53 protein-coding genes (2 of these 53 cut by a window edge) are annotated in these 57,671 nt (G+C 54.7%); 22 read left to right on the plus strand and 31 right to left on the minus strand.

Annotated elements, in window-relative coordinates:
• From HUO07_RS12790 to HUO07_RS12810, 5 genes are all read left to right on the plus strand, one after another.
• Window positions 1–322: the 3' portion of an RES family NAD+ phosphorylase gene (locus HUO07_RS12790; protein WP_176303895.1), read on the plus strand. It extends 143 nt beyond the left edge of the window; only the last 322 of its 465 coding nucleotides appear in the window; its start codon lies beyond the left edge, outside the window; it ends in the stop codon at window positions 320–322.
• A 242-nt stretch (window positions 323–564) separates the two neighbouring features.
• On the plus strand, window positions 565–1,533 hold the full coding sequence (locus tag HUO07_RS12795) for a metal ABC transporter solute-binding protein, Zn/Mn family (RefSeq protein WP_176303896.1): 969 nt from the start codon (window positions 565–567) through the stop codon (window positions 1,531–1,533).
• A 23-nt stretch (window positions 1,534–1,556) separates the two neighbouring features.
• Complete coding sequence (locus tag HUO07_RS12800; protein ID WP_101146820.1) at window positions 1,557–2,339, plus strand: metal ABC transporter ATP-binding protein; 783 nt, start codon at window positions 1,557–1,559, stop codon at window positions 2,337–2,339.
• 3 nt (window positions 2,340–2,342) lie between these two features.
• Window positions 2,343–3,449, plus strand: coding sequence for a metal ABC transporter permease (locus tag HUO07_RS12805; RefSeq protein ID WP_176303897.1), 1,107 nt, complete (start codon window positions 2,343–2,345; stop codon window positions 3,447–3,449).
• A complete protein-coding gene (locus HUO07_RS12810; protein WP_101146822.1) occupies window positions 3,446–4,366 on the plus strand; it encodes a metal ABC transporter permease in 921 nt (306 codons plus the stop codon). The genes HUO07_RS12805 and HUO07_RS12810 overlap by 4 nt, the downstream gene beginning before the upstream one ends.
• Before the next feature lie 97 nt (window positions 4,367–4,463).
• Here the strand turns inward: HUO07_RS12810 and urtE (HUO07_RS12815) are convergent, their stop codons facing one another.
• The 10 genes from urtE (HUO07_RS12815) to HUO07_RS12860 all read right to left on the minus strand — a co-directional run bounded on the left by urtE (HUO07_RS12815) (window position 4,464) and on the right by HUO07_RS12860 (window position 16,391).
• On the minus strand, window positions 4,464–5,171 hold the full coding sequence (gene urtE / locus HUO07_RS12815; protein ID WP_176303898.1) for an urea ABC transporter ATP-binding subunit UrtE: 708 nt from the start codon (window positions 5,169–5,171) through the stop codon (window positions 4,464–4,466).
• Complete coding sequence (gene urtD / locus HUO07_RS12820) at window positions 5,171–6,007, minus strand: urea ABC transporter ATP-binding protein UrtD (RefSeq protein ID WP_176303899.1); 837 nt, start codon at window positions 6,005–6,007, stop codon at window positions 5,171–5,173. Before urtD (HUO07_RS12820) ends, urtE (HUO07_RS12815) begins: the two co-directional genes overlap by 1 nt.
• Complete coding sequence (gene urtC / locus HUO07_RS12825; RefSeq protein ID WP_176303900.1) at window positions 6,004–7,176, minus strand: urea ABC transporter permease subunit UrtC; 1,173 nt, start codon at window positions 7,174–7,176, stop codon at window positions 6,004–6,006. Before urtC (HUO07_RS12825) ends, urtD (HUO07_RS12820) begins: the two co-directional genes overlap by 4 nt.
• A gap of 3 nt (window positions 7,177–7,179) precedes the next feature.
• Entirely contained in the window at window positions 7,180–8,814 is a 1,635-nt protein-coding gene (urtB, locus tag HUO07_RS12830) for an urea ABC transporter permease subunit UrtB (RefSeq protein ID WP_176303901.1), read from the minus strand.
• A 103-nt stretch (window positions 8,815–8,917) separates the two neighbouring features.
• Window positions 8,918–10,279 carry an urea ABC transporter substrate-binding protein gene (gene urtA, locus HUO07_RS12835; protein ID WP_176303902.1) on the minus strand — a complete coding sequence of 454 codons (1,362 nt, stop codon included), beginning with the start codon at window positions 10,277–10,279 and terminating at the stop codon, window positions 8,918–8,920.
• A 428-nt stretch (window positions 10,280–10,707) separates the two neighbouring features.
• The gene (locus tag HUO07_RS12840) at window positions 10,708–12,237 is read right to left on the minus strand and encodes a tripartite tricarboxylate transporter permease (RefSeq protein ID WP_101146827.1); all 1,530 of its coding nucleotides are present in this window, start codon (window positions 12,235–12,237) and stop codon (window positions 10,708–10,710) included.
• Window positions 12,237–12,689: a tripartite tricarboxylate transporter TctB family protein gene (locus tag HUO07_RS12845; RefSeq protein ID WP_176303903.1), complete on the minus strand. Its 453-nt coding sequence runs from the start codon at window positions 12,687–12,689 to the stop codon at window positions 12,237–12,239. The genes HUO07_RS12840 and HUO07_RS12845 overlap by 1 nt, the downstream gene beginning before the upstream one ends.
• Complete coding sequence (locus HUO07_RS12850; protein ID WP_176303904.1) at window positions 12,689–13,681, minus strand: Bug family tripartite tricarboxylate transporter substrate binding protein; 993 nt, start codon at window positions 13,679–13,681, stop codon at window positions 12,689–12,691. Before HUO07_RS12850 ends, HUO07_RS12845 begins: the two co-directional genes overlap by 1 nt.
• Window positions 13,682–13,881: 200 nt before the next feature.
• Window positions 13,882–14,625, minus strand: coding sequence for a response regulator (locus HUO07_RS12855; RefSeq protein WP_176303905.1), 744 nt, complete (start codon window positions 14,623–14,625; stop codon window positions 13,882–13,884).
• An 80-nt stretch (window positions 14,626–14,705) separates the two neighbouring features.
• The gene (locus tag HUO07_RS12860; protein ID WP_176303906.1) at window positions 14,706–16,391 is read right to left on the minus strand and encodes an ATP-binding protein; all 1,686 of its coding nucleotides are present in this window, start codon (window positions 16,389–16,391) and stop codon (window positions 14,706–14,708) included.
• A 154-nt stretch (window positions 16,392–16,545) separates the two neighbouring features.
• On the opposite strand from HUO07_RS12860, the gene HUO07_RS12865 reads away from it, so the two are divergent.
• Window positions 16,546–17,274, plus strand: a complete 729-nt coding sequence (locus HUO07_RS12865) for a DUF481 domain-containing protein (RefSeq protein WP_101146933.1) — start codon at window positions 16,546–16,548, stop codon at window positions 17,272–17,274.
• A gap of 246 nt (window positions 17,275–17,520) precedes the next feature.
• On the plus strand, window positions 17,521–19,074 hold the full coding sequence (locus HUO07_RS12870) for a BCCT family transporter (RefSeq protein ID WP_176303907.1): 1,554 nt from the start codon (window positions 17,521–17,523) through the stop codon (window positions 19,072–19,074).
• A gap of 25 nt (window positions 19,075–19,099) precedes the next feature.
• On the opposite strand, the gene HUO07_RS12875 is transcribed toward HUO07_RS12870, so the two are convergent.
• Both HUO07_RS12875 and folK read right to left on the minus strand, forming a co-directional pair.
• Entirely contained in the window at window positions 19,100–19,921 is an 822-nt protein-coding gene (locus tag HUO07_RS12875; protein ID WP_281362656.1) for a flagellin N-terminal helical domain-containing protein, read from the minus strand.
• Window positions 19,922–19,995: 74 nt separating this feature from the next.
• Window positions 19,996–20,442 (minus strand): 2-amino-4-hydroxy-6-hydroxymethyldihydropteridine diphosphokinase, encoded by a 447-nt coding sequence (folK, locus tag HUO07_RS12880; RefSeq protein ID WP_101146838.1) that lies wholly within the window; start codon window positions 20,440–20,442, stop codon window positions 19,996–19,998.
• Window positions 20,443–20,615: 173 nt separating this feature from the next.
• Between folK and HUO07_RS12885 the strand changes: the two genes are divergently transcribed.
• Window positions 20,616–21,362 carry an SDR family NAD(P)-dependent oxidoreductase gene (locus HUO07_RS12885; RefSeq protein ID WP_176303908.1) on the plus strand — a complete coding sequence of 249 codons (747 nt, stop codon included), beginning with the start codon at window positions 20,616–20,618 and terminating at the stop codon, window positions 21,360–21,362.
• Window positions 21,363–21,471: 109 nt separating this feature from the next.
• Here HUO07_RS12885 and ybiO read toward each other — a convergent pair whose 3' ends face one another.
• The 5 genes from ybiO to trhO all read right to left on the minus strand — a co-directional run bounded on the left by ybiO (window position 21,472) and on the right by trhO (window position 27,270).
• Window positions 21,472–23,871 (minus strand): mechanosensitive channel protein, encoded by a 2,400-nt coding sequence (ybiO, locus tag HUO07_RS12890; RefSeq protein ID WP_176303909.1) that lies wholly within the window; start codon window positions 23,869–23,871, stop codon window positions 21,472–21,474.
• Between the two features lie 119 nt (window positions 23,872–23,990).
• Window positions 23,991–24,422, minus strand: coding sequence for a YqaA family protein (locus HUO07_RS12895; protein WP_176303910.1), 432 nt, complete (start codon window positions 24,420–24,422; stop codon window positions 23,991–23,993).
• A 16-nt stretch (window positions 24,423–24,438) separates the two neighbouring features.
• Window positions 24,439–25,260, minus strand: coding sequence for an IclR family transcriptional regulator domain-containing protein (locus HUO07_RS12900; protein WP_101146842.1), 822 nt, complete (start codon window positions 25,258–25,260; stop codon window positions 24,439–24,441).
• Window positions 25,261–25,407: 147 nt separating this feature from the next.
• Complete coding sequence (locus HUO07_RS12905) at window positions 25,408–26,229, minus strand: enoyl-CoA hydratase (protein ID WP_176303911.1); 822 nt, start codon at window positions 26,227–26,229, stop codon at window positions 25,408–25,410.
• Between the two features lie 87 nt (window positions 26,230–26,316).
• Window positions 26,317–27,270, minus strand: coding sequence for an oxygen-dependent tRNA uridine(34) hydroxylase TrhO (gene trhO, locus HUO07_RS12910; protein ID WP_176303912.1), 954 nt, complete (start codon window positions 27,268–27,270; stop codon window positions 26,317–26,319).
• 185 nt (window positions 27,271–27,455) lie between these two features.
• Here trhO and HUO07_RS12915 point away from each other — a divergent pair, with 185 nt between their 5' ends.
• Complete coding sequence (locus tag HUO07_RS12915; RefSeq protein ID WP_176303913.1) at window positions 27,456–28,145, plus strand: pirin family protein; 690 nt, start codon at window positions 27,456–27,458, stop codon at window positions 28,143–28,145.
• Window positions 28,146–28,229: 84 nt separating this feature from the next.
• Here the strand turns inward: HUO07_RS12915 and serA are convergent, their stop codons facing one another.
• Entirely contained in the window at window positions 28,230–29,474 is a 1,245-nt protein-coding gene (serA, locus tag HUO07_RS12920) for a phosphoglycerate dehydrogenase (protein ID WP_176303914.1), read from the minus strand.
• 249 nt (window positions 29,475–29,723) lie between these two features.
• Between serA and HUO07_RS12925 the strand changes: the two genes are divergently transcribed.
• The 5 genes from HUO07_RS12925 (at window position 29,724) to HUO07_RS12945 (ending at window position 34,434) form a co-directional block, all read left to right on the plus strand.
• Complete coding sequence (locus HUO07_RS12925) at window positions 29,724–30,014, plus strand: exodeoxyribonuclease VII small subunit (RefSeq protein WP_176303915.1); 291 nt, start codon at window positions 29,724–29,726, stop codon at window positions 30,012–30,014.
• Window positions 30,008–30,901 (plus strand): farnesyl diphosphate synthase, encoded by an 894-nt coding sequence (locus HUO07_RS12930; protein ID WP_176303916.1) that lies wholly within the window; start codon window positions 30,008–30,010, stop codon window positions 30,899–30,901. Before HUO07_RS12925 ends, HUO07_RS12930 begins: the two co-directional genes overlap by 7 nt.
• A gap of 76 nt (window positions 30,902–30,977) precedes the next feature.
• Window positions 30,978–32,903, plus strand: coding sequence for a 1-deoxy-D-xylulose-5-phosphate synthase (gene dxs / locus HUO07_RS12935; RefSeq protein WP_176303917.1), 1,926 nt, complete (start codon window positions 30,978–30,980; stop codon window positions 32,901–32,903).
• Between the two features lie 58 nt (window positions 32,904–32,961).
• On the plus strand, window positions 32,962–33,726 hold the full coding sequence (gene djlA, locus HUO07_RS12940; RefSeq protein ID WP_176303918.1) for a co-chaperone DjlA: 765 nt from the start codon (window positions 32,962–32,964) through the stop codon (window positions 33,724–33,726).
• A gap of 84 nt (window positions 33,727–33,810) precedes the next feature.
• On the plus strand, window positions 33,811–34,434 hold the full coding sequence (locus HUO07_RS12945) for a glutathione S-transferase family protein (RefSeq protein WP_176303919.1): 624 nt from the start codon (window positions 33,811–33,813) through the stop codon (window positions 34,432–34,434).
• On the opposite strand, the gene trhA is transcribed toward HUO07_RS12945, so the two are convergent.
• The 12 genes from trhA to urtA (HUO07_RS13005) form a co-directional block, all read right to left on the minus strand.
• Window positions 34,431–35,108: a PAQR family membrane homeostasis protein TrhA gene (trhA, locus tag HUO07_RS12950; protein WP_176303945.1), complete on the minus strand. Its 678-nt coding sequence runs from the start codon at window positions 35,106–35,108 to the stop codon at window positions 34,431–34,433. The genes HUO07_RS12945 and trhA overlap by 4 nt on opposite strands.
• A 206-nt stretch (window positions 35,109–35,314) precedes the next feature.
• Window positions 35,315–35,839, minus strand: a complete 525-nt coding sequence (locus tag HUO07_RS12955) for a hypothetical protein (RefSeq protein WP_176303920.1) — start codon at window positions 35,837–35,839, stop codon at window positions 35,315–35,317.
• Window positions 35,840–35,861: 22 nt separating this feature from the next.
• Window positions 35,862–37,031 carry a zinc-dependent alcohol dehydrogenase gene (locus HUO07_RS12960; RefSeq protein WP_176303921.1) on the minus strand — a complete coding sequence of 390 codons (1,170 nt, stop codon included), beginning with the start codon at window positions 37,029–37,031 and terminating at the stop codon, window positions 35,862–35,864.
• A gap of 208 nt (window positions 37,032–37,239) precedes the next feature.
• Window positions 37,240–37,572 carry an FmdB family zinc ribbon protein gene (locus tag HUO07_RS12965; protein WP_176303922.1) on the minus strand — a complete coding sequence of 111 codons (333 nt, stop codon included), beginning with the start codon at window positions 37,570–37,572 and terminating at the stop codon, window positions 37,240–37,242.
• A gap of 90 nt (window positions 37,573–37,662) precedes the next feature.
• Window positions 37,663–38,892, minus strand: a complete 1,230-nt coding sequence (gene fmdA / locus HUO07_RS12970) for a formamidase (RefSeq protein WP_176303923.1) — start codon at window positions 38,890–38,892, stop codon at window positions 37,663–37,665.
• A 136-nt stretch (window positions 38,893–39,028) separates the two neighbouring features.
• Window positions 39,029–40,078: an AAA family ATPase gene (locus HUO07_RS12975; protein ID WP_176303924.1), complete on the minus strand. Its 1,050-nt coding sequence runs from the start codon at window positions 40,076–40,078 to the stop codon at window positions 39,029–39,031.
• A 12-nt stretch (window positions 40,079–40,090) separates the two neighbouring features.
• The gene (locus HUO07_RS12980; RefSeq protein ID WP_176303925.1) at window positions 40,091–41,137 is read right to left on the minus strand and encodes an aliphatic amidase; all 1,047 of its coding nucleotides are present in this window, start codon (window positions 41,135–41,137) and stop codon (window positions 40,091–40,093) included.
• 67 nt (window positions 41,138–41,204) lie between these two features.
• Window positions 41,205–41,894, minus strand: coding sequence for an urea ABC transporter ATP-binding subunit UrtE (gene urtE, locus HUO07_RS12985; protein WP_176303926.1), 690 nt, complete (start codon window positions 41,892–41,894; stop codon window positions 41,205–41,207).
• A gap of 14 nt (window positions 41,895–41,908) precedes the next feature.
• Complete coding sequence (gene urtD, locus HUO07_RS12990; protein ID WP_176303927.1) at window positions 41,909–42,655, minus strand: urea ABC transporter ATP-binding protein UrtD; 747 nt, start codon at window positions 42,653–42,655, stop codon at window positions 41,909–41,911.
• The gene (gene urtC, locus HUO07_RS12995; RefSeq protein WP_176303928.1) at window positions 42,652–43,815 is read right to left on the minus strand and encodes an urea ABC transporter permease subunit UrtC; all 1,164 of its coding nucleotides are present in this window, start codon (window positions 43,813–43,815) and stop codon (window positions 42,652–42,654) included. Before urtC (HUO07_RS12995) ends, urtD (HUO07_RS12990) begins: the two co-directional genes overlap by 4 nt.
• A 13-nt stretch (window positions 43,816–43,828) precedes the next feature.
• Complete coding sequence (gene urtB, locus HUO07_RS13000; protein WP_176303929.1) at window positions 43,829–44,749, minus strand: urea ABC transporter permease subunit UrtB; 921 nt, start codon at window positions 44,747–44,749, stop codon at window positions 43,829–43,831.
• Window positions 44,750–44,829: 80 nt separating this feature from the next.
• A complete protein-coding gene (urtA, locus tag HUO07_RS13005; RefSeq protein WP_176303930.1) occupies window positions 44,830–46,077 on the minus strand; it encodes an urea ABC transporter substrate-binding protein in 1,248 nt (415 codons plus the stop codon).
• A gap of 292 nt (window positions 46,078–46,369) precedes the next feature.
• Between urtA (HUO07_RS13005) and HUO07_RS13010 the strand changes: the two genes are divergently transcribed.
• Together HUO07_RS13010 and HUO07_RS13015 are read left to right on the plus strand one after the other, a co-directional pair.
• A complete protein-coding gene (locus tag HUO07_RS13010; protein WP_176303931.1) occupies window positions 46,370–49,726 on the plus strand; it encodes an ATP-binding protein in 3,357 nt (1,118 codons plus the stop codon).
• On the plus strand, window positions 49,723–50,631 hold the full coding sequence (locus HUO07_RS13015; RefSeq protein ID WP_176303932.1) for a response regulator transcription factor: 909 nt from the start codon (window positions 49,723–49,725) through the stop codon (window positions 50,629–50,631). The genes HUO07_RS13010 and HUO07_RS13015 overlap by 4 nt, the downstream gene beginning before the upstream one ends.
• 35 nt (window positions 50,632–50,666) lie before the next feature.
• Here the strand turns inward: HUO07_RS13015 and ribA are convergent, their stop codons facing one another.
• Window positions 50,667–51,302 carry a GTP cyclohydrolase II gene (ribA, locus tag HUO07_RS13020; RefSeq protein WP_008957523.1) on the minus strand — a complete coding sequence of 212 codons (636 nt, stop codon included), beginning with the start codon at window positions 51,300–51,302 and terminating at the stop codon, window positions 50,667–50,669.
• Between the two features lie 298 nt (window positions 51,303–51,600).
• On the opposite strand from ribA, the gene hemE reads away from it, so the two are divergent.
• The 6 genes from hemE to HUO07_RS13050 all read left to right on the plus strand — a co-directional run.
• Window positions 51,601–52,713 carry a uroporphyrinogen decarboxylase gene (hemE, locus tag HUO07_RS13025; RefSeq protein WP_176303933.1) on the plus strand — a complete coding sequence of 371 codons (1,113 nt, stop codon included), beginning with the start codon at window positions 51,601–51,603 and terminating at the stop codon, window positions 52,711–52,713.
• Window positions 52,713–53,579 carry a polyamine aminopropyltransferase gene (gene speE, locus HUO07_RS13030; protein ID WP_176303934.1) on the plus strand — a complete coding sequence of 289 codons (867 nt, stop codon included), beginning with the start codon at window positions 52,713–52,715 and terminating at the stop codon, window positions 53,577–53,579. Before hemE ends, speE begins: the two co-directional genes overlap by 1 nt.
• 243 nt (window positions 53,580–53,822) lie before the next feature.
• The gene (locus tag HUO07_RS13035; RefSeq protein ID WP_176303935.1) at window positions 53,823–54,848 is read left to right on the plus strand and encodes an amino acid ABC transporter substrate-binding protein; all 1,026 of its coding nucleotides are present in this window, start codon (window positions 53,823–53,825) and stop codon (window positions 54,846–54,848) included.
• Between the two features lie 101 nt (window positions 54,849–54,949).
• Complete coding sequence (locus tag HUO07_RS13040; protein ID WP_176303936.1) at window positions 54,950–56,140, plus strand: amino acid ABC transporter permease; 1,191 nt, start codon at window positions 54,950–54,952, stop codon at window positions 56,138–56,140.
• A 15-nt stretch (window positions 56,141–56,155) separates the two neighbouring features.
• Window positions 56,156–57,256 (plus strand): amino acid ABC transporter permease, encoded by a 1,101-nt coding sequence (locus tag HUO07_RS13045; protein ID WP_101146860.1) that lies wholly within the window; start codon window positions 56,156–56,158, stop codon window positions 57,254–57,256.
• Between the two features lie 84 nt (window positions 57,257–57,340).
• Window positions 57,341–57,671 carry the 5' portion of an amino acid ABC transporter ATP-binding protein gene (locus tag HUO07_RS13050; RefSeq protein WP_035583650.1) on the plus strand. Its footprint extends 398 nt past the window's final position, so 331 of the gene's 729 nt are visible here — the first part of the coding sequence; its start codon is at window positions 57,341–57,343; its stop codon lies beyond the right edge, outside the window.

Below are 57,671 nucleotides of genomic sequence, written 5' to 3' on the forward strand. Positions count from 1 at the left end.
GCTGCTGGAAATCATGGTGCATCTGGAAAGCTATCGACTGCTCAACGCCTATGCGCTACTGCGCCTGACGCTACCCACCGAGAGCATTCTCAGCGTTGGCGTAGAGGATTTACCCGAAAACTGGCAGGAAGCGCCCGCGCCTGCTGAAACGGCTGATCTAGGCGATGGCTGGCTGGCATCTGGCCAGAGTTTAGCGCTGGCGCTGCCCAGTGTGGTGGTGCCGAGAGAGCTTAACTACATGCTCAACCCGGCCCACCCCTTATTCGAGCAAGCCATAGCAACAGCCGAGCCGCTGCCTTTCCAACCCGATCCAAGACTTTGAACCGGGTGTGGGTAACTTAAACCGTTCTTAGCAGATTCCAAAGGCGCGTTAATAGCCCGTCTTACGTTTATTCCCACAATACTCAGATACCCTTTTCAGCTCACCTCAGCGTCTGTTATCCGCTTGACATTGCATGAATAGCGTCACAAACTTAGCCAATGCTATACTTCTTTCATTAGGACAATCAGTTTACACAAAGCAATTTTAACCCATCTACCTCATGACGAGTCTGGAGCTACATAATGGCAACAAAATATGCCGTGATTCTATTGGGAACGCTTCCTTTAAGTGCATTGGCAACTGCCGATGAAACGCCCTTAAACGTGGTGGCAACGATTGGGATGATTGCAGATGTAGCGCAGGAAGTAGGCGGCGAATGCGTTAATGTGGAAGCCATGATGGGCCCCGGCGTAGACCCCCATCTGTATCAGGCAAGCGCTAGCGACGTGGCCTTGCTGCGGGGCGCCGAACACATTCTCTATTCAGGCTACTCATTGGAAGGACAGCTGGGGAGCGTGCTGGAGAATTTCTCGGCACGAACACCCACGCTTGCCGTGGCGCCCGCTTCCATTGATCCGACGTCGTTGATCACCGCTCAGGATGTCTACGGGGTCGACCCTCACCTGTGGATGGATGTCTCTTTATGGGCCCAAACACTGCCCACCCTGAGCGATGCATTTAGCGAAGCACGCCCTGAGTGCGCCACGACGATTGAAACCAATACCGAGCGTTATCAAGCTCAGTTACTAGCCTTGCATGAGTGGGTTAAAGAGAGCATTGCCAGCATTCCCGAAGAGCAGCGTATTCTCGTCACCGCCCACGACGCTTTCAGCTACTTTGGCCGTGCCTATGACATTGAGGTAGAAGGGATTCAGGGCATCAGTACCGAAACCGAAACCGGGATCGCCGATATTCGCAGCATGGCGGATAGCGTCGTTGCAAATAACGTGCCCGCGGTATTTATCGAGAGCACGATCAACCCGCGTACCATTCAGGCAGTGATCGATGCCGCAAGGCAGCGCGGCCATGAAGTGACCATCGGCGGCCAGCTTTATTCCGACGCCATGGGCGATGAAGGCACGGTAGATGGTACCTATATGGGCATGATCTACCGTAACACCCAGCACATTGTCGAGGCGCTAGGCGGTTCCTTGGCGCCGCTGCCAAAGGCACTGGATGACTGGGCCAGCGAGTGGCAACTCGCTCAATAAGCATTCGATAAGGCAGTGCATCCATGGCGACATCCGACCTTACAGACACCGCTCTGAGCATTAAAAACCTGACGGTGAGCTACCATAACCAGCCCGTGCTTTGGGATATCGATCTGGATATCCCCGCCGGTGTAATGGCGGGCATTGTTGGCCCTAACGGGGCGGGCAAGAGCACGTTGATTAAAAGCCTGCTGGGGCTGGTGCCGTCGCTGTCAGGAGAGGTGATGGTGCATGGGCGACCTTACGCCACGCAGCGTAAACGGGTGGGCTACGTGCCCCAGCGCTCAAGCGTTGACTGGGATTTTCCCACCACTGCACTGGATGTGGTCACCATGGGGCTTTACGGGCGTTTAGGTTGGCTCAAAAGACCGGGGCGCAAAGAGCGCCATGAGGCGCAGGAAGCACTTGAGATGGTCGGTATGAGTGCCTTTGCTGAGCGCCAGATCAGCCAACTCTCAGGAGGCCAGCAGCAGCGCGTATTTTTAGCCCGTGCGCTGGTGCAGCAAGCCGATGTGTATTTTCTTGATGAACCCATGGCGGGCGTCGATGCCACCACCGAGCGGGCCATTATCGATATCCTGCGCCGCCTGCGCGATGCGGGCAAGACGCTGATTGTCGTCCACCATGATCTGCAAACGGTTCGCACCTACTTTGACTGGCTACTGCTACTCAACGTGCGGGTCATCGCCAGCGGCAAGGCCGAGGAGGTGTTCAAGATCGATCACCTGCGCCAAGCTTACGGCGGCCAAATCGCGCTACTTGATGACAATGAATCGTTAATGTTTTCCGCCTCAAAGGTGAAGTAACCCATGGCGTGGCTTGAGCTTTTATCTGACTACACCTTTCAGAATGTCGTCATTGGCGCCTCACTGCTGGGGCTGATTAGCGGCCCGCTGGGCTGTTTTGCGGTGCTGCGTCGCCAAAGCCTGCTGGGAGACGCAATCTCCCACGCCGCCCTTCCCGGCATCTGCTTAAGCTTTATCATCACCGGTAGCCGCGATATTGGCGGGATCATTATTGGCTCGCTAATCACCGGTTCCGCCGCCGCGCTGATTATGCTGATGCTGACGCGTTTGAGCCGCCTCAAAACCGACGCAGGTCTGGGCGCCTGCCTGAGTATCTTTTTTGCCGTGGGCATTGTGCTGCTCACCTATATCCAGGGCACCAATAACGCCTCCCAAGGTGGTCTTGAGGCCTTTCTGTTCGGCCAGGCCGCCGCGACGCTGCGCTCTGATTTATGGGTGATGGGCAGCATTACGCTGGTCACGCTGCTGCTGCTTGCCGCCTTCTGGAAACAGGCCAAGCTGGTCACCTTTGATGCGGAGTACGCTCGCACGCTCGGTATGCCTACCACCGTGATTGAAGCATCGCTCACCGCTATGGTTGCGCTAGCGGTCGTGGTCGGCCTGCAGATGGTCGGGGTGATATTGATGGCCGCCATGATCGTGGCACCCGCGGCCGCCGCGCGACAGTGGAGCCGCCACCTAGGCGGCATGCTCACCATCGCCGCAGGCGTCGGTATTGTCAGTGGTGTTTCAGGGGCGACCATCAGCACCCTGTCGCGTGGCTTGGCAACCGGCCCGCTGATTGTCCTTACCGCAACCGCCATCGTGCTTATATCGTTGGCATTGGCACCCGGCCGTGGCCTGCTATGGGGCATGATAAAGCACTATCGCCAGAAGTCAGCGCTGCAGCAACAGCAGCTACTTTATGCGCTGTACAAACACTCGGCCGATCCCTCACGCGCTTCCCCAACACTTGGGTCACGCCGGATGTTCCACAAACTTAAGCAGCAAGGCTACCTAACCCGCTCTCTACGCGGTGCCACCCCAAGCGACGACGGCTGGGGGCTAACGGCACAGGGCCAGGCGGAGGCTAGAAGAGTGGTCGCGGCCTTTGAGGAATTAGCATCATGATGGCAGAGCTACTGACCACAACTGCCCTGCCCATTATGCTAGTGGGCGCGATGGTAGGCATCGCCTCCTCGGCGGTGGGCACCTTTTTAGTGCTGCGCGGCAACAGCATGTTATCCGACGCAATCAGCCATTCGATTGTGTTTGGCATCGTTATCGTCTGGCTGCTGACCAAGCAGCAGAGCGGGCCGGTACAATTGATCGGGGCCGCCCTCACCGGGCTGTTGACCGTCCTGCTCACCGAAGCCTTAGCGAGCACCAAACGGGTCAAGCAGGATACCGCTATCGGGCTGGTCTTCCCGGCACTATTCTCGATCGGCGTGCTGCTATTGAATATTTATGCCAATGATGTGCATATCGACACGCATACTGTGCTGCTCGGTGAGATCGGTTTTGTCTGGCTGGATACCCTCGACATCTTCGGCCTGCCCATCCCCCAGGCGCTGGTATCGATGAGTGTGATGACGGTGCTCAACTACGCGTTTATCGGGCTCTTTTATAAGGAGCTGAAGCTGGCCACCTTCGATCCGGCGCTGGCCAAAACGTTCGGTTTTATGCCCTCGATTCTTTTCTATGTGCTGCTCATGCTAACAAGCTCCACTGCCGTGGCGGCCTTTGATGCGGTAGGCGCGGTGCTGTTTATCGCCTTTGCCATTGTTCCCGCCTCCGCCGCCTATTTGCTGACCGACCGGCTGTGGATGATGTTTATCATCGGTGCGCTAATTTCTATCGCCTCGAGTATTTCTGGCTACTACCTCGCCGTGTATCTCAACGTCTCCATTGGCGGCATGATGGCCGTCATGACCGGCGTATTCCTGATCCTCGCCTTTCTGGCAGGGCCACGCTACGGCGTAATTACCCAACTGGTCAAACGCCAACGGGCACGTCAGGCGCCGATGGAGCCGCCGCCCAGCATTTGAAGCCCAGCTTTTGGAAACACGGCTCATCTGCGCGCAAAAAAGCGACCGCCTTTCGACAAACGCTTGGCCGGGCAGGCGGTAACCGGGTGTGGATAACTTAAACCGTCAGGTGCTGCTTGATCAGCTCATTGGAAAGCTCACTGATCTCGCCTTTGGCTACCGGACGGCCGCGATCCATGATCACAAAGCGGTCGGCGTACTTGCGGGCGAAGGGTAGCTTCTGCTCCACCAGCAATACGGTTAAACCATCCTCGTTGATCAACTGGCGAATCACCTGGCCGATCTGGGCGACGATATTGGGCTGAATGCCCTCCCCCGGTTCGTCCAAAATCAGTAGCTTGGGCTCAATCACCAGCGCACGGCCAATAGCCAACTGCTGCTGTTGACCACCGGATAGATCACCGCCACGGCGGTTTTTCATCTCCTTGAGCACTGGGAACAACTCGTAGACCCGCTCGGGAATCTTTTTCAGCCCGTCGCTGCGGGCGGCAAGGCCGGTGCGCAAATTCTCCTCTACAGTCAGCAGCGGAAATATCTGCCGCCCTTGGGGCACGTAGCCAATCCCCAACCGCGAGCGCGCTTCAATGGCTTTTTTAGTCAGTTGGATCTCGCCAGTCTCGGCGGTGTAGCGCAGCTCACCGCTTTTGACCACCACTTCACCCATTACGGCTTTCAGCAGCGTGGTTTTACCCACGCCGTTGCGCCCCATCACGCAGGTGCACTGCCCGGCGGGCACTTCAAGGTCTAAATCCCACAGGGTGTGGCTTTCGCCGTAGAACTGGTTGAGCTTTTCAATGGCTAGCATTAGGCGGCCTCCTCGTCATCGGCACCCAGATAGACCTCGATCACTTTAGGGTCATTGGAGACTTGATCCATGGTGCCTTCCGCCAGCACGCTGCCTTGGTGCAGCACGGTCACTTGGCGAGCAATCGAACGCACAAAACCCATATCGTGTTCCACCACCACCACCGACTGCTTGCCTGCCAGGCCGGTGAGCAGCTCGGCGGTGCGCTCCATCTCTTGCTCGGTCATACCCGCCACCGGTTCATCCACCAGTAGTAGACGCGGGCGTTGCATCAGCAGCATGCCAATCTCCAGCCACTGCTTCTGGCCGTGGGAAAGAATGCCCGCAGGCTGATGGCGGAGCGCCTTCAGGCCGATGGTTTCCAACACTTCATCGATGCGGTCTTTGATCTCGCCGGTCATGCGGGCAGTTAGGGTGGGGAAAATACGCTTGTCGGCGGCCATGGCCAATTCCAGGTTTTCAAACACCGAGAGCGCTTCGAATACCGTCGGCTTTTGAAACTTGCGGCCAATGCCCAGGCTGGCGATATCGGGCTCGTTCATATGCAGCAGGTTGTGGCGGCTGCCGAACCATACGCTGCCGCTATTGGGTCGGGTTTTGCCGGTGATGATATCCATCATGGTGGTTTTGCCCGCCCCGTTGGGGCCGATAATGCAGCGCAGCTCACCGTCGTTGATAGTCAGGTTGAGATTATTGATGGCTTTAAAGCCATCGAAGCTGACGGTGACATCTTCCATGTAAAGAATCGGCCCGTGGCGAACGTCCACCGGTGAGGCCTGAGGCGCCATGAAATCGAACACCCGGTCACGCTGGGACAGCGATTGCAGCAAACTCATGCGGAGGCCTCCTTGGACGTGTGTTGATGGTCAGGATCCGTCGTTTGATCCTCGCGCTTACGGCGCTTGAGATAGCGAAACAGCCCGGCCACCCCCTTGGGCAGAAACACCGTGACCAGTACGAACATCGCGCCCAGGGCAAACAGCCAGGCATCGGGCATGACACCGGTAAAGATGGTTTTGGCGTAGTTGACCAAAATGGCGCCAATCACCGCGCCATACAGCGTGGCGCGACCGCCCAGTGCGACCCACAGCACAATCTCAATGGAGAAAATCGGCGAGAATTCGCTGGGATTGATGATCCCCACTTGTGGCACGTAAAGCGCCCCGGCCAGGCCCGCCAGCATGGCCGATACCACAAACACAAACAGTTGAAAGCGCTCGACCCGGTAGCCGAGAAAGCGCGTGCGCGCTTCGGCGTCGCGAGTAGCCACGCTGACCCGGCCCAGCTTGCTGGTGACAATCGCACGGCAGAGGATATAGCCCAGCGCCAGCGCAACGCCAGTGGCGAGGAACAGCCCTAACCGCGTGGCGTCGCTGCGTAAATCAAACCCAACGATTTCGCGGAAATCGGTCAGACCGTTATTGCCGCCAAAGCCCATCTCGTTGCGGAAGAAGGCCAGCATTAAGGCAAAGGTCAGCGCCTGGGTAATGATCGACAGATACACCCCGGTGACCCGTGAGCGGAACGCCAAGAAACCAAATACTAACGCCAGTAGCCCAGGCGCCAGCAGCACCATGGCAAAGGCGAACCAGGCCATATCAAAGCCGTGCCAGAACCACGGCAGGCTGTCCCAGTTCAGGAACACCATAAAATCGGGCAGCACCGGGTGGCCGTAGGTGCCACGGTCACCAATTTGGCGCATCAAATACATACCCATGGCGTAGCCGCCGATGGCAAAAAAGGCGCCGTGCCCCAGGCTTAAAATGCCCAAATAGCCCCACACCAGATCCACCGCCACGGCAAGCAACGCGTAACTCAGGTACTTCCCAAACAGGTTGACGGTATAGGCACCCACATGCAGCGGATTCCCCGGTGGCACCGCCACGTGCAGGAGTGTGACCAGCGCCAGCGCGGCCAGTAGCACACCCAGAAATATCTGCGTGGAGCGTTCACTGAAGGGTCGTGTTAGCCAAAAATTCGTCGATGATTCGGTCGTTAGTGACATCGTTTAGCCCTCCGCAGCCCGGCCCTTCTGCGGGAAGAGTCCACGCGGGCGTTTCTGAATGAATAGGATGATGAAGACCAGCACGATGATCTTGGCCAGTACTGCGCCTGCCCAAGGTTCCAGCACTTGGTTGATGACACCCAGCGATAGCCCGGCCACCAGCGTGCCCCAGAGATTACCCACGCCGCCGAATACCACCACCATGAAGGAATCGATGATGTAGTTCTGCCCCAAGTTAGGGCCGACGTTGGTAAGCTGGGAAAGCGCGACACCGGCAAGCCCGGCCACACCGGAGCCCAGCGCAAAGGTCATGATATCAACGCGAGTGGCACGAATGCCCATGGAGCGCGCCATGGCGCGGTTCTGGGTGACAGCACGTACCTCTAGCCCCAGCCGTGTACGGCGCATAATCAGCATCAGGCCGGCAAACACCACTAGCGCAAAGCCGAGCACAACCATGCGATTGAGCGTCAGCGACAGCGCATCGTTCACTACCAATGAACCGCTCATCCACTCGGGGGTGATGACGGTACGGTTGAGTGGAGAAATCACCGTGCGCACCAACTGCTGCAAAATCAGGCTGATACCAAAGGTTGCTAGCAGCGTCTCCAGCGGGCGGCCTTTTAGGAACTGAATCACGCCGCGCTCGATCGCCACGCCTGCTAAGGCGGCAACCATAAAGCCAGCGGGAATCGATAGAATCAACGCCAAGCCCGGCTGGCCGGGCAGCAGTTGCTGCATCGCCCAGGTGGTGTAGGCGCCCAGCATCATCAGCTCGCCGTGGGCCATGTTGATCACGCCCATGACCCCGAAGGTGATCGCCAAGCCAATGGCGGCCAGCACCAGTACCGAACCAAGGCTCAAGCCGAAATAGAGGGTTTCCAGGCCGCGATTGAGCTTGAGCTGCTGCTCGATGCCCGCCAGGGAAGCGGCAGCGGCATTGGCGACGATGGGATCATCGCTATTGGCTGCCCGGCTCAACGCCACGCGAGAGCGGGGGTGAAGACTGCCGTCCAGCGCTTCAACCCCAGCCATTTCACCCGCTTCAGCGCGGTAGATCGCCACGGCTTGAGTTAGCCGGTAGCGCACCTGCTCGTCCTCTTCCTGTTCGATCAAGTCATCAAGCGTGGGCACCAGCTCACCGTCTACTTCACCTAACAGGCGCTCGGCTGAGGTGCGACGGCGCTCCACATTAGGCGAGTAGAGGTCAACGACCGCGATGGCACTGCGCAGCTGATTGCGCAGGTTGTTGTTAATGCCGATACGCTCCAGATCACGTCGGGACATCTCGCCCAACGCTTCGCCGGTCAGTACATCGGCTACCGGCCAGTCGCGGCCGCGGTTTTCCAATACCAGTACAAAGCGGCCGTCTTCGGTGCGCTGTAGGCGGCCATCCAGCAAGGCCTGCAACCAATCACGAGCGCGCTCATCGTCACTTTGCAAAATCGCGGTAATGGCTTCGCCTTTGGCGGTGTAAGACTCAACGTCCAGTGCTTCTAGCAATTCAAGGGCGGCACTGTCGTTAGCGCCCGTATTGTCAGAACCAGAGTTGTTAGCGGTGTCTGTTTGTGCCTGCGCGGTGAGGGTGGCCCCCAACAGCAGGAAGCAGAGCAGCGCCAAGGAAAGGAAACGCCTCATGGGGTTCTTCCTTTGGTTATTAAAAACGGTTATCTAAGAGGGAAAGATAGCGTGCTCCTTGCCGCGCCAACCTCGAACCACGGCGCGGCAAGGGGGTTATGCCTTACTCGGCGAGTGCCGCTTCGGCTTCTTCTGCTGCGGTGCTGCCACCGCACGAGCCGTTCACGACGTTGAAGTTGCCGCACTCCATCGGCTTGCGCCAATCGGCAATCAGGTCACGCGAGCCAGGCAGGTAGTCAGACCAGGCATCGCCCGCCACGGTAGACGGCGTTTGCCAAACGATATCGAACTGGCCGTTGTCCTGAATCTCACCGATCAACACCGGCTTGGTGATGTGGTGGTTGGGCATCATCGCCGCATAGCCGCCGGAGAGGTTAGGCACGGTCACACCGATAATGGCATCTTTCACCGTATCGACATCCGTGGTGCCCGCTTTGCGAACCGCTTCGGCCCACATGTTGAAGCCGATGTAGTGCGCTTCCATGGGATCGTTGGTGACGGCCATATCGTCGCCGGTGTACTCGATCCAGGCATCGATAAAGTCGTAGTTATCGTCGTTATCGACGCTCATGAAGTAGTTCCAGGCAGCCAAGTGGCCCACTAGCGGCGCGGTATCGATACCGGTCAGTTCCTGCTCACCCACCGAGAAGGCGATGACCGGAATATCGGCCGCATCGATGCCCTGGTTGGAAAGCTCGGTGTAGAACGGTACGTTGGCGTCGCCGTTCACGGTCGAGATTACCGCAGTGGGTTTACCCTCTTCACCGAAACGGCGAATTTCCGCCACGATGTTCTGCCAATCGGAGTGACCGAACGGCGTGTAGTTGACCATGATGTCCTCATCCGCGATGCCGTGCTCATCCTTAAGGAACGCTTCGAGGATACGGTTGGTGGTGCGCGGATAGACGTAGTCGGTACCCACCAGCGCAAAACGCTCGATACCCACTTCGTTGATTAGGTATTCAACCGCAGGAATCGCCTGCTGGTTAGGTGCCGCGCCGGTGTAGAAGACGTTTTCAGAAGACTCTTCGCCTTCATACTGCACCGGGTAGAACAGTAGACCGTTAAGCTCTTCGACAACGGGCAGTACCGATTTACGCGATACCGAGGTCCAGTTACCGAAGATGACATCAACCTCTTCCTGGGCCAGCAGCTCACGGGCACGTTCGGCAAACAGCGGCCAGTTGGAAGCAGGATCCACCACCACTGCTTCCAACTGGCGGCCCAGCAAACCACCGGCTTCGTTCTGCTGTTCGATGAGCATTTCGACAGTGTCTTTCAGAACAGTTTCGCTAATCGCCATGGTGCCAGAGAGGGAGTGCAGGATACCGACTTTGATGGGGTCATCGTCTTGGGCGATGGCCTGGGTGCTGGCCCCCATGACCGCGGCGGTGAGTAGCGCGGTGGCGAAACGGCCACTTGAAAGGAATCGGTGCGGGTGTGTCGAGCGTTTGAGAGTGTTCATTGTTAATCTCCTTGCACCCCTTATGAGTGGGGCTTGATGGTTGGCTTCGCACTTGGGGTTGTTGTGTTAGCTCCCCAATACGTCCACTAGCCCTTAACACCTGCAAGGGATGCGCCAGATTGGCACAACGCCCACTTATAGTTAACGAATCAGCCACTTAGTTATCTTAAAATATTCCTAATTATCGTCAAACGCACCAATATAAAGCGCAAAGCTGTTATTAAAGCACCTTAACAATGCACCAATAAGAAACACTGCACCAACTCGGCACTTAGATTAGTCTTATACAATTTAGAAACTTTATACTTACTCTTTAGTTACAAAAAGCAGTAGAAAAAAGCCTGACCATCTTTCAGAGGTACTACTTATAAAAACGGGGCGCCGACGAAAGTCGGCGCCCCGTTGCTCAAGATTGACCTCTTTAAGTATCAATCGCTTTCAGGCGAGCCTGAAGAAGGTGTTTTTCCCTTCATCCCACGACGCAGGAGAGGACCCACAATATAAGGCAAGATCAAGCCCAATCCAGCAAAGACCCAAAGGCCGATAGCCAGACCGCTATCCCAAAGAATCATCCAGTCGCCGTCGGAGATATCCATGGCGTGGCGCAGGTTCTTTTCCATCTCAGGCCCCAGCAACAAGCCAAGAATCACTGGCACCAGCGGAATCTCAAGCTTGCGCAGAACGTAACCGCCCACCCCAAAGGCCACCATGAAGTAGAGGTCAAAGATAGTGTTGCTGATCGAGTAGATACCCACGAAGGCAATCATCGTGACGATTGGCAGCAGGTACATGGGTGGTACGGACAGCAGTTTGACGAAGATGCCCACCAACGGAATATTAAGGATCAGCAGTAAGAAGTTACCAATCAACAGCGCCGCGATCACGCCCCAGACGATGTCGGCATTCTGGGTGAACATCAACGGTCCTGGGGTGATATTCAACGAAATCAGCAGCGCTAGCAGCACCGCTGTCGTGCCGCTACCCGGCACACCCAGTGTCAACATAGGAACCAAAGCACCGCTGGACGCGCCATTGTTACCAGCTTCAGGCGCCGCCACACCGCGCGGGTCGCCTTGCCCAAAATAGCCTTTCTTACCCAACACACGTTTTTCAAGGGTATAGCTGATGAAGCTACCCAACGAAGCACCGGCACCCGGTAGCACGCCGGCAACAAACCCCAGCACCCCGCCACGGAAACTGGTGGGTAGAATGTCGCGGATATCCTTCCAGGAGAGCGAAAGTTTGTTGACCTTCATCTTCTCCTTACCACCGCCAGCACGCTCCTCAATGAAGAACAACAGCTCGGAAATGGCAAACAGACCGACGATAGCAATAATGAAGTCGACACCTTCAAAGAGTTCAAGCACGCCGAAGGTGTAGCGCTGAACGCCGGTATTATCGATACCCACCGTAGCGATCATTAGACCGATACAGGCGGCAACCACTGTTTTGATAGGGTTTTTGCCGGTGATGCCGCCTAAGGTAGCGAACGCCAGCAGGAAGAGCGCGAAATATTCTGCCGGACCGAACGTCAGGGCGAAATTAGCCAGCAGTGGCGCCAGCAGAATCAAACCAATAGTGGCGATTAGACTACCAATAAAGGAGGCGACGGCAGAGATTGCCAGTGCCTCGGAAGCCTTGCCTTTCTGGGCCATGGGATACCCGTCAAGACAGGTCATCATGGCCGGTTCATCGCCGGGAATATTCAACAGAATCGATGAAATACGCCCACCGTACATGGCACCCGCATACACGGAGGTCAGCATAATCAGAGCGGTTTCTGGTGCGAGTCCCAAACTGAACGCCAGCGGAATCAGGATGGCCACACCATTGGCTGGGCCTAATCCCGGCAAGGCGCCGATCAAGGTGCCTAGAAAAGCACCCAGCAAGGCGAACATTAGGTTATGGGGCTGCAGAGCAACGCCAAAACCATCCATCAAATAACCTAGAGTTTCCATTAGTTCATCTCCAGGAATGACAACAGACCCAGCGGCAAGGCGAGATCAAGTGCAAAACTGAACAGGAAGTACACTACCACTGCCGAGACTGCCCCAGTCATGTAAGCATTGGTCGGGCGAGCCCCCATTCGCCAGCAAAGCGTCCCCACCGCCAACGTGGTGCTAATAATGAAGCCCAGCGGCTGAAGCAGCATGGCGTAAAAGATCAGCACCACCACGGCGATAATTAGCTCGACACCCGTACGGCTCCAAGGCCAGGCGTTGTCGGGATCAGGGCGTACAATCAGATAAAGGCTGGAAATTGCCAGCACCACGGCCAGCAACTTCGGAAAAGTGTCGGGGCCGACGGCTTCGGCCCCACCAAACGGTTCCGGGAACTGAGTCGCGGCCCAGCCGTACGCGACGGCCAGGACGATCATCAGGACCCCAAAGATGCGGTCGTTAAAGGTCATTATTGAATTAGCCCAATATCTTTAGAAAGCTGCTCAATGTCATTGATCTGGTTAAGTACGAATTCTTCAAACTCACCAGCGGTCATGTGGAAAGGCATCAAACCGTTCTGTGTCATGACACTCTGCCACTCTTCACTTTCATAAATAGTGTCCATGGCATCGGTCCAATACGCTTGCGCTTCTTCGGAGACATCCGCAGGCATATAAAAGCCGCGCCAGTTGGGGCCAATGGCGTCGATGCCTTGCTCACGAGCGGTGGGGATGTCAGCCAAGTCGCCAGGCAGACGCTCTTCAGAGAGGACCGCCAGGACGCGCAAGTCGCCGGATTCCATAAACCCTTGGGCTTCGGTGATATCACCGGTAAAGGCGTCCACGTGGCCACCGATCACTTGGGTTAATGCTTCGCCACCATTGTTGTACGACAGGTAGGCGATACGCGGAAGGTTCTCGACATCGGCTGCCTGAGCAGCGATCAGCACTTTGAGATGATCCCAACCGCCTTTAGCGCTACCGCCAGCGAATTTGACGCTGCGCGGGTCTTCCTTGAGCGAGTCCATCAGTTCATTGAGGTCATCGATCTCGGAATCAGCGGCCACGGCGATAATTCCGTAATCCGCCCCTAGCGCTCCGATCCAATTGACCTGATCGGCAGTCAACCCTGGGAATTGCCCTTGGGCCAGACGAGTGGTCGTGGCGGTAGACGCGGCAACCAGCAGGTGGTCGTCGCCAGCGCGCTTGCTGACGGTATGAGCAAACGCCACACCGCCACCAGCGCCAGCCATGTTGATGGTTTGTACATTCGCCGGAACTAGATCAAGTTCCTGCATGACATTCCCTACGCTACGGCAAGTAAAGTCCCAACCGCCGCCTGGGTCAGAGGGCGCAATACACTCTACCTTTCCTTCTGGCTCGAAGGCTGAAGCGGTACTGGAAAAGGTGGTAACAGCCGCTAGCGGAAGGCTCAGCAGAGTTAGGAGTTTAAAACGAGTCATGGCGTTCTCCACGTATCAGTGTTGTTGTGTGGGTGCGGTTGTATTGATGTTGTTGTGTGAGGCGTCTTATTGTGAGACTGCACGCCGCGAACGTTAGAAGACCACTGCCCTGACCGACAAGCTTGTGCGCATAAAAGACAAAAAGTTCTTTATGGGCATTTTGTTCATTTTGTTCACGCCTGTTTACTTGCAGTACGTACTTAGAGAGCATCTAGCCATTTGTGTGCCGTTGCTAACAATCGGTAGCGTCGCTCGGGCCTCCCTACATCACCATAGCCCAGCTCGGCACTCACCGCCTGCTCGGCGACCAGGAACTCTAGATAACGCCGCGCGGTCGAGCGGCTGGCGCCCATGATGCGTGCCATCTGCATGGCAGTAAGCGAGTCAGGGGCGCCAGCCAGTGAATCGATCACCCGGCGCAGCGTCAGCCGATCAATCCCTTTGGGCAGGGCTTGAGACAAGGTTTGAGTTTTAGCACGCGGCGTTTCGCCGGGCTTCAAGCGCGCCAGTACGTGATCCAATTCGTCCTGGCTCATCTCGACTCGATTGGCCAACGCCTCTCTCTCGCGACGAAAGCGGGTCAGCATCTGGGTCATCCGCGCGGCCTCAATGGGCTTGATAAGATAGTCAAACACCCCACCGCGCAGCGCTTCGCTGATGGTTTCCACTTCCCGGGCGGCGGTAACCATCACGATATCCACATGCACATGGTCGCGGCGAATCGCCCATAGCAGCTCTAAACCCTCAACGTCGGGAAGAAAGGCATCCAATAAAATTAGCTGGATGCTGGCAGCATGCTCCGCCATGAGCGCTTTAGCTTCGCTGCCATTACGTGCCATACCCACTACATAAAAACCGTCGCTCTGTTCTATAAAGGCCCTGTGGATATCAGCAATGCGAAAATCGTCTTCAACGACCAAAATGCCGTACTGCCCATCAGACATTACTTTCCCCCTAGCCGTTGTGGTCACTGTTTTTGAAATTGTTGTTGAGACTGTTCTTGAGACTGTTCTTGAGACTGTTGTTAAAACTGTTGTTGATACTGCTGCGCGCACAGCGAACGGTCGAGCACTGCAATAAAGCAGGCGCCACCCAACTCACTCTCTTCCAGCGTCACCGCGCCGCCGTACTGGCGGCAGAGCCTGGCCACCAGCGCTAGGCCAATGCCCTGGTGCTTGCCAGTTTTGGTCGAGAAACCCTCCTGGAAAATCGACTCAGCAAATTGAGCGGGCACCCCCGGCCCGTTATCTTCGACTTCAATTAGCAGCTGTTCGCCCAAATCGGTAAAAAACAATCGCACTTTGGGCTCTTCACTCGGCCCATTCAGCGCTGCGTGACAGGCGTTGTCCAGCAGGTTACCCACCACGCTCATCATCACCTCTTGACCGGTGGGCGTTAGTGGGCAAGAGAGCGAGCTTTGCTCATCGATTTCCAGCGCCACGCCGAGCTCCCGCGCGCGGGTTAGTTTACCCAGTAGCGTGCCGCTAAGCACGGCGTCAGCCACGTTGCGCATTAAAAAGCTCATCTGCGCCTGGGCGCGCTCGGTTTCCTGATGGATCAGCGCCAGGGCTTCCTCGATGCGTTGTAACTGCAGTAATCCGGAGATGGTGTAAAGCTTGTTGGAAAACTCGTGGGCCTGGGCGCGCAGCATATCCACGTCACGACTGGCCTGGGTTAGCGCTTGGGAGAGATCGACTATCTCACGACGGCTACGGAAGGTGGCCACCGCCCCTTCAATCTCTCCTTCGTACAGAATCGGCACCCGGTTGACGACAACAGGATGATCACCCAGCCACATTTCCTGATCGAATTCCTGCTCACCGCGACGGAGCACCTCCTGCAGCCTCGAATTGGGCACCACCTCACGAATGGGTTGCCCCAGCAGCACATGCTCGTCATCCAAGTTAAGAAAACGCCGCGCCTGCTGGTTGACCAGCGTGATATGCCCTTCTCGGTTAACCGCCAGGATGCCTTCGTGGATCGACTGCAAAATGGCCTCTTTTTCCATCGCCAGCCGCGCAATCTCGTAGGGCTCCAGGCCTAAAATGACCTTTTTAAGGTGCTGCGATAGCCAATAGGCACCGGCAAAGCCCAGGCAGATCATCAGCGCCACCAATATCCAGCCAAAGCTGTTATAGCGCGCCACGTCCATCTCGACGCGATCCATCATAAAGCCGACGGAAACCAGGCCAATAATATTGCCCTCTTCATCCCAGATAGGCGCTTTGCCACGCATGGCGGTGCCCAGTGAACCGGTAGCCTCGGAGACATAGAACTGACCATGGATCAGCGCCTGATCGTTATCTCCGCCCACCATCCGTTGTCCTATTCTTTCCGGCACGGGGTGGGAGTAGCGGATGCTCTGGGCGTTGCCTACCACGACATAGCGCGCCCCTGTTTCTTGGCGTACCCGTTCTGCCAGCGGCTGGATAATAAACGCGGGATTAGGGATATCAAATGCGTTGATAATTTGCGGCATCGACGCCACCGTTTTGGCCACCGCCAGCGCCCGTTCGCCCATCTGCTGGCTAATGATTTCCGCCTTGCGGAGATTGAGATACGTGCCCTGTGCCAGTAGCATGCCCGCCAGCAATAGCCCCACCAGCAGCATTACCTGCAGGCGAAAGCTGCGTTTGTACCAACTGCGCCTAGCGCGGGTACGGCGCCAGCGCTGCAGCTCGGCTAGTGTTCGGGGGCGAGTAGCACTCATAGATAGACTCGAAATACATGACCGCACCATTATGGCACGCGCCAGCAGACGGCGTTAATCGCCGTCAACCTAGGCCTTCGTTCGCTGATATAATGCTCGATTGCCGAAACCAAGGAGGGATGTAGTGGCTATTGTTGCGAGAATTGTTCGATGGATGCTCTTGCTGGCCTGCTGGCCACTGTGGTTAACCGCCGCTTATGCTAACCCGTTTTATGCCCCACCACCGCCCAAGGAAGATGCACCCGTATTCAGTGGCGATGCAGAGCTTGGTTTTACCCACCTTTCAGGCAATACCAATAGTCAAACCCTGATCGGCAAAACGCGGCTGACGTGGCTGACTGGTAAGTTTACTTACTCCTTGCGTGGTGAAGTGCGCAATGTGAGTAAGGATAACGAAACCAGCGCCGAGCAGTACCTGGTCGCAGGACGCGAACGCTATGAACTGGATGGCCCCCACTACCTGTTTGGGTTTGCCCGCTGGGAGAAGGATCGCTTTGCCGGTTACGACCAGCAGTTGTCAGCGATTGGCGGTTATGGGCGCCAGATTCTTGAGAATGACACCCATACGTTGTCGCTGGAAGCGGGCCCTGGCTATCGTCATGATCGACTGCGCGATTACGACGATGAGCGCTTGATGGTGACCTACACCGCGCTGGATTACCGCTGGGAATTTTCTGACTACGCCGATATCGAACAGGAAATGTCCCTTGAGTATACCGACCAGAACACGACGTCCCGCTCGCTAACGGCGCTCACCGCTAGGCTAAATTCAAAGCTGTCGCTGCGCCTATCCCACGAAATCAAGCACAACTCGCAGCCGCCCGACGACACCAGCGAACGCACGGACAGCACCACCAGTGCGTCGCTGCTTTATCGTTGGTGAGCTTGGCACTGCATGCCACCGCGCCAACAGTGTGCATTTGCACTCTTAAAACGCACCAAGATAAAACATATTAGACGTTGGTCTATATTGGCGGTATACTGTGCTCAGTTTCCTGTCCTCGCGCCATTCATTGAATGGCGCTTTTTTTTATCCGTAATTTCTCTGTGTTCGTGCATGACATGCTTAACGACGCACTTTGATAGGCTAGATTTCCGCTCCTTCCTGCTCCCCATAAGGTAATTTGATATGACCCAACCAAGCCCCAACGCTGAGGGCTCTCAACGGTTTTCGCTTGGCGATCCCATTGTGCTGATTTTGAGTATCGGCTTTATTGTCGCTTTTCTGGCGCTGTCGTTTTACGACGTAGCGCTGGTGGCGGATAGCATCAGCGCAGGCTTCGCATGGACGGCATTAGTTTTAGGCAGCTACTTCCAGCTACTTCTTTTGATGACGTTCTTTATTGCCATCGGTTTAGCCATGACGCCAGCTGCAAAAGCGAAAATCGGCAATTTAGATGCACCAGAAATGAGCACGTTTAAATGGCTCTCGATCATTTTGTGCACGCTGTTGGCGGGTGGTGGCGTATTTTTTGCCGCCGGTGAGCCGATTTATCACTTTGTAGTAACGCCTCCCGCCTTTGATAGCGAAGCGGGCACTGCCGAAGCTGTTTCTGGTGCGCTAGGCCAATCCTTTATGCACTGGGGTTTTATGGCCTGGGCGGTACTGGGGTCATTAACCGCAGTGGTTCTCGCGCATGCGCACTACGTAAAAGGCCAGCCGCTGCAACCACGTACGCTGCTCTACCCGATACTCGGTGAGCGCTTAATGCGTGGCCCACTGGGCGGTTTAGTCGACGCCTGCTGTGTGATTGCGTTGGTGGCGGGCACGGTGGGGCCCATTGGCTTTCTGGCCACTCAGGTTAGTTTTGGTCTTCATGAGCTGTTTGGCCTGCCGGAAGGCTATACCGGCCAACTGATTATTCTGGGCATACTTGCCAGCATCTACGTGCTCTCCTCCATGAGCGGCGTACACAAAGGCATTCAAATACTCAGCCGGTTTAACGTGCTGCTGGCGTTAGGTATTGGGGCAGTGATTATTGTCTTTGGCCCAACGCTGTTCCTGGTCAATAGCTACGTTTCCGGTATGGGCGCTTATGTCAGCGAATTCTTTACCATGGCGACCATGACCGCTGAGACGGCACCAGCGTGGTGGATGCAGTGGTGGACGGTGTTTTTCTTTGCCTGGTTTATCGGCTACGCACCGGTGATGGCCATTTTTGTGGCGCGAATTTCCCGCGGTCGCAGCATTCGCGAAATGATTGTGGCGGTGGCGGTTCTCGCCCCTATCGCTACTACCGTTTGGTTTACCCTGCTCGGCGGCTCGGGTATCTATTACCAGCTCACTGGCGTGATTGATTTAACCGAAGCACTTAATAACTTCCAGTTTGATGTCGCGACGCTGACCGTCGCCCAGGCGCTGCCCGGCGGCACCTGGATGGCACTGGCAATTTTAGTGCTGACGACGATTTTCGTCGCCACCACCGGCGACTCAATGAGCTATGCCATTGCCGTGGTCGGTGCGGGTCATGACAACCCCAGCCCGGTAATGCGAGCCTTCTGGGGCATCGCCATGGCGCTCATGGCAGCGGTGCTGCTGTATATGGGTGCCGGTCAGATTGGCGCATTGCAGCAGTTTATCGTCATCACCGCCATTCCGGTGTCGTTGATACTGCTGCCATCGCTCTGGAATGGCCCTCAGGCGGCCTACGCCATGGCCCGCGAACAGGGCATTATTGAATAGGTAAGCCGCTCTGGCCCTGGCTACTTTATAACCCTTCCAGTAGGCGCAAAATCATCTGCGGCTGCTGGTTGGCCTGGGCCAACATAGCGATACCTGCTTGCTGAAGGATCTGTGCGCGAATCAGGTTTGAGACTTCCTGGGCGTAATCGGCACCCTGGATGCGCGAGCGGGCGGAGGAAGTATTAACAATGCTGTTATTGAGGCCGTCAATAACGCTCTCGAATCGATTCTGTACGGCGCCCATATAGCTGCGTTGGCGATCTAGCCGCTTAATCGCCTCATCCACCCTATCAATAGGTTTTTCCGTCCCATTGCCATCATCCAGTACGCTTAAGCCTTCCAGCGCCAACCCCTGCAAGTCCATACCTTCAAAACGCACCGCGATGCTATCGCCAGCGTTCGCGCCAACCTGAATGTTTAATGATTTAGTCTCATTAACCAGTCCAATGCCATTGAAGTTACTATGCTCGGCGATGCGGTCAATCTCTTCCAAGCGCTGGTCAATCTCGTCCTGAATCGAGACAAGATCATCAGACGAGTTGGTGCCGTTGGCCGCTTGTACGCTTAGTTCGCGAATGCGCTGCAGGTTATCGTTAATCTGATTGAGCGTGCCTTCCGCCGTTTGCACCATGGAGATGCCGTCATTGGTATTGCGAATTGCCTGAGTCATACCGTTGATTTGCGCCGTCATGCGGTTGGCAATCGCCTGTCCCGCCGGGTCATCTTTAGCACTATTGATACGCAGCCCGGATGAGAGGCGCTGCATAGCGGTCTGCATGGCTTGCTGACTGCCGCGCAGGTTATTTTGCACGGTAAGCGACATCAGGTTGGTATTAAGGCTGAGCAACGCACGCCTCCGGAGGAAGTTAACCGACCCAGGCGCTGGCGGCTATAACGTTACTATCGGCCTAGCCATAAAAATCATAAGCGTTTTACTGGCTCAAGGGTGCGGCCGCTGCTAGCGAGAACTTCGTCGACCGGGACTTTGACATAGTCATGCTGGTAGTAACCCTCATCCACAACTTCCCCATCCCACGCCACCATATCGAGATCCATCGTGCGTGGCCCCGACTTAATCGCGCCGCGTACTCGACCCAACCGGTCTTCCACTTCCTTGAGATAGGCACGAAACGCTGCTTGCTCAAGTGAAGTGCTGACTAATAGTGCAGCATTTAAGAAATCAGGCTGCTGCTGATAACCTACCGGTGTTGTGCGTATCGCTTTTGAGCGCGCCAAGAGCTTGCACTCCTGGCTAAGGATCGTTAGCGCCTGATCAAAATAGTGCTCAGGGTCGATATTGGACCCCAGGGAGATCAAACATTCATGAAGGGAGACAGCCTGTTCGCTAGGCAATGTCGTAGGGGGCATGGCGACATCCTATGTTAGTGGCGTTTTCTAGGAAACATGGAACTACCCTATTGTGAGCCAGCGTTATAAATACCTCCAGGCCCCTGCCATGTTCAAGCTCTGTATAAGTTATTGACAAACGCTGCACTCACGCAGAGAGTTTTGCATATCCATAAAACGATAGGGAACGCTTTATGCATCAACAAGCTGCTTTGGTCACCGGCGGTGCCACTCGCTTGGGCCGATACTTTTCTGAAGCATTGGCCGACGCGGGGTATGACATTGCACTGCACGTTAATCGCTCCCGCGAGGAGGCTGAAGAGGTCGCCAGTGGCATTCGCGCCAAAGGACGAGAGTGTGAAATATTTCACTGCGATTTTTTAAACGACGACCTAAACGTCTTACTGCAGTCGGCAAAGCAGCGCTTCCCAGGGCTTAATTTGCTGCTGAATAGCGCTTCCGCCTATGAGCCTGCACCGATTGCCGGGACGGACCTTGCGATGCTGGAAGCTCAGTTCCGAGTCAATATGTTTACCCCGCTACTGCTGACGCGCCACTTTGCCGAGGTGGTTCAAGAGGGCCAGGTGATCAATATCATTGATAACAAAGTGGCCTATCATCAATACCCCTATGCGGCGTATTTACTGTCGAAAAAGAGCTTAGCGGAGATGACCCGCATGGCGGCGCTTGAGTTCGCCCCGCGTATTCGCATTAATGGCCTTGCCCCTGGCGTGGTGCTGCCTGCCTCTCAGCGCACCAGCGACTATGTACAGTGGCGTATTGAAGGCATTCCGCTTAAGCGCCAGGGTGATCCTGCACATCTTGTACAGGCTTTGCACTACTTATTGAATAACCCTTTTGTAGCTGGGCAGATTCTGTTTGTCGATGGCGGTGAGTCCATCAATATAGAGGGGCGTCACTCGGAAAACTATACATTATAAGCCGATGCTTCTTTAAGAAGCGGCAGCCGCTAACAACGGGCGTCGTTAAAACGCAGCGAGGCCGCCCTAAGGCGGCCTCGCTTATGCTTACGGTGTTGTCAATCACACCCTACCTTTCATCGACGTCATCGTGGTCAGGCTTGAGGTGATCAGGTTCACGGGTTTGCTGAACACTCTCCTGGCTATCGTTCTGGCTATCACTCTGAACAATGGGCTTCTCTTCCACATCCTTCTCTTTAGCGGTTGACTCCAAGACCCGCACATTGGCAGGTGGTGTCTTCCCATTTTTGGTTTCACCAAAGTAGAGCGTGGTGTGTGGGAAGGGAATTTCAATACCCGCCTCATCAAAGCGCAACTTCACCAAGCGATTATAAGCGCGGCCAACACCCCACTGGTCGCCCGGCGTGGTTTTGATCACCACACGAATGTTCACGGAGCTATCCGCCAGGGCCACCACGCCAGCAACCGTTAGGTCAGCAAGCAGCTTATTCCCGTGCTCTTCGCTGGCTTTGAGATCTTCAAAGGCCAATTGGAGCTGCTCAATAGCTTCGTCGATGCTCTCGTTATAGCCAATACCGTATTCGCCCACATGGTTGCCATATTCACGCATGTAGTTAGATACGGTATCTACGCTTGAGAACGGCACAATGTGATAAGTGCCAGACAGGTCGCGGATGCCGACCGAGCGAATGCTGAGCCGTTCGGCGGTACCTGTCACGCCACCTACCGTGACGACATCGCCAGTGTTCATGGCATTTTCTACCTGAATAAACACCCCGGTAATAACGTCTTGCACCAGCTTCTGCGCGCCAAAACCAATCGCCAGACCGAGTACACCAGCACCGGCGATCAGCGGGCCGATATTGATGCCGATTTCCGACAGCACAATCATGCCGGTAATCGTCACCATGGCGATGGCCAGCGCATTACGGAACAGACTAAGCAGCGTTTTCGCCCGCGCGGAAGGTTCACCATAGCCGGTTTCCGGGTTGAGTTTATGCTCAATCAGGCTCGCCAGCCCCAGCCAAACCGCTAGCGCGACAATCAAAATCACCGCGACACCGACCAGTTTACCGACCAGATTGGCACCGCGTTCAGAGGCATACCAAGCGGCTAGATCAAACGCGCCCCAGGCGTTCAACACCATCATGATGACCACAATCAGAATGACGGTACGCAGCACACGCAGTGCATTGGGAACGTAACTATTCAGACGCTTTTCAAGCAACGGGAGTTTGCGCCGCAGGTCGTCTGAAAGCGTGATACGGCGGCCAATGGTCTGGGTAAGGAAGGACGACACCAGCAGTCCGACCACGATGGCGGCCAGGGACTTCAGGGTGGCAAACATCACAAATGGCAGCGCATCGCCGGGCCGCGTTAACGTCAGCACAAACACGATTAAGAAATACAGCAGCGCGAACAGGTGCCAAGTGCGGGCAAATAGCTGCAGGGAAACACGGCTGGCGGTTAAGGTTGATTTTGCCGCCATATCATTCAGGTTATTGCGTAGGCGGAGGCGGTTCTTAAGCACCACTGCCACGGCATAAATAAACGCCAACAGCATGATCAGCGTGCCGACTGCCTGGCCTAACGACGCCGCCACATAGAAATTAATCAACGGCACCACGACCATCAGGCCGTAACCTACCATGCCAATCAAGCGCGCCAACCAGCGGTTCCAATAGGACGCTTCCTGGGTCGAAACAGGCAGTAGGCGCAGCCCTTCATAGTGTGAAGAGAACAGCATCCGCACCCCAGCTTTGAGCAACTCGATCACCAGGAAGGCATTTAAGAATAGGGAGGCGCGGGTAGACAGCTCACCCGCTTCACCAATCGCAAAGGTAGCTAATAGATTGCCACCTACGTAGGAAACGCTTACCAGCAGTACATCTATCACCGCCGCAATGGCCACACAGGTAATCAAGCGCAACACGGGTGTTAAGTTACTACCGTTCAGCGACCAGCCACTGATTTTCGTAAACAGCGGCTTCGCCAAGCGCCTGAAAATCATAAACATCGCAAAGGTCGCGACAATCACCAGGCCCAGATTAATCGCCGCACTGGTGAACGCGGCCATGTCAAAGACACTATCGGCTTCTTGACCGGCGAACAGCCCGCCTACAATGCCAACCACTTGCTCAAACTGCCCGCCCACGTCGCTAACCACACGACTAGTGAGTTCGGCTAGCTGGCGCGGCAACGAGACATCCTCCGGCGCTATCTCACTGCCTTGAGCGGCAGCTTCTGGCGAAAGCTCATTGGCAATTCCCTCGGGCAGCGCTGAGGCTTGACTGCGCAACATCTCAATCAACTCTTGGCGCGACTGCTCATCTTCCAGTAAATTGGCCAGCGCCTCGTAAGACGTCGGTGCCGAGGCTTCTGATGATGCCGTGCCTTCGGCGCTGGCCGATTCACTCGGCGTGCTCTGTGCCATGGCTGGCGTGGCCAATAGGGCAATCATTGCCAACAGCCAGACACCTAGCCAGGGTAGTAAACGAAGTGGCTTCACACCTTAACCTCCTTTTGGGTGAGTGTTCTTTTCAATCTAACGGCTGCCTACACTCTACACTGCCTGTGCAGCTTGTTAAAAAGTTGTACAGGGTAACATGCCTTAATTAATAAGACGTTTCACTGACACAGTGGCGCTAGCCAATAGTGCGCGAGCAGTAATATCACAGCGTAGCGGGCGCCCTTAGCGATCACAATCCACGCCAGCGACCGCCACCAGGGCAGCCGGAACACGCCGGCCAACACGGTAAGGGGGTCGCCAATAATCGGCGCCCATGAAACCAGTAGGCTTAGCTCACCAAAGCGGTGATACCAACCCTCTGCACGGGCTAGGCTACGTGGCGAGGCAGGAAACCAGCGACGGTCTTGAAACCGGCGGGCATAGCGGCCTAATGCAACGTTGATCATGCTGCCCAGGGTATTGCCGGTAGTGGCGACTAGCCACAGCGCCAGCGGTGGTTCGCCCATACACCACAGCCGGGCCAGCCACACTTCGGACCCACCCGGTAACAGCGTCGCGCTGATGAGGGCGACAAAAAAAAGGCTCAGCATCAATTAGCGAACCTCGTTAACGTGGCACCTGGCCGCCCAACTGCTGGGTGATTTCATCGGCCGTTTGGCGAACCAGTGCGCCCAGCGTTAACAGACGCGCTTCAGGGATACGCGCCATGGGGCCTGAAACGGAAATCGCCGCCAGCGGGGTACTGTGTTCGTCAAAGACGCAAGCGGCCACGCAGTGCAGGCCGATCGCGTGTTCCTCTCGATCACAGGCAAAACCCTGAGCGCGAATTTGCTGGGTTTCCTCTTGCAGGGTCTCGGGCTGATAAAGCGTATTAGCGGTCACTCTGGCAAGCTCGCGGCCATCCAGCAATTGAGCGCGCTCATCATCAGGCATCCACGCCAGCAACGCTTTACCGACACCGGAGGCGTGCAACGGCGCGCGAGAGCCAAGACGGGTGATCATGCGCATCATCTGGGGCGACTCATGCTGGGCGAGAAACACCGCCGTTTCCCCATCGCGGATACCCAAGTTGGCGGTTTCGCCGGTTTCGGCCGTTAGGCGGCGCAAAAATGGCCGGCTGGTGGCCACGACATCGCGCGCTTCAAGGAAGCTATTGCCGATGCGGAAGGTTTTGACATCGATTCGCCACAGGCCCTGCTCGTTCTCCTGGGTGACAAACCCCTGGCTTTGCAGTGCTTGTAACAGGCGATGGGTGGTCGATGGCGCTAATTCGGCCATTTCCGCCACTTCCGAAAGGGCGAGCCCAAGGGGGCTCGCCGCAAGATACTCCAACAGCGTTAAGCCGCGTACCAGCGACTGGCTGTGCCCGCCGCTGGCTTTGGCGGTATTCGCCGGACGACCGACCGTCCTGCGCTTGGCTTCACTCACCTGGCGATCTCCTAAAAGGCGCTCCTACCTGAAAACGCCTTTGCTGACGGCGCCTTCCCTGAAAACATAAAGGGCGTCAGGATAACGTGCCAACACGACCGTTGTCGCGTTTACGGAAACGAATTCCATTCATTCAATGGCGTTATCTTAGCGATGTCGCCATTGCGGTGGCCGTTTAGCCATAAACGCATCAATCCCTTCGCCCACATCCTCAGCTAACATGTTGCAGGCCATGGTTTCGCCAGCAAAGGCGTAGGCTTCATCAAGCGGCATGGCGAGCTGACGGGCAAACATGGCTTTTCCCGTTCGCACCGCCACGGCGCTTTTCGCGCAGATACTGGCGGTCAGTTCTTCCGTTGCCTCATCCAGCGCATCATCTTCGGCCACACGATTAATCAGCCCCCATTCCGCCGCCTGCTCGGCGCTAATAAACTCGCCTGTCAGCAGCATTTCCATGGCGCGCTTACGTGAAACGTTACGCGACAGCGCCACCGCTGGGGTGGAGCAAAACAGCCCAACGTTGATACCGGAAACCGCAAAGCGGGCGCTGCGCGCCGCCACCGCCAGATCACAGCTCGCGACCAGTTGGCAACCCGCGGCAGTGGCGATGCCCTGAACTTTAGCAATCACCGGCACAGGAAGATTCACAATGGCCTGCATCACTTCGCCACAGCGGGCAAAGAGCGCTTGGTAATAGGCTTTATCGGGGTTAGCGCGCATCTGCTTAAGATCATGGCCAGCACAGAAGGCTTTGCCTTCGGCGGCAAGTACCACACAACGCACGCTGCTATCGTCGGCGATATCGGCGAAGGCATCGTGGAGGGCTTGCAGCATGGCTTCCGAAAGCGCGTTAAAGCGCTCTGGCGCGCTCATTGTCAGCGTTGTGACGCCCTGCTGGTCAAGGCGTTGCAGGATGGTGGCAGGTGAAGATAGCTCTTCAGAAAAGGATCCGTCAGAGGTGGTGGGCATGGTGAACTCCTGAATGTGAGTAACACAGTGCCCATCAGTCTAGCGCACAAGCTTTGCGTGCAATGCTTGTGCGCTAGACCATTTTTATCAGGATTTTTTCATCAAACGGGTATCGCGACCCAAGGGGTGCGGTTCGCAGCGCGCTTTGGCGAGGTCAATCTGGCGCTGGCGCTCACGCGCAGCGTTGCGGGTCTTCTCCGGCAGCGAATCGATGCAGTGGGGGCAGCTAATGCCCGGCTCATACGCAGATGACTGCATATCCTCGGCGGAGATTGGCATACGACAGGCGTGGCACTGCTCAAACTCGCCTTTGCTCAAGTCGTGGCGAACCGTCACACGGTTATCGAACACGAAGCACTCACCGCGCCAAAGCGACTGCTCTTCCGGGACTTTTTCCAGGTAGTTCAGCACACCACCTTTCAGGTGATAAACCTCTTCAAAGCCCTCTTTGAGCATAAAGCTGGAGGCTTTTTCGCAACGGATGCCGCCGGTGCAGAACATCGCTACTTTTTTGTGCTTTTCCGGGTCGTAGTGCTCGCGCACGTACTCGGGAAATTCGCGGAAAGTGGTGGTCTTAGGGTCTATCGCCCGCTCAAAGCTACCTATCGCCACTTCGTAATCGTTGCGGGTATCGATCACCAGCACTTCCGGGTCGGCGATGATGTCATTCCAGTTTTCCGGCTCGACGTAGGTGCCCACGGTGTCATTAGGATCGATGTCCGGCACGCCGAGGGTAACAATTTCTTTTTTGAGTTTGACCTTGGTGCGGTAGAACGGCGTTTCGTCGCAATAGGACTCTTTATGATCAATATCGGCCAGACGCGGGTCGGCGGTCAGCCAGGTAAGCAGGCCGTCAATGCCTTCGCGACTGCCCGCCACCGTGCCATTGATGCCCTCTTTAGCGAGCAGCAGAGTGCCTTTAACGCCGTTATCGAGCATGGTTTGGTGAAGCGGTTCGCGCAGCGCTTCGAAGTCGTTCAGGGTGACAAATTTATACAGCGCCGCGACCACAATGGGCGGCATTTGGATGGGTACTGACATGTAAAGCTCCAGGTAGTCATCCTCGTAAAGGACGGACCGGGTTATTAAGACGCGCATATTCTAGCGCAACCTGGCGCTGAAAACGTCGATTTATTCGACAGAAACGTACTGAAACCTTCACCCCACGCGGCGTCAACGAGGCGTATATTGTCACTATTCCACATCACATAACCTCGGAGTACAGCATGATTATTCGTCGTTCAAACGAGCGCGGCTACGCCGACCACGGCTGGCTACGCTCATTCCATACCTTTTCATTTGCCAACTACGTTGACCGCAACCATATGGGCTTTCGCGCCCTGCGCGTGATCAATGAAGACCGCGTCGCGGGCGGCCACGGCTTTGGTGCCCATCCTCACCGGGATATGGAGATTATCTCCTACGTGCTGGAAGGTGAGATGGAGCATAAAGACAACATGGGCAATGGCGAGGTAATGCGACCGGGCGACGTGCAGCGCATGTCAGCGGGTACCGGCGTGCTGCACAGCGAGTTCAATCACTCCAAGACAAACGAGCTGCACTTCCTGCAGATTTGGATTGAACCCAAGCAGCTCGGCATTAAACCCAGCTACGAGCAGAAAGCGTTTCCTACCGCCGAGCGTCAAGGCCAGTGGCGTTTAGTGGTTTCTGAAGAGGGCCGCGAAGGCTCCGTGAGCATTAATCAGGACGTGAACCTGTACGCGGGCCTGTTTAACGCTGGCGAACAGCCAACCGCACCGCCTTCGCGACACGCTTGGCTGCATGTAGTGAACGGTGAAATGGAAGTGAATGGCGAGACGCTAGGCGCAGGCGATGCTGCGGCGTTTACGCCAGATGAGTCGATTAGCCTCACCGGCAAAGAAGCAGGCGAAGTGCTGCTGTTTGATTTGGCTTGATCACCGCGTTGACTAAACCGCACCAACCAAAACGGCGCCTCGTGCGAGGCGCCGTTTTTACAGCCAACTTATTTAATAAAGGCTTTAGCTGTTTTGTGACGAGTAGAGCGCACGAATTTTCAGCGTGTGATCGACTTCACGCAACGCTTCCAGCGCCTGTGGGCCGTAAGCTTTATCGACATCGATAACCACATAGCCAACTTTCTCGTTGGTCTGTAGGTACTGACCCGAGATGTTGATGCCATTTTCAGACAGCACGCGGTTAATTTGCGACAGCACTCCCGGCACGTTGTCGTGGATGTGAAGTAAACGGTGCTTGTCGGGGTGCGCAGGCAGTGCCACTTCGGGGAAGTTGACCGATGTGACCGTGGTGCCGTTATCGGAATACGTGATCAGTTTTTCTGACACTTCGATACCGATGTTCTCCTGGGCCTCCAGGGTAGAACCACCGATATGCGGGGTCAGGATCACGTTTTCCAGACCGCGTAGCGGGCTTTCAAACTCTTCTTCGTTGCCTTTCGGCTCTACCGGGAAGACGTCAATCGCCGCACCGTTGAGATGGCCCACTTTAAGCGCTTCGGCAAGCGGTTCGATTTCAACGACGCTACCGCGGGAGGCATTAATAAAGATCGCGCCGGGCTTCATGGCGGCAATCTCTTTGGCGCCGATCATCCAGCGGGTAGAGGCAAGATCAGGCACGTGCAGGCTGATGACATCGGAGCGACCCAGCAGCTCTTCTAGGCTTGCGACCTGGCTGGCGTTACCCATTCCCAACTTGGTGATCACATCGTAGTAAATCACGTTGAAACCCAATGACTCCGCCAGCACGGAAAGCTGCGCACCGATGCTGCCGTAGCCCACGATGCCTAGCGTTTTACCGCGCGCTTCATGGGAGTTCTTGGCTGATTTCAACCAACCGCCCTGGTGGGCACGGGCGTTTTTCTCAGGAATACCGCGCAGCAGCATGATTGCTTCTGCCAATACCAGCTCGGCCACCGAGCGGGTATTGGAGTACGGCGCGTTGAACACCGCGATACCACGCGTAAGCGCGGCGGTTAAATCGACCTGATTGGTGCCGATACAGAAACAGCCAACGCCGACCAGCTTCTCTGCTGCCTCGAACACACGCTCAGTCAGCTGTGTGCGGGAACGGATGCCGATGAAGTGAACGTCGCGAATCTTTTCGATCAGCGCTTCTTCATCAAGCGATGTGGGCAGATGCTCGATATTTTCATAACCGGCGTTGTGAAAATTGTCCACCGCACTTTGGTGGACGCCCTCGAGTAGCAGGATCTTGATCTTGCTCTTGTCCAGGGACGTTTTGGCCATGGCTGAATCAACCTCTATGGTCGGCGGCATGCGCCGTGTATCGGTTCACGGGAGTCGCATATCGTAGCACAGGCAGCCCCGGTCACGCCGGGTCAAGATGATGAAAAGTGTGCGTAATGACAATGAATGAACCGCAAGTCGTTACCAACAGCGTGGGTGGAAAGGCAGACGTCACCCCCTGGCGTCGGTGTATACTGTGGGCCTATTTCAGCTTATTTTAAAAACACACCGGTTGGCAGGCACACCCCAATGAGCGACACGACATCACCTCCGCAGGATTTTGCCGCGACGGTTGAGCAACTCGAAACCATCGTTGAACGTCTTGAGTCAGGCGAGCTCTCATTGGAGGATGCGCTGACCGCGTTTGAACAGGGCGTGCGGCTGACCCGCGATGCCCAGCAGCGTTTGGACAACGCCGAACTTAAGGTGCGTGCACTGAGTGAAGACAGCGAAGGCCGCTTGAATGTGGCGCCTTTTGCTGGCCCCGACGACCCCAAGGATGCGGCCGACGAAGAGAGCAAGGAGACGCCCCCATGGTAGCCACCCAGCCGAGCCAGCTTGCCACCCTGCGCCACCGCAGCAATAGCCGCGTAGACGCCACCCTGGCGGCACTATTTGATAGCCGCCCGGCGGTAGCGCCCCGGCTTGAGGCGGCCATGCGTCACGGCCTGCTCGCAGGCGGAAAGCGGCTGCGGCCCCTGCTGGTCTACATGGCAGGCTATGCCCTCGGCGCGGACGACGAAGCACTCGACGCGCCCGCGGCGGCCATCGAGTTAATCCACGCCTACTCGCTGATCCATGACGACTTACCCGCCATGGACGACGATGACCTGCGCCGCGGCCAGCCTACCGTGCATAAAGCCTTTGATGAAGCGAGCGCGATTCTGGCTGGCGATGCCCTGCAGGCACTGGCGTTTGAAGTGCTGGCCGGTACCGCGCATCCTCGGCTGGGCAGCTTAGTCCATACGCTTGCCTCAGCCGCTGGCCGCGACGGCATGGTGGCGGGTCAGGCGCTGGATTTAGACGCCGTTGGTGGCCACCCGGATGTCGATGCCCTCGCCCACATGCACGCCCATAAAACCGGCGCGCTGATTGTTGCCGCTGTGCGCCTCGGCGGCTTAGTAGCCGTTGCCGACGACGACCCCGGTTTAACCGCGCTTATTCGCTACGCGCGCGCCATTGGTCTAGCCTTTCAGATTCACGATGACATTCTGGATGTAACCGGCGACACCTTGACCCTAGGCAAAACGTCAGGCGCCGATGCCGCCCGAGCCAAGCCCACCTACCCCAGTCTGCTGGGATTAGAGGGCGCTCAACGTAAAGCGCACAGCCTGATTGACGAGGCTATTGCCGCGCTCGCCCCTCTGGGCGAACGTGCTGCACCGCTGGCCGACTTAGCCCACTATATGATTGAGCGTGACTACTAAACGATGTCCTTGAATACGATGTCTTTGAATACGATGCTCTTGAATACAATACCCATGAAAACATGCCTATGAAAACATGCCCATGAAGCTGTTCGACGAGATTCCCCGTGAGCGCCCCGCGACGCCGCTGCTCGACTCCTTTGATCACCCCGCTGCCCTGCGGGCCATGAATGACCAACAGCTCGCCCAACTGGCTGATGAGCTGCGTGCTTACCTGTTATATAGCGTGGGCGTGTCGGGTGGTCACTTTGGCGCCGGACTCGGCGTGGTCGAGTTAAGCGTTGCCTTACACCACGCCTTCCATACCCCCCATGATCGTTTAGTTTGGGACGTTGGCCACCAGGCTTATCCGCATAAGATCCTGACCGGCCGTCGTGAGACGATGTTGAGTATTCGTCAGCACGGCGGTTTAGCAGCGTTTCCGCGCCGCGCCGAGTCCGAGTACGACACCTTTGGTGTCGGCCACTCCAGTACGTCGATTTCGGCGGCATTGGGTATGGCGCTGGCGGCCAAGGCACAGGGAAATAAGCGGCGCGTGTGTGCAATCATTGGCGACGGCGCGCTAACCGCCGGCATGGCCTTTGAAGCCCTGGCCCACGCAGGCCACGTAGACGCCAACCTGCTGGTGGTGCTTAACGACAACGAAATGTCGATTTCCGAAAACGTCGGCGGCATGGCGACCTATCTTGCCCGCGTGCTCTCCAGCAAGCCCTATCTCAAAATACGCGAAGAGGGCAAAAAAGTGCTTTCTCACCTGCCCGGCGCGCTTGAGCTTGCCCGGCGCACCGAAGAGCACATGAAAGGCATGGTCAGCCCCGCCACGCTGTTTGAGGAGATGGGGTTTAACTATGTTGGCCCCATTGATGGTCACGACCTCAACGCGCTAACCGATACGCTTGAAAACCTGCGCGACCTCGACGGCCCGCAGTTCCTGCATATCAAAACGGTAAAAGGTAAAGGTTTCTTGCCTGCCGAGGCCGACCAGATTGGCTATCACGCCATTACCAAGCTGGAAAAGCCCAGCACCGCTGACAGTAACGGCGCCGCCAAAAAACCCATTATTAAACAAGCCGCAGCCAAGAAAAAATACTGCAATGTGTTCGGCGACTGGCTTTGCGATATGGCCGCCGCCGATTCGCGCTTGATGGGCATTACCCCCGCGATGCGCGAGGGCTCCGACCTGATTCGCTTCTCTAAAGAGTACCCGCAACGCTATTTCGATGTCGCGATTGCCGAGCAGCACGCCGTCACGCTCGCGGCAGGTATGGCCTGCGAAGGCATGAAACCAGTGGTGGCAATTTACTCTACCTTTCTACAGCGCGGCTATGATCAGTTGATTCATGATGTGGCGGTGCAGAATCTGGATGTCACCTTTGCCATTGACCGTGCAGGCTTAGTGGGCGAAGACGGGCCCACGCACCACGGCAGCATGGATCTCTCATTCCTGCGCTGCGTGCCCGGCATGGTGATTATGGCCCCAGCGGATGAAGCTGAATGCCGCGCCATGCTCAGTGCTGCCTACCATCATCCTGGCCCCGCGGCGGTGCGCTACCCACGCGGCACCGGCCCCGGCGTGGAGATTCCCGCCCACCTTGAGCCGCTAACGATTGGCAAAGCCGAGGTACGCCGAAACACCTCAAGCGACGGCGTTCGCATTGCGCTGTTGGCGTTTGGCAGCATGAATAGCGCTGCCGCCGACGTCGCCGAACGGCTCAATGCCACCCATATCAATATGCGCAGCATCAAGCCACTCGATCGGGATGCGGTGCTACACGCCGCCGACGAACATGAACTGCTGGTAACACTGGAAGAGAACGTGATTGCGGGTGGCGCAGGCAGCGCTGTCAATGAGTTGCTCCACGCCGAAGGCGTTCAGGTGGAAGTGCTTAATCTCGGCTTGCCTGACGCCTTTGTCGAGCACGGCACGCCAGCGCAGCTACTTGCCGACTGCCAGTTGGATATTGAAGGCATCGAGCGCGCTATTCGTGTCCGGCTGCCCTAAAACTTATTGCTATTCGGTTGCCATCAGGCATTACCTTTAAACTACTTTTGAGATTTATATGCTACTGCTTATTGTTATTTTCGGCCTGATCGGTCTTGCGTTTGGTGGCCCGGTGGGGCTTCTGATTGGCGGCGGCTTGGGCTGGTGGTTGGGGCGACGCATCAGTCGTCGCTTGAATATCGCCCGAATGCGTATTCAGGAAGGTTTTCTTGAATCGATCTTCTCGGTCATGGGCTGCCTGTGCCAAGCCGATGGCAAAGTAACCGATGGCGAGCTGGATGTAGCCGAGAAACTGTTTGATCAGATGCATCTGCAAGGTGAACAACGCGCCAAGGCCCGCGCCGCCTTTGAGCGTGGCCGCGCCGATGACTTCAACTTAGACGCCGAATTGGCCAATGTTAACCGCCTCACCCAGCGTCAACCGGTGCTGCGCCAAGTATTTATCCAGGTTCAGCTCTCCGCTATCGCCGCTGACGGCGTGCTCCATCCGGCTGAACAAGAGATGATCCTGCGCGTTGCCCGTGGCGTGGGTTGCAGCGATACCGAACTACAGCAGATCGAAGCGATGCTACATGGCGCTGCTGCTAACTCCCAAGGCGCCAGCGAAGAAGCGCTAAAAGATGCTTATCGCGTACTGGGGGTTTCGGACGATGCAAGCGATGCTGAGATCAAGAAGGCTTACCGTCGTCTAATGAGCCAAAACCACCCCGACAAATTGGCGGGTAAAGGCCTGCCCGAGAGCATGCGCGACATTGCCCAGGCGCGCACCAGCGAAATCGGCAATGCCTACGAGCGTATACGTACGGCGAGGGGCAGCGCCTAAAGGCAGCCTTAACAACAAGATAATCGACAGGTTCGCTAGCGCCCGCTAGATTCAAGCATCGACTGTTTTCGTCAGGAGCACGCCATGATCACGCTGTATAGTTTCCCCCAGTCGCGCTCGTTAAGAGTGGCTTGGGTACTTGAAGAGCTTGGCCTTGAGTACCAGTGCCAGCACGTGGCGCTGGATAAAGGCGAGGGCCAAACGGTCGAGCATTTGGCGCGCCACCCGGACGGCAAGGTACCGGTCATTGAAGATGGCGATGTGTATCTATTTGAGTCGGCGGCTATTTGCCGCTATCTGGCCGAGACCTATGGCGATGGCACGCTGCTGCCCAGCGATCCTGCGGCCCGTGCCCAAGTTGATCAATGGCTCAGCTTTATCGTGACGGAAATTGAGCAGCCGCTGTGGAATCAGGCCAAGCATAAGTTTGCATTGCCCGCTGATAAGCGTGTTCCTGCTATTTTGCCGGTTTGTGCCTGGGAGTTTCAGCGTGCAATAAGTGCCCTGGCGCGCCGTTATAACGGACAGGAATATCTGGTAGGTAACACCTTTACTCTGGCGGATCTGTTTCTGACTCATACCCTTTCCTGGGCGGCCAGCATGAAGCATCGCTTACCCGAGCCGCTCTTTGCTTACCGCGAGCGGCATGTCAAGCGTCCCGCCATGGCTAAAGCCGTCGCGCGTGAGAAAGCCGCCGCTGAGGGTTAAGCAGACGTAGCGGGGAGAACCGCGCTATAAACCGCAAAGTAGTGGCAGACGCTTCCAGCGATCACAAACAGATGCCAAATAGCATGGTTATAGGGGATGGCACGCACGGCGTAGAAGATAACCCCGAGCGTGTAGGTGATGCCGCCCGCGGCCAGTAGGGTGATGCCGGTTGATGACAAATTGGCCGCCATTTCTTCTGCGGCGAGTAATATCATCCAACCCATGAGTAAATAAATCGCCACACGTAACACCGCAAAGCGATGCGGCCAACATAGTTTGCAGACAATGCCAGCCAACGCGAGCGACCATACAGCAGTAAATAGTATCCACCCGGTGGGGCCGCGCATGTTCACCAATAAAAAAGGCGTGTAAGTACCCGCGATGAGGAGATAAATCGCGCAGTGGTCAAGCAGTTGAAAACGCAGCTTCCAACGCCGATGCGGAATGCCGTGATAAAGGGTCGAAGCGGTATACAGCAGTACCAGCGTAGTGCCGTACAGGCTAAGGCTAACCACCTTCCATGGGTCGACATGTGCCGCTAGGCTCGCCACTGCGAGCAAGACCACCATGCCTACCAAACTAAGCGCGGCACCAATCCCGTGGGTAATGCTGTGCAGCCTCTCTTCAATAACGCTGAATTCGCCCAGCGAGTCGTCGATATCGGTATTTTTCAAACGTGACACCTCTAAACGCCCTTATTAACTTATATCAGTCATGTAAAAAATAGCGTGTAGCTGACTATAAAGAGAGTGCTAGCGGCCGTTTGTTCCTTCGTTTAAGCAAATCGAAACAAAGCAACTAAAGCCGAGCCCGAAAACTAAAGCCAGGCTCGGTATTGATTGGAGAAGAAATTCTACCAATGCACGCAATAGGAATCTTTTTAAAGCGTTGGCGAGGGTAAAGCATCCTTCATATCGGCGGGCACTTGAAAGCCTAGCGCAGCACCGCGCGCACTTGCTAACCCTTGGGGGAAGCCACTTCGATAGCTGTAATCAGGGGTAGCGCCTCCTTGATAGGCATGGCGCTGGCTCAAAGCCTTGGCACAGGCATAATCAATGGCAGTGAGAATACCCACCGCGGTTAACGCCAGGTAAACGTTCTGCTTCTTGGGATTATGCTCATCCTTTAGCGCAAAGGAGAGGGCCGCAAGATCTAACACATCGCCGCCAACACGGCTCCATATTGCAGGTGTAGGATTATCTGAAAGCGCGCCGATACCACTCATTACGCCTCTTACCCCACAGGCACGCAGGCTGTTTTCGCTGCCTTGCATACCGAGCTCACGGGTAATCCTGCCTGGTGCTAGCAGTTGATAAAGCCCGACACCCAGGCTTAACCAACCGAGCCCTCGCGCCAGCTTATCCGCTGAGCTTTGCGACTGGGTCATGTCTGTGTGCTTATGCATACCTACCTCCATGTCGGTGTCTTCAAGGCTGGAGAATTACCTTGACGCAACCATCCTGTTTATCGCGGAAGGTCTTATACATTTCGGGCCCTTGCTCTAGGCCAACGGAGTGAGTAATAACGAATGAGGGGTCAATCTGGCCCTCTTCAATACGCCGCAGCAGATCATCGGTCCAGCGATTCACATGTGTCTGGCCGGTACGCACCGTCAGCCCTTTATTCATTAACGCACCAATGGGGAGTTTATCCACCAAGCCCCCATAGACGCCGGGAATGGAGAGCACTCCCGCAGGGCGACAGACGTAGATCATTTCGCGTAATACGTGGGCGCGATCCGATTCCATCAACATGGCTTGTTTAACGCGATCGTACATGGAGTCCAGTGAACGGGTGGCGTGTGCTTCCAGGCCCACCGCATCAATGCACTTTTCCGGCCCCTTACCGTTGGTCAGGTCTTGCAGGCGGCTCAGCACACTCTCTTTATCAAAATTAATGGTGATAGCGCCGCCCGCTTCTGCCATAGCGAGCCGCTCGGGGACATTATCGATTACGACGACTTGCTTTGCGCCCAGCAGCACAGCGCTGCGAACACAAAACTGGCCTACTGGCCCAGCGCCCCAAATAACCACTGTATCGGTAGGCTGAATGTCACACTGTACCGCCGCCTGCCAACCGGTAGGGAAAATATCACCTAGGAAGAGTACTTGTTCGTCAGTGAGCGTACTGGGCACTTTAATATGGGTGGTATCGGCAAATGGCACCCGGACAAATTCAGCTTGGCCGCCTGCATACCCGCCAGTGAGATGGGAATAGCCAAATAAACCCGCGCCACCATGACCAAACGCCTTATCGGCCAATGCCTTATTGCGATTAGAGCGCTCACAGACTGAATAATTGCCACGCTGGCACTGTTCACATTCCCCACAGAAGATAGTGAAGGGAACCACGACGCGATCGCCTACCTTCAAATTCTTTACTTCGCTGCCTACCTCCATCACTTCGCCCATAAACTCATGGCCAAGCACGTCGCCTGACTCCATAGCCGGTATGAAATGATCGTAAAGGTGAAGGTCAGAGCCGCAAATAGCACAGCTACTTACATTAACGATGGCGTCGCGGGGGTGCTCAATTTGAGGATCCGGTACCGTGTCATAGCGAACGTCATTTTTACCGTGCCAGCAAAGTGCTTTCATGGTTGCTTCTCCTTAACCTTTATACCCCTGGGTTAGCATCCTGCTATGTATCAACATAGCTCAGTTGCCGGGCAAAAAAGCTTAAAAAAAAGCAAGTTTCCGAGACCGATTAAGCGTCACGCGTTGCTAGTTGGTTGGTAGTTACCCCTTACGCTCAATATCCACATCGCTGGCCTGGGTGAGTGGCGCAGTCGGAGTAACTCAGGACTTAATGGCTAATCATCCATGGGCGTGCTGAGGGGAACATCTTATTACCTTCCGCCGTATAAAATACCTGGGGTTTATGACGTTCTCGATGACAGCATCCGCTCTCATGCTCACTATGCTGATTCCCATGCCTAGGCTCGTGTGCGGCTTTTTCATTACGAGCAAAAGCATTACGTTTTGTGGCGTCCATCATTAACAGCTGAGGGGCAACCATCAGTACTCTAGGGGATAGCGTTCCGCACGTTGGGCAAGCGTGAGAATCACCCGACTCTCGTAGGGGAACAAGCTCATGGAATAAGCCATGGGAAGCACACTTATAATCATAAAGAGGCATACCACTTTCTCCTTAATAGTTTCTGTTTCAAACAGGCAGCGATGTTAAGACGTCGCCGCCTATCTCAATGCTATCAACGCTTGGAAGTCTCTATTTATCTTTTGAGAGTGGTAAGTCAGCCCCCTGAGCGACTTGGGCACCGGGCCCATTGGCATTCGGTTTCACATCAATATCAAAAATATCCGTTGGCAGCCAAAGCGTTGCGCAAGCATTAGGAATATCCACGACGCCGCTAATATGCCCTTGCACTGGCGCGCACCCTAGCAACGAGTAGGCTTGGGCACCGGTATACCCAAACTTTTTGAGATATTCGATGGCATTGAGAACGGCCTGACGATAAGCCACATGCACATCCAAATAGTGCTGCTTGCCCTGCTCGTCTACCGATACCCCTTCAAAAATCAGATAATCATCGTATTTAGGCGTGATAGGACTCGGTTTGAAAATAGGGTTTTTGATGGCGTACTTCTCCATGCCGCCTTTAATCAGGTTAACCCGTAAGTGAATCCAACCGGCCATCTCAATGGCGCCGCAAAAAGTGATCTCCCCATCACCTTGGCTGAAATGTAAATCGCCTACCGATAGGCCGCCATCTTTGACATAAACGGGAAAATAAATGGTTGATCCCCGTGATAAATCTTTAATATCGCAGTTACCACCATGTTCACGAGGTGGTACTGTTCGAGCACCTTCAGCAGCCGCTTGCTGCTTGGCTGTACCCGATAACTTTCCCATATGAGCCGTATCTGCAAAAGGCAGTGCCGCTAACTGTGGTATACGATCAGGATCCGTATCATAGAGTTCTTTTTCTCGCTTATTCCATTCATCCAACATCTCCTTTGAAGGCAAACAACCAATCAAACCTGGATGAATCAGGCCTGCAAACTCTACACCGGGAATATGGCGGGATTTAGTAAACATACCATTGAAATCCCAAATCGACTTTTGTGCCTCAGGGAAGTGCTCGGTTAAAAAACCACCACCATTTTGTTTGGAAAAGAAGCCATTGAATCCCCATTGGCTCTCTTCAAAGGTACCAATATCGAGAATATCGACCACCAGCAGATCGCCAGGCTCTGCGCCTTCAATACCGACTGGACCTGATAAAAAATGCACCTGAGTTAAATCCACATCACGCACATCGTCGGCGCTATCATTGTTATGGATTTGTCCTCCAGTCCAGTCATGACACTCAATAATAAAGTCGTCACCAGGCTTCACCATGCTGGCCATGGGGATATCTGGATGCCATCGATTGTGAATCTGCTCGTTCTCGTAAGGCGACTGATTAAGGTCAACTTTAATGATTGTTTCAGCCATGACACATACCTCTTGCACGTAACGTCGAATAATGGTTATAGAGAAACCCGTTTTCCCTGTACCACTATGTAAAATCGTTACTCAGGCAGCCATAAGCTAATGCACCACGGCTACTACGTTATATGACGTATAAAAGCTATGGAGCGGTGATGGGCAGAACGCTAAGCGAATGGCTTTCGTTGATGCTGACTTGGAATAATTGCTTATCCGGGTGTTTCAGCAGAGCGCTGGCCAGCACTGGCTCTAGCGTCACGCGCAGCCTTCGTGCTAAATCGCGAGCGCCAAATTTTGGGTCGCGTTTCTCGCACAACCAGTTTCGTGCATCGTCGGTTAGTTGCAGTGAGATTTGCTGTTTAGCGAGGCGTTTATCGAGTTTCGCGAGTTCGATATCCAACAAGGACGACCACCATCGTTCGTTCAGCTTCTCGAAAGGCAAAATACGATCTATACGATTGAGAAACTCAGGGTCGAAATGACGCTGCAGCGCCTGTTCTTGCACGCGGGTTTCTTTGTTTGGCTTCACCCCTAACCAACGACGCCAACCCTGCTCAAAACGGCTGCGATAGGCCACCACGTCAGTAGCACCGATATTGCTAGTCATAAAAATAAGCGTGTTACGAAAATCAATCTTACGTGTACCGCCCGACAGTACTAACTGGCCACTGTCCATTACGTTAAGCAGGCTACGTACCACTTCCTTCGAGGCCTTTTCCAACTCATCGAATAGCACGATACCGGGTTTACTGTAGCTGCCTTGAATGGCATCGATATCAAATAGCGTGTGCCCCTCTTTACTCCCCACATAACCCGGCGGAGCGCCCGTCAATGCCGCCGCATAGTGCTCTTGAGCAAGCGTGTTCATATCGATACGGCACAGCGCATCTGCGCGGCCAGCAATAGCCTCAGCCAGCAGGCGTACCGTCTCGGTCTTGCCCACCCCAGTGGGGCCAAGGAAAAGATTAACGGCTAATGGGCGTTCCTCGGCACCGATGTCAGCCTTGACCACGTACAACATCGCTTCCATGGCATCAAGTACGTGTTCCTGACCAACAATACGTTCGCGCAATCGCTGCATTACCTGTGCAGGGTCAAACCGGAAGCGTAAAGGCCTTCCGTTGGCCTTTGGCTCCCGCTCTAGATCAGCGATCTCGCGACTCTCCTCTAAGCGATCATTAATGAAGGGCATATGTCTAATTCCTTATCTGCCTGCGCCACGCTCCTTACCTTCGACGGGTAATTCACCCACCGGGCATTCGGCGACGCCCACAGTTTTGCGCGTTAGCGCCTCAACGTTTTCTTGCGCCTTCTTGGCATCCATGACCCAGGTACGATAGAAATCAAAAGGACAATCGGCGATACCCTTATCACCGTCACCCGAGGCATGAACACCTGAGTAGCCCCGGTGTAAGAGCTTGAACAGATGGTTTTGCGACTGGTCATTAGCGCGGGCATCGCGAATCTGACTGATCGAAAGCTGGGCAAACTGGATTCCCATGTCCTCCTCGCCACACTCGCCTAGCGTGCGACCATCGAAGCCGATGATCGCCGAATGGCCAAAGTAGGAATAAACTCCGTCAAAGCCGCTGGCATTCGCCACCGCCACATAGCAGTTGTTGGCCCAGGCCATCGACTTAGACATCAACACCTGTTGCTCTTTGGCTGGGTACATATAGCCTTGGCAACGCACGATCAGCTCGGCTCCCTTCATAGCGCAATCGCGCCAGATTTCCGGGTAGTTACCGTCATCACAGATGATGAGGCTAAGCTTCATGCCCTTCGGGCCTTCGGTGACGTAGGTGGTATCTCCGGGATACCACCCTTCGATGGGGCACCAGGGGATGCACTTGCGGTACCGCTGTACGATCTCGCCCTGATTATCAATCAATATCAGCGTGTTGTAGGGCGCCTTATGGGGATGATCTTCATGCCGTTCCCCGGTGAGCGAAAACACGCCCCAGGTATTTGCTTCCCGGCAGGCGGCTGAAAAAATCGCCGTTTCATCGCCGGGAATAGTCGCGGCGGTGGCCATCATTTCATCGTTGTCATACATGATCCCCATGGTGCTGTATTCGGGAAAGATCACAAGATCCATTCCGGGCAATCCAACTTTCATACCTTTGATCATTTCAGCGATATTGCGTGCGTTGTCTAACACCTCTTCACGAGTATGTAGGCGCGGCATTTTGTAATTGACTACGGCCACACCGACGGTATCGGCACTGCTGGAAATATCTCCATGACGCATAAGATTCACTCCTGGGCTTGTTGAGCATTGATTAATAAAACAATGGCTTGATTAGAAAACAGACAGGTCAAACAGCCAGATAGCTGGCGATCTTGGCTTGATCGGCAGTGGCTCGACTCTCTTCATGAATAAACTCTCCCCGCTCAATGACGGTAAGTCGGTCAGCGATCTCCATGGTAAAGCTGAGTACTTGTTCGGAAACGAGAATGGCGATTTTTTTCATCTCACGAATGTCATTAAGTGTCCGAGCAATCTCCTTAATGATTGATGGCTGAATACCTTCCGTAGGCTCGTCAAGCAGCAATACTTTGGGCTCAGTGACAAGCGCCCGAGCAATGGCGAGCTGCTGTTGCTGGCCGCCAGAAAGGTTGCCACCTTTACGGTTGCGCATATCCAACAATACCGGGAACAGGTCAAAAATTTCCCGCGGCACTTTGCGGGTTCTCGCTGTCTCAAGACCAGATTCAATGTTTTCCATCACCGTGAGGTTGGGGAAAATCATTCGTCCCTGGGGAACATAGGCCAAGCCAGCGGCAACGCGTTTGTGGGCGGGCAGGCCACTCAGTTCTTTGCCATCCAAACGAATACTTCCCGCCCCGCTTGGCAGCACCCCGATCAAAGCCTTGAATAGGGTGGTCTTGCCCATACCATTGCGACCCATGATGGCCAAGGTTTCGTCTTGATTCATGTCGAAACTGACGCCGTGGATAACTTCACTTTGACCATAGCTAACATGTAAACCATTGACTTCAAGCATGATGGTGCTCTCCTTTAATGGCCTAAATAAACATCAATGACGCGCTGATCCTGCTTAAGTGTCTGCATGTCGCCCTCTGCTAGGATTTTGCCTTGATGAAGCACCGTTACCTTGCCACCCAGAGAGGCAACGAATTCCATATCGTGCTCAATGACGATCACTGACCGTCCTTTTGCAATTTTTCGTAACAGATGCGCCGTTTCTTCGCGTTCACTTACGCTCATCCCTGCTACTGGCTCATCTAGCATCAATAGCTCTGGATCTTGAATTAGCAGCATGCCGATCTCCAGCCACTGCTTTTGGCCATGGCTGAGCAAGCCAGCCGATTCATCAAGCCGCGTTTCCAGCTGGATCTCCTTGGCCACTTCATTAATGCGGAGGAGCACTTCCTCGTCACGCTTGAACGCCAAGGCGCCGAAGACACTTCGTCCCCTAGGATAGGAAGCTTCAAGGTTGTCAAACACACTCAGCTCCTCGTAAATAGAAGGCGTCTGAAACTTGCGTCCTACACCCTCCCAGACAATACGATGCTCCCGCATACGGGTAAGCTCTTTGCCCCTGAACTTGATCGACCCTTCACTAGCACGGGTTTTTCCGCAAATCATATCCAGCAGCGTGGTCTTACCTGCACCGTTCGGCCCGATAATGACTCGTAACTCACTCTCATCCATGTATAAGTTCAGACCTTCAATGGCTTTGAAACCATCAAAAGAGACTGTTAAGTTTTCAATAGAGAGTAGAAAATTAGTGTTCGAGCTCATGGCCTTTTCTCCTGCAACGGCTCTTGAAAACCACCACTTGAAGCAGATGAACGAGCCTTTCTATCGCCGAGCCAGCGTTCAAAAGGGGTGCGCATACGGTGACCAAAGCGGCCATAAATGCTGGCCAATCCGTAGGGCAGCACCAGCACGACCAAGATAAAAACGGCACCTATCAAGAACTGCCATAGTTGCGGGTAGGCTTCGGCAAACATGGTTTTAGCAAAGCTGACCAATAGCGCCCCATAGACGCCACCCACCAGTGACAATCGCCCGCCCACTGCGGCAAAAATCACAAACTCGATGGAGGGCACGATGCCGATGAAGGAAGGTGACATAAAGCCAACCTGGAGTGTGAACATCGCGCCACCGATGCCGGAAATGAACGCCGCCAGGCAAAAGATGAACACCTTAAAGTTGGCCACGTCGTAACCGGAAAAGCGCACGCGCTCCTCTTTATCGCGCAAAGCGGTCAGAATGCGACCATATTTGCAGTTCAGTACCCAACGACCAATCAGCAAGCACCCGATTAACAAAACGGCGTTAAGGTAATACAGCAGATAGCGGGCGCTATCATCGCGAATATCCCACCCCATCAAGGTACGCAGATCGGTGATGCCATTAATGCCACCGGTATAGCCCTGCTGGCCGATAATCAGGATTGTCAGCACCACCGCTAGGGCCTGGGTGATAATCGCAAAATAAACGCCACTAACACGCCGCTTGAACATGGCAAAGCCAATCAAAAAGGCAAAAGCCGCAGGCAGCACCAGCACCGCGATGATGGTGAACGTTAGGCTATTGAAGGGAACCCAGAACCACGGCAATTCTGTGATACGGTTCCAGTCCATAAAGTCGGGTATGCCCGGCGTGGTCTGGATGCTGGTGCTTTCTGGGTCTGAGGCTTCAATCTTCAAAAACATCGCCATGGCATAGCCACCGATGCCAAAGAAAATGCCCTGCCCAAGACTGAGAATTCCGCCATACCCCCAACACAGCACCAGGCCTAGCGCCACAAAAGCATAGGTCAAATAACGCCCTGCCAAATTAAGGCGGTAAATATCAAACACAAGCGGCATAACAACCATCAGGACGATTGCCAGCAGCAAAATGCTGCCTAAGCCAGCATGACGATCCTGAAAAAAACTGAAAAGTCTGTTCATTAGATAGGACTCCTTAGCGGCGAACCTTGCTAGCCACAAGCCCTTCGGGGCGCAGCAGTAAGATGCCAATCACCGTCAGCAGCGTGAGTACCTTGGCCATAGAGGAACCCAGGAAGAATTCCATAAGTGACTGGGCTTGAGCGATGGAGAAGGCAGACGCGATAGTGCCCACTAGACTGCCCGCTCCGCCAAATACCACCACGAGAAAGGTATCAACGATATACAGCGAACCACTGGTGGGGCCGGTGGAGGAAATGGTGGTAAAGGCCGCGCCAGCAATACCGGCAATGCCACAGCCCAGCGCAAAGGTGACGCGATCAACCCGTTTCGTGTTAATGCCCACCGCGCCGCTCATATCGCGATTGGCGGTAGTACAGCGCACGCGCAGTCCCCAGCGCGAGCGATACAGGAACCACCACACACCTAATGTCACCAGCAGGGTAAGCACCAAGATGGCGATACCGTTAAGCGGAATATCAATCATCATGGTGGGGCGGTAGGAGCCACGTAACCAGTCCGGCACCAACACGCTCACCTCGCGGGCACCGAAGGCTGATCGAAATCCTTGCTGCATGATCAAGGCCAAGCCCCAGGTCGCTAGCAAAGTATCCAGAGGGCGGTGATAAAGATGCCTTATGAGCGCTATCTCGACGACATAGCCGACTAGGAAAGCGCTACCAAATGCGATAGGGATGGCGAAGAAAAGATAGTAGTCAGTCATCCCAGGCAAGGCACCTAGAGTGATAGAACAGAGGTAAGTGGCGTAGGCGCCTATCACCATAAATTCACCATGTGCCATGTTGATAACGCGCATCTGGCCATAGATGATAGCCAGACCTAAGGCCATCAGTAGCAAAACACTAAAAAAACTCACGCCAGCAAAGCCTTGCATGGCAAAAATTGCTAGTAGCTCTTGGGTACTAAATCCACTCATGGCGGCCTCCCCCTGTAACAAAAATCAATATTTGGCAACAACATCACAGCGGCTTGCACCGCCGTGATGTGAATCGAAGCTTATTGATAACCTTCTGGGAAAGGGTTGGGTTCGACGAGATCAGACTCCCACACAACGGTAGCTTGACCATCTTCGTTCCAGCGACCTATGCGTGTTTTGCTCCATAAGTGGCGGTTAGGATGCACTTGGACGTAACCTTCCGGCGCTGTCGTCAACTCGATATCGGCCATGGCAGCAGAAACCGCGTCTACGTCAAAACTGCCCGCTTTCTCGACACCTGCCTTCCATAACCATGGCCCGAGATAGGCGGCTTGTGAAACGTCTCCAATAACGCTGTCTTCACCCCAGCGCTCCTTGAACGCTTCCACGAATGCAGCGTTATTTTCGTTATCTAGGCTCTGAAAATATTTCATGGAGGAGTAAAAGCCTTCGACGTTCTCACCACCAATACCGAGAACCTCATCCTCAGTGACCGAAATAGTCAACAACGTTTGATTGTCGGCATTAATCCCTGCGGCATTAAGCTGGCGAAACCAAGCAACGTTACTTCCGCCGACTACCGCCGCAAAAATGACATCAGGTTTGCGAAGGCGAATACGGTTGATGTTGGAGCCAAAGGAAGTGTGTCCCAACGGGGCGTAATCCTCGCCCAACACTTCACCGCCAAGCACTTCTTCAATATGGATGCGGGCAATCTTCATTGAGGTACGCGGCCAGATGTAATCCGAACCGATTAGGTAGAAGGTACGCGCGCCCTGTTCATTCCAAGCCCAGTTAATTCCCGCCAATATCTGCTGGGTGGCTTCCTGGCCGGTATAAATGACATTTGGAGACTCTTCGAGTCCTTCATAGAAAGTTGGGTAGTAAAGCAGGCCGTTCTCACGCTCTAGCACAGGTAGCATTGCCTTGCGCGAGGCCGATGTCCAGGCACCGAAGATGGCCGGAACATTATCCTGAGTTAGCAACTTACGTGTTCGGTCTGCGAAGGTTGGCCAATCACTCGCACCGTCTTCAATAATCGGCTCAATTTGACGACCAAGCACTCCACCCTGTGCATTGATTTGCTCAATCGCCAACTGTTCGGCTTCGACCGAACCTGTCTCACTGATGGCCATCGTGCCTGTCAATGAATGCAAAATACCTACCTGTACCGTATCGTCAGTCACGGCAAGTCCTGTGGTATTGACCTCTTCGGTGGGTGGTGCACTTAAAGCGTGCGACGAAATGCTCAGCGCGATAGGCAGTGCCACAATTCCGGTCAATAAAAAACGCCGCAAATGCGACAGCGTGGTATGTGTCGTCGTCATGATGGTGAGTCCCCAAGTCAGCGAAAACTAAGTCAGCGGAACGCAAGTCAGCGGAAAACCGCGGAATCTTGCTGATCCCTCGCTATTGAGTATGGGGAGACCTAGGTAAGCCAACCATGCGGGGAATGCACCAGACCACTACGTCATTTACCCCATACCTACCCTCTTACCTACCGTTTAAGATCACTAATACGCCTCGGGCATGGACGTTGCATAATTCTTCTCAGCATTGAGCGTTAAGAGGTCATCCAACCCTGCTGGCCGATATCCATTGGCCGATACAAGGCCCGCTATGACAAGCACAAAACAGCGTATATTTCCGGTTAGGCGCAACTACAATAAATGGGTAGCTAATCAAACATTAGAAGATTTTGCGCTACGCTTTACAGCCAAATCCGCACGGCGCTGGAGTGCCAAACGTGTTGCCCTGACGGCTTTAGGAACAATCTCATTTTTGGCTCTGGAAGCGATTGGGGGCGTCATTACTCTCAACTACGGCATTACTAATGCTATTGCCGCCATCGCAGTGGTCACGTTTGTTATTTTTCTGCTCGGCATACCTATCAGCTATTATGCGGCGCGCTACGGAGTGGATATCGATCTCCTGACTCGCGGCGCAGGATTTGGATACCTGGGCTCGACGTTGACATCCCTCATCTACGCCACATTCACTTTTATCTTCTTTGCTTTAGAAGCCGCTATTATGGCGATGGCTTTGGAAGTGTTATTTAACGTTCCTCTTACCTTTGGGTACATCATCAGTTCTCTGGTGGTAATACCTATTGTGACTCACGGCTTTACCTACATTAGTCGTTTCCAAGTGTGGACTCAGCCCCTATGGATATTCCTTCAGCTGTTACCCTTTATTTTTATTTTATTACAGGATCCCGACTCTCTCGAGCGCTGGGTCGATTTCGACAACCATATGATAGGGACTCAAGGTTTCAATTTGCTGTTATTCGGTGCAGCCACAACCGTGATGTTTTCTCTCGTCGCCCAAATAGGGGAGCAGGTCGACTACCTGCGCTTTCTACCCGAAGCTCAGCCTGGTAAAAGCTTGCGTTGGTGGTCGGCAATGCTCGCCGGGGGCCCAGGCTGGATCATTATTGGTGCCGTCAAGGCATTGGCAGGCTCGTTCCTGGCGGTTCTCGCCATTCATCACGGCTTGGCCGCCGAACTTGCTCAGGAACCTATGCATATGTACTTGGTGGGGTTCAGCCATGTCACCACGCATCCTGCCATGTTAATGGCGCTGGCGGGCATTTTTGTTGTGCTTTCACAACTGAAAATCAACGTCACCAATGCGTATGCCGGCTCCATCGCCTGGTCCAATTTTTTCTCTCGACTTACCCATAGCCATCCAGGTCGAGTGGTATGGCTACTCTTCAACGTAATGATCGCGCTGGTACTCATGGAGATTGGCATTTACCGCGCTTTTGAAGTTATTTTGGCCAACTACGCAATGGTCGCAATGGCCTGGATCGGTGCTTTGGTGGCAGATCTAGTAATCAACAAACCGTTGGGGCTCAGTCCGCGCCATATCGAGTTCAAGCGCGCTTACCTCTATGACATCAATCCTGTCGGCTTCGGTGCAATGTTACTGGCGACGGCTGTTGCGCTCGCCGCTAGAGGAGGGCTTTGGGGTGAAACGGCAGCAGCACTCGCATCCTTTCTAGCCTTACTGACCGCGTTTGTTAGCGCTCCGGCTATCGCGTGGCTAACCAAAGGACGCTATTACATCGCCCGCACTCCAGAACCCAAATCGATTCTCCAGGGCCACGGTTGTATCATCTGCGAGCACCATTTCGATATCGAAGATATGGCCTTTTGCCCTGCTTATAACGCACCTATATGCTCGCTCTGCTGTTCTCTGGACGCTCGCTGCAATGATGTTTGCAAGCAGCACGCCACCTTTCAAGAGCAGTTAATGGACTGGTTAGGCGTACTTCTCCCTAATCACATGCTTAAGCATTTCAACTCCCGCATGGGCCATTTCGCCAGCCTATTGATGCTTGTAACCCTGGTGATTGCCGGGTTCTTGATACTTGTTTTCTACCAGCTCCCAGACCTTACGCCTGATGTGGAGGCGTTAATGGCCACTACTTTAGCTAAAATATTAGCCATTCTCGTTATTGTCAGCGGCGTGGTAGCTTGGCTCTTTGTGCTGGCCAGCGAGAGTCGGGTGGTGGCGCATGAAGAGTCGCATCGCCAAACGCGCATGCTGCTAGAGGAGATCGACGCCCATGAGGAAACCGACCGAGAACTACAAAAAGCCAAAGAACTTGCTGAAGCGGCCAACCAAGCTAAAAGCCGCTATCTGACGAGCCTAAGCCACGAGCTTCGCTCACCGCTTAATGCTGCTTTCGGCTATGCCCAGCTCCTTGAGCATGATGACACCATTCCACCTGAGCGCCGAAAAGCGGTCGCCATCATTCGCCGCAGTACCGAACACCTTTCTGATTTAATCGAAGGACTGTTAGAAATTTCCAAAATTGAAGCTGGCCGCCTGGAGCTGTATCGAAACCAAGTACGAGTCAGCGAGTTGATTGATGAACTCGTCGCAATGTTTCGACTTCAGGCTCAGGAAAAAGGCATCGACTTCACTTTTACTAGCCAAGGACGCATCCCGGAGTGGGTCATTACCGACGAAAAACGCCTACGTCAAATACTGATTAACTTGCTCTCCAATGCCATTAAATTCACTAACCATGGCAAAGTATCGCTAAACTTTCGCTACCGCAATCAGGTGGCAGAATTCACTATTCGCGATACTGGAGTAGGTATAGAAGAGGAAGACATTCAACGAATTTTCAAACCCTTTGAACGTGTGCGCAAACCCGGTGTACCAGTTGCCCACGGTACCGGTCTGGGCCTAACGATTACTAAACTACTGACCGATATCATGGGCGGGGATCTACAAGTAATTAGCACACATGGAATCGGCAGTGAGTTTCGGCTTTCGGTAATGCTATCCAGTATAGAGCCCTTAGAGCTTGTAAGATCGCCCCATCAGGTAGTTCAAGGATATCAAGGTGAGCGATGTACTCTGCTGGTGGTCGATGATGATCCCTCTCATCGGGGTCTACTCAGTGACATGCTCACACCACTGGGATTTACGATAATAGAAGCGCCCGATGGGGTGACTAGCTTGGAGCTCTCCCGCCATACCCAATATGACTTGATCTTGATGGATATCGCCATGCCGGACACTGACGGGTGGCAAACCGCTCGCCTACTCCGCCAGCAAGGATTTCAGGGGCCTATTGTGATGCTCTCTGCCAATGCCCGCGAGAGCCAAATGGAAGCGCTTAGCGAAGGGTTGCATAACGACTACTTGATTAAACCCTTCAAGCAGGGAGCGCTTCTTGATGCACTAGCACGGCAGCTACAGCTGAAATGGCATCATCCCCCCCCCTCTTCACCTAATTTTGCTCAGACTCAATTGACAGTCCCAGCCCATATTGACGCGGCATTGCGTGAAGAACTCTTGTCGCTAGTAGAAATCGGCCATATCAGTGGTCTACGTAACACTCTGAACGACGCCCAGTATCATGGAAGGATTAGTTCTTCACTGGCGACAGCGCTGGAAAGTGCTTTAGATCGTTTTGACTTCCACCAAGTGATGCGTTTGCTGGAGAAATTGCCATGAACCCGATTCAGCGTAAGGATCTCATCCTAGTCGTTGATGATTCTGCCGACTCCCTGGGAATGATTCATCATGCTTTAGAGCAGGCTGGATTAACTGCATTGGTAGCGATGGGTGGGGCTCAAGCAATCTCAATCGCGGAGAAAATGACGCCTGACTTAATTCTAATGGACGCCTTAATGCCTGGCATGGATGGCTTTGAGACTTGTCGTCATCTTAAGCTACATACCGAGTTAGCAAGCGTACCGATCATATTCATGACAGGACTAACGGATACCGAAGATGTGGTGCGGGGACTTGAAGCTGGTGGTGTGGACTATGTGACAAAACCCGTTCGGCCAAAGGAATTGGTGGCTCGTATTCGCGTACACCTCAATAACGCCCGCCTCGCCCAAAGTGCTCACACTGCCCTAGATAAACTTGGCCAGGTATCATTCTCAACAGACACGCAAGGAAGATGGCTTTGGGGTACGCCTCAGGCCGAGGATTGGATCAACATAGCTGAAGAGAATTTGATCAACCCACGCACGGAGCTTGCGGAACAAATTAAGCGCTGGCTAACCCGAACGCCGCAAACCGGCGACCAGCTAGCGCTGCCCTTGCCGCATAACGCCTTAAGATTGAGATACCTGGGCGAATCTACCGCAAATGAGCACTTATTCCGCTTGCTGCATCAGGATGGGGACAGCGAAAGCTTGCTTTTACAAAACCAACTCCGGCTAACTAACCGTGAATCACAAGTACTGCTATGGATTGCACAAGGCAAGACTAATCGTGAGATCGGACAAATACTCGAATTGAGCCCCCGAACTGTTAATAAACACTTAGAGCAAGTCTTTCGAAAGCTCGGTGTTGAAAACCGCACATCCGCTGCCGCCATGGCATTCCAGTGTTTAACTAATATTTGACAACAACTTAATTCAACATCCTCGCATAGCCACTATCACCCCTTACGCTCAATATCCACATCGCTGGCTTGGGTAAAGTCATCCAGGGCCATCATATGGCCGAGCTTGCCCGCTTTAGTGGCAAGGTACTGCTCGTTATGCGGGTTCAGACCGGTGGTGATCGGTAAGCGCTCCACCACGTTCACTCCATCGCGGGTCAAAGCATCCACTTTGCGTGGGTTATTAGTCATCAACCGTAGTGAGGTAATGCCGAGATGGTTGAGCATAGGCACGCACAGATCATAACGGCGCATATCAGCACCAAAGCCAAGCTGCTCGTTAGCTTCGACCGTGTCGGCCCCTTGATCCTGCAGATGATAAGCGCGAATTTTGTTTAACAGGCCTATGCCACGGCCCTCTTGGCGCAGATAAAACAGCACGCCACGTCCCTCTTCCGCGATACGCTTGAGCGCTTCCTGCAGTTGGTAGCCGCAGTCGCAGCGCATGGAAAAGAGCGCATCGCCGGTCAAACATTCAGAATGTACCCGCCCCAGCACCGGCACATCGCCGGTCACATCACCCAACGTTAAGGCGATATGATCCTTGCCAGTGGCCTCATCTTCGAAGCCATGCATCGTAAAGGTTGCCCAGGGAGTGGGCAGTTGGGAAGCGGCAATAAAGCGAATGGTCACAGGTTACCTCGCTGACTGACCAAACCAGTTAACCACACCAGTGTTGGCAAAATGGGCAAGTATTCTAACAGGAAGCGGCGCCCGCCTCACGATGGCAACGCGGCTAAAGTTGGCTAATTAGGGGAGAAAAATTGGCCGGGTGCGACGATTTTTGCCACCGGTTACGCCGCCCTAGCGCCTATCTTCAAGTACAATTGCCCACATACGATTTCAAATACGATCCCAAGTACTGTTTCACGAACTGTTTCACGAACTGTTTCCAGTACGATGCGGGCAAATTTCTTAAGAGCAAGTATTTATGACCACCACACCGTTACAAAATGACCGTTTCCTTCGCGCATTAGCGCGCCAGCCCGTTGACCGCACACCTGTATGGATGATGCGCCAAGCGGGCCGCTACCTGCCGGAATACCGCGCCAGCCGTGCCGATGCGGGCAGCTTTATGGATTTGTGCCGTAATCATGATCTGGCCTGCGAAGTCACTATGCAGCCTTTAGAGCGCTATCCACTGGACGCCGCCATTCTGTTTTCTGACATTTTAACCATTCCGGATGCGATGGGCCTGGGGCTCTATTTTGAAACCGGCGAAGGTCCTAAATTTCGCAAAACCGTGCGCACCCAGGAAGAAGTCGCGGCACTGAGCGTGCCCGATGCCGAGCGCGATTTGGATTACGTGATGCGTGCGGTGTCGACCATTCGCCGCGAATTGAACGGCCGCATGCCGCTGATCGGTTTCTCCGGCAGCCCCTGGACGCTGGCGACTTATATGGTGGAGGGCGGTTCCAGCAAGGATTTCCGCCACCTGAAAACCATGCTTTACGATACGCCGGATACCATGCACCAGTTGCTGGATACACTGGCGCATGCGGTCACAGACTACCTGAATGCACAGATTCGCGCCGGTGCCCAGGCAGTGCAGATTTTTGATACCTGGGGCGGCGCACTTTCGACCCCTGCGTATCTGGAGTTCTCGCTGCGCTATATGGAGCAGATCGTTTCCGGACTGATCCGCGAACACGATGGCCGTCGTGTACCGGTGATTCTGTTCACCAAGAATGGCGGGCAGTGGCTTGAGCATATCGCCTGCGCCGGTGCCGATGCCCTGGGTATCGACTGGTCTACTGAGCTTTCCGATGCCCGCGCCCGCGTTGGCCATAAGGTCGCCCTGCAGGGCAATCTGGACCCCAACGTACTGTTTGCCCGCCCCTCGGCTATCCGCGCTGAAGTGGCCCGCGTGCTCGAAAGCTACGGCCACGGCCCTGGCCACGTATTTAACCTGGGCCACGGTATCAGCCAGTTTACTAACCCGGATAACGTCACCGCCTTTATGGAGGCGCTGCACGAGCTTAGCCCGCAATACCATCGGGATATTCCGACGCAACCCAACACAGCGCACTCAGGAGTCAATTGATGAGCGAATTACGCGACGACCAGTGGTTTACCGAAGTCTTTGATAGCCACGGCAGCGCCTTCTCGCTGAAAATCTCTGAAAAGCTGCTGGATGTGCAGAGCCAATACCAGCACCTGGAAGTCTACGCCACAGAGACTTACGGCAATCTGATGGTGCTGGATGGCTGTGTGATGCTGACTGATCGCGATAACTTCCTCTATCACGAGATGATTGCGCATCCGGCCCTGTTTACCCATCAAGACCCTAAACGGGTGGTGATTATCGGCGGTGGCGACTGTGGCACCTTAAAAGAGGTACTTCGTCATCCAGGCGTTGAGAAAGTCACCCAGATTGATATCGATGAAGAAGTGACGAAAGCTTCTGAGCGCTTCTTCCCCTCATTGGTAGAATCGAATAATGATCCGCGCGCTGAGCTGTTGTTCGCTGATGGCGTGAAGTGGGTAGACGATGCACCTGATGAGAGCATTGATGTATTGATTATCGACTCAACCGACCCGGTCGGCCCTGCGGAAGGGCTGTTTAAAACCGACTTTCTCAAGCGCTGCCACCGTATTTTGAAAAGCGGCGGCGTGATGGTACAGCAGAGCGAGTCACCGCTTTACCACACGGGTTCAATCATTCGTGAGCTACGCCACGATATGCTTGAAGCGGGTTTTGACAGCGTCGCCACACTGCCCTTCCCGCAGCCGGTGTACCCATCAGGCTGGTGGAGCGTAACACTGGCGGGTAAAGCCATTGATGTGAATGCGTTCCGCGAGCAGGCAGCCGCCAGCCACGAGCTGCCGCTTGAGTACTACAGCGTTGATGCCCATCGCGGCGCGCTCGCCCTTCCTCCGTTTATGCGCAAGGCATTCGCGGCCGAATAACCCCCCGTTCATCGCGTACTTTCTGTCACCGCCCACCTCAGCTTGCCCTATAAAGGTGCAAAGCGAGGTGGGTGGTAACATTTTTTGCACCTAGACGTTCGTCTCGAATCCATTGAGTAGCGTTGAAAAGCGCTGAATTCACGCCTGTACCCTTGCTGGCATCTTCCTTGCTAGGTTTAGTGACATGCTACGGCATGCATAACTATTTTAATGACGGTTTTTAATCACTTCGAGGGAAACTAAATGTTCAATAAAAAACATCTAGCGCTTCTGGCGTCCGCTGGTTCACTGAGCCTAGCGGGAATGGCGACTGCTCAAGCCGACACCTTAGAAGATACTATTGAGCGTGGTGCCGTTCAGTGTGGTGTGAGCGATGGTTTGCCGGGCTTCTCAGCACCGGATGACGACGGTAATTGGCAGGGTCTGGACGTTGATGTTTGCCGTGCAGTAGCGGCAGCAGTACTCGGCGATGCGGATGCGGTTAACTATATTTCTCTAAACGCCGTTGAGCGCTTCACCGCCCTGCAGTCTGGTGAGGTTGACTTACTTTCACGTAACACCACCTGGACCACTACCCGTGACACCACGCTGGGCCTTAACTTCACCGGCGTTAACTTCTACGACGGCCAAGGCTTCATGGTTTCCCGCGACCTGGGCATTACCGGTGCCGACGAGCTCGACGGTGCTTCTATCTGTATTCAGTCGGGCACCACGACTGAGCTGAACTTGGCTGACTACTTCCGTGCTAACAACATGGAATTCAACCCCATCGTATTTGATACCTCTGAGCAAACCGTGGGTGGTTATCAAGCTGGCCGCTGTGATGTTCTGACCTCTGATACCTCTCAGCTAGCTGCGCTTCGTATTCAGCTAGATGACCCTGAAGCCTCAATGATCCTGTCTGATGTTATCTCCAAAGAGCCGCTGGGTCCTGTTGTTCGTCAGGGCGACGATCTTTGGTTCAACATCGTTAAGTGGTCGCTGTTCGCTATGCTTAACGCTGAAGAGTACGGCGTTACCAGCGAAAACGCTGAAGAGATGCTGAACTCAGAAAATCCTGATGTTGCTCGCCTGCTGGGCCAAGACGGCAACTACGGGGAAGGCATGCAGTTGGAAGCAGACTGGGCTTACAACATCATTAGCCAAGTCGGCAACTACGCTGAAAGCTTTGAACGTAACGTGGGTATGGACTCTCCGCTTGAAATCGAGCGCGGTGTTAACGCCCTGTGGAACGACGGTGGCTTCCAGTACGCTCCCCCGATTCGCTAAGCGTCTCGCTTGACCCCGGCCCGCCACCCTCTTTACAGGTATCTGTTTCAAGGGCCTGGCGGGCCATCTGATTGACCTTCCGTATAGCGGAGACGCCATCCATGTCTGTAAGACCCAACATTCGCCCCGCCGGCCACAAGCCGCCGTTTTGGCGAGACCGCGCTAAGCGCGCACTTATTTTTCAAATCATTTTGGTCGCCGTTGTGGCGGCTTTCCTGATCTATATTATCGGCAATACCCAAGCCAACCTGAATGCCCGCGGCATCACCACAGGCTTTAGCTTTTTGGGCAACACAGCCGGCTTTGGTATTGGTCAAACCTTAATCGAGTACTCTTCCCAGAGTACCTACGGCCGCACCTTCGTGATTGGCTTGCTCAACACGCTGCTGGTCGGGGGGCTGGGGGTCATTGCCGCCTCGATTATCGGGTTTATCGTCGGTATTGCGCGGCTATCGCCCAATTGGTTGATCGCCAAGTTAGCCAACGCCTATATCGAAACCTTTCGTAATATCCCGCTGCTGCTGCAAATTTTCTTCTGGTACTTCGCGGTACTACGTACCTTACCCAGCGCTAGAGAGAGCATGGCGTTTGGCGAAGCCATTTTCCTGAACGTACGCGGGTTGTACTTGCCACAACCGCTGTTTGAATCAGGCTTTGGATTGATCCCTGCTACTTTTGTGGTAGCGATCATTGCCAGCATTGCGTTGGTCATCTGGAATAAGCGCCGCCACGAAGCGACCGGCAAACGCATACCGGTTTTCTGGATCTCGCTGGTGATTATTTTTGGCCTACCACTGCTGGTACTGGTGGCGACCGGCGTTCCGGTCACTTGGGAAATGCCGGTACTGCGTGGTTTTAACTTCGGTGGTGGTATTACTATCATTCCCGAATTTTTGGCCCTGTGGCTGGCGCTTTCCATTTATACCGCATCGTTTATTGCTGAGATTGTGCGCTCGGGCATTCAAGCGATTCCCCATGGCCAAACCGAAGCGGCCCAAGCACTTAGCTTGCCGCGAAAACTCGTTCTGCGTCTGGTGGTGATTCCTCAAGCCTTGCGCGTCATCATTCCGCCGCTGACCAGCCAATATCTCAACCTGATTAAAAACTCCTCTCTGGCCACCGCCATTGGTTACCCCGACCTGGTGTCGGTTTTTGCTGGCACCACGCTCAACCAGACCGGTCAAGCAATCGAAGTCATTGCCATGACCATGGCGGTCTATCTCATCATCAGCTTGCTGGTGTCCATGTTCATGAACTGGTTCAACGCTCGCGTTGCGCTGGTAGAACGCTAGGCCGGAGGCGACCCCATGATTCACAACAAAGAAACCATACCTCAGCGTCCGGCGCCTAAAGGCACGATCGGCCCGGTTGCCTGGCTACGGGGCAACCTGTTCAACGGTCCTATCAATAGTGTTTTCACGCTGTTGGGCCTGTACGTACTGTATCTGCTGGTGGTGCCAACCGTTCAGTGGGCGTTTATCGATGCCAACTGGGTGGGCGACAGCCGCGAAGACTGCACACGGGCGGGCGCCTGCTGGGTCTTCGTCAACGCGCGTTTCTCCCAGTTCATGTATGGCCTTTACCCAAGCGAAGAGTATTGGCGTGCCAACATCGTGTTTGCCATGTTTGCGGCCATTATTGCTTGGATGGTCATTCCTCGCCTGCCCTTTAAGCGCTGGATGGCCCTGTTTGCGCTGCTAATCTTCCCGGTCATCGCCTACGTGTTACTCCACGGCGGCTACTTTGACCTACCGCGTGTCTCGACCCACCGCTGGGGCGGCTTGATGCTGACCCTGCTCTTGGCCAGCGTAGGCATGATTGGCGCGCTACCGATTGGTATCGTGCTCGCCCTTGGGCGACGCTCGAACATGCCCATCGTCAAAACCTTCTGCGTGATTTTCATTGAGTTCTGGCGCGGTGTACCACTGATTACCATTCTGTTTATGGCCTCGGTGATGCTGCCGCTGTTCCTGCCTTCAGAAATCAGCGTGGATCGCCTGGTACGCGCCCTGATCGGCCTCACGCTGTTCCAAAGCGCCTACATGGCGGAGGTGATTCGCGGTGGTTTGCAGGCGATCCCCAAAGGCCAGGACGAAGCCGCCGCGGCGCTGGGAATGACGTACTGGAAGCGTATGGGGCTCATCGTCATGCCGCAGGCACTTAAGATGATGATTCCCGGTATCGTTAATACGTTTATCTCCCTGTTTAAAGACACCACCCTGGTGATGATCATCGGGCTGTTTGACCTGTTGGGCATTGTGCAAGCGGCGCTTTCCGACTCGCGCTGGCTGGGCTTCTCAATAGAGGGGTATGTATTTGCGGCGTTTGTGTTCTGGATTTTCTGTTTCAGCATGTCGCGCTACAGCCAGTACCTGGAACGCAAGCTTAATACCGGCCATAAGCACTGATGCCGCATCTCTTTACGATTTAAGTAGGATTTCAACATGACACAAGCAGCCACTAACACCTCTGACACCAGCACTTCTGACCTGATGGTCGAGATGCGCAACGTCAATAAGTGGTACGGCGATTTTCACGTACTGCGTGATATCTACCTTGAGGTAAAACGCGGCGAACGTATCGTGGTATGCGGCCCTTCGGGGTCGGGTAAATCCACGCTGATTCGCTGCATTAACCACCTTGAAGAGCACCAAAAAGGTGAAATTGTGGTGGGCGGTGTACCGCTGACCCAAGACGTTAAGCGTATAGAGCAGATTCGCCGCAGCGTGGGTATGGTGTTTCAGCACTTTAACCTGTTTCCTCACTTAACGGTGCTGGAAAACTGCTGTATCGCGCCAATGTGGGTTCAGAAGAAGCCCCGTA

The organism is Vreelandella maris, from assembly GCF_013371085.1.
GTDB classification, from domain to species: domain Bacteria; phylum Pseudomonadota; class Gammaproteobacteria; order Pseudomonadales; family Halomonadaceae; genus Vreelandella; species Vreelandella maris.

What these genes read in the sequence shown, in the direction of transcription:
- HUO07_RS12795 (WP_176303896.1), top strand. Translation starts at nt 565, where the DNA reads ATGGCAACAAAATATGCCGTGATTCTATTGGGAACGCTTCCTTTAAGT.
- HUO07_RS12800 (WP_101146820.1), top strand. Translation starts at nt 1,557, where the DNA reads ATGGCGACATCCGACCTTACAGACACCGCTCTGAGCATTAAAAACCTG.
- HUO07_RS12805 (WP_176303897.1), top strand. Translation starts at nt 2,343, where the DNA reads ATGGCGTGGCTTGAGCTTTTATCTGACTACACCTTTCAGAATGTCGTC.
- HUO07_RS12810 (WP_101146822.1), top strand. Translation starts at nt 3,446, where the DNA reads ATGATGGCAGAGCTACTGACCACAACTGCCCTGCCCATTATGCTAGTG.
- urtE (WP_176303898.1), bottom strand. Translation starts at nt 5,171, where the DNA reads ATGCTAGCCATTGAAAAGCTCAACCAGTTCTACGGCGAAAGCCACACC.
- urtD (WP_176303899.1), bottom strand. Translation starts at nt 6,007, where the DNA reads ATGAGTTTGCTGCAATCGCTGTCCCAGCGTGACCGGGTGTTCGATTTC.
- urtC (WP_176303900.1), bottom strand. Translation starts at nt 7,176, where the DNA reads ATGTCACTAACGACCGAATCATCGACGAATTTTTGGCTAACACGACCC.
- urtB (WP_176303901.1), bottom strand. Translation starts at nt 8,814, where the DNA reads ATGAGGCGTTTCCTTTCCTTGGCGCTGCTCTGCTTCCTGCTGTTGGGG.
- urtA (WP_176303902.1), bottom strand. Translation starts at nt 10,279, where the DNA reads ATGAACACTCTCAAACGCTCGACACACCCGCACCGATTCCTTTCAAGT.
- HUO07_RS12840 (WP_101146827.1), bottom strand. Translation starts at nt 12,237, where the DNA reads ATGGAAACTCTAGGTTATTTGATGGATGGTTTTGGCGTTGCTCTGCAG.
- HUO07_RS12845 (WP_176303903.1), bottom strand. Translation starts at nt 12,689, where the DNA reads ATGACCTTTAACGACCGCATCTTTGGGGTCCTGATGATCGTCCTGGCC.
- HUO07_RS12850 (WP_176303904.1), bottom strand. Translation starts at nt 13,681, where the DNA reads ATGACTCGTTTTAAACTCCTAACTCTGCTGAGCCTTCCGCTAGCGGCT.
- HUO07_RS12855 (WP_176303905.1), bottom strand. Translation starts at nt 14,625, where the DNA reads ATGTCTGATGGGCAGTACGGCATTTTGGTCGTTGAAGACGATTTTCGC.
- HUO07_RS12860 (WP_176303906.1), bottom strand. Translation starts at nt 16,391, where the DNA reads ATGAGTGCTACTCGCCCCCGAACACTAGCCGAGCTGCAGCGCTGGCGC.
- HUO07_RS12865 (WP_101146933.1), top strand. Translation starts at nt 16,546, where the DNA reads ATGCTCTTGCTGGCCTGCTGGCCACTGTGGTTAACCGCCGCTTATGCT.
- HUO07_RS12870 (WP_176303907.1), top strand. Translation starts at nt 17,521, where the DNA reads ATGACCCAACCAAGCCCCAACGCTGAGGGCTCTCAACGGTTTTCGCTT.
- folK (WP_101146838.1), bottom strand. Translation starts at nt 20,442, where the DNA reads ATGCCCCCTACGACATTGCCTAGCGAACAGGCTGTCTCCCTTCATGAA.
- HUO07_RS12885 (WP_176303908.1), top strand. Translation starts at nt 20,616, where the DNA reads ATGCATCAACAAGCTGCTTTGGTCACCGGCGGTGCCACTCGCTTGGGC.
- HUO07_RS12895 (WP_176303910.1), bottom strand. Translation starts at nt 24,422, where the DNA reads ATGCTGAGCCTTTTTTTTGTCGCCCTCATCAGCGCGACGCTGTTACCG.
- HUO07_RS12905 (WP_176303911.1), bottom strand. Translation starts at nt 26,229, where the DNA reads ATGCCCACCACCTCTGACGGATCCTTTTCTGAAGAGCTATCTTCACCT.
- trhO (WP_176303912.1), bottom strand. Translation starts at nt 27,270, where the DNA reads ATGTCAGTACCCATCCAAATGCCGCCCATTGTGGTCGCGGCGCTGTAT.
- HUO07_RS12915 (WP_176303913.1), top strand. Translation starts at nt 27,456, where the DNA reads ATGATTATTCGTCGTTCAAACGAGCGCGGCTACGCCGACCACGGCTGG.
- serA (WP_176303914.1), bottom strand. Translation starts at nt 29,474, where the DNA reads ATGGCCAAAACGTCCCTGGACAAGAGCAAGATCAAGATCCTGCTACTC.
- HUO07_RS12925 (WP_176303915.1), top strand. Translation starts at nt 29,724, where the DNA reads ATGAGCGACACGACATCACCTCCGCAGGATTTTGCCGCGACGGTTGAG.
- HUO07_RS12930 (WP_176303916.1), top strand. Translation starts at nt 30,008, where the DNA reads ATGGTAGCCACCCAGCCGAGCCAGCTTGCCACCCTGCGCCACCGCAGC.
- dxs (WP_176303917.1), top strand. Translation starts at nt 30,978, where the DNA reads ATGCCCATGAAGCTGTTCGACGAGATTCCCCGTGAGCGCCCCGCGACG.
- djlA (WP_176303918.1), top strand. Translation starts at nt 32,962, where the DNA reads ATGCTACTGCTTATTGTTATTTTCGGCCTGATCGGTCTTGCGTTTGGT.
- HUO07_RS12945 (WP_176303919.1), top strand. Translation starts at nt 33,811, where the DNA reads ATGATCACGCTGTATAGTTTCCCCCAGTCGCGCTCGTTAAGAGTGGCT.
- HUO07_RS12955 (WP_176303920.1), bottom strand. Translation starts at nt 35,839, where the DNA reads ATGCATAAGCACACAGACATGACCCAGTCGCAAAGCTCAGCGGATAAG.
- HUO07_RS12960 (WP_176303921.1), bottom strand. Translation starts at nt 37,031, where the DNA reads ATGAAAGCACTTTGCTGGCACGGTAAAAATGACGTTCGCTATGACACG.
- HUO07_RS12965 (WP_176303922.1), bottom strand. Translation starts at nt 37,572, where the DNA reads ATGCCTCTTTATGATTATAAGTGTGCTTCCCATGGCTTATTCCATGAG.
- fmdA (WP_176303923.1), bottom strand. Translation starts at nt 38,892, where the DNA reads ATGGCTGAAACAATCATTAAAGTTGACCTTAATCAGTCGCCTTACGAG.
- HUO07_RS12975 (WP_176303924.1), bottom strand. Translation starts at nt 40,078, where the DNA reads ATGCCCTTCATTAATGATCGCTTAGAGGAGAGTCGCGAGATCGCTGAT.
- HUO07_RS12980 (WP_176303925.1), bottom strand. Translation starts at nt 41,137, where the DNA reads ATGCGTCATGGAGATATTTCCAGCAGTGCCGATACCGTCGGTGTGGCC.
- urtE (WP_176303926.1), bottom strand. Translation starts at nt 41,894, where the DNA reads ATGCTTGAAGTCAATGGTTTACATGTTAGCTATGGTCAAAGTGAAGTT.
- urtD (WP_176303927.1), bottom strand. Translation starts at nt 42,655, where the DNA reads ATGAGCTCGAACACTAATTTTCTACTCTCTATTGAAAACTTAACAGTC.
- urtC (WP_176303928.1), bottom strand. Translation starts at nt 43,815, where the DNA reads ATGAACAGACTTTTCAGTTTTTTTCAGGATCGTCATGCTGGCTTAGGC.
- urtB (WP_176303929.1), bottom strand. Translation starts at nt 44,749, where the DNA reads ATGAGTGGATTTAGTACCCAAGAGCTACTAGCAATTTTTGCCATGCAA.
- urtA (WP_176303930.1), bottom strand. Translation starts at nt 46,077, where the DNA reads ATGACGACGACACATACCACGCTGTCGCATTTGCGGCGTTTTTTATTG.
- HUO07_RS13010 (WP_176303931.1), top strand. Translation starts at nt 46,370, where the DNA reads ATGACAAGCACAAAACAGCGTATATTTCCGGTTAGGCGCAACTACAAT.
- HUO07_RS13015 (WP_176303932.1), top strand. Translation starts at nt 49,723, where the DNA reads ATGAACCCGATTCAGCGTAAGGATCTCATCCTAGTCGTTGATGATTCT.
- hemE (WP_176303933.1), top strand. Translation starts at nt 51,601, where the DNA reads ATGACCACCACACCGTTACAAAATGACCGTTTCCTTCGCGCATTAGCG.
- speE (WP_176303934.1), top strand. Translation starts at nt 52,713, where the DNA reads ATGAGCGAATTACGCGACGACCAGTGGTTTACCGAAGTCTTTGATAGC.
- HUO07_RS13035 (WP_176303935.1), top strand. Translation starts at nt 53,823, where the DNA reads ATGTTCAATAAAAAACATCTAGCGCTTCTGGCGTCCGCTGGTTCACTG.
- HUO07_RS13040 (WP_176303936.1), top strand. Translation starts at nt 54,950, where the DNA reads ATGTCTGTAAGACCCAACATTCGCCCCGCCGGCCACAAGCCGCCGTTT.
- HUO07_RS13045 (WP_101146860.1), top strand. Translation starts at nt 56,156, where the DNA reads ATGATTCACAACAAAGAAACCATACCTCAGCGTCCGGCGCCTAAAGGC.